The organism is Janthinobacterium sp. GW821-FHT03C10, assembly GCF_059420865.1.
On sequence record NZ_JBWKUN010000008.1, the window covers coordinates 1 to 56,657 of the forward strand.

The window sequence follows — 56,657 nt, forward strand, 5'->3', positions numbered from 1 at the left end:
ACAGGACCGTGAAACAACTTTGCGCCGATGATAGTGCTGCAACCAGTGTGAAAGTAGGTTATCGTCAGGCTTGTTATATAAAAAACCCCGCTAGGTGCGGGGTTTTTTTTCGTCTGCAGCGTTCATCGGACTAGATGCCCCAAGTGATGCTTTCGCCTTCTGCCTTGGCTGAGCGCAGCATTTCCATCAAGGGATAGGCGCGCTGCGAAAAATGGACTTTTTGCGCGCGCGCATGGGCGCCCGTTTCGCCATCTTCCAAGGTTTCCGGCGTATGCGCATCGTGTTCGACGTCATTTTCCGGATGCAGTTTGCTTTCCGCGACTTCTTTTTCCAGCAGGGCCAATGCATCGCCCGCTTCCGCTGGCGTGATGACGCCGCGCGTTGGGTTCTTGTGCAGGAGGTCGAGGATGCGCTGGGCATGTTCCTGGTACATCAGCACTTCAGGGGAGGATTTGGATTTGAATGAGATCAACATAAGCGCTTTCTGAAACTTGTTGTTAGTGTCGAAACAATATCACGACTTGAAATGTCGCACAGGCCGTCCGATTGCCCGGATTGCACATTTGCAAGCCGGATACAGCCATCTGTTGGACAACGCACGCATTTACAAGAGCTTGCTCACCGTGAAAACACCCGTTTAAGCGATCGTTAAGTCTCACTCCAGTTTTACCGAGTCCATGAAGGTATCGATGGTGTCACGTGACAGCTTGCTTTCTTCACCGAGAATGATGATCTGGAAAATCCGTTTATCCTGCGCCACAAAACGGCCGACCAGCAAGACAGGCTTGCCTTGCTGCGTGCCGCTGGCCTCGATGCTGAGCGAGCTGCGCTGTTGCCTTCCGGCAGCCGTGCTGCTGGCCGCCGATGCCGATTTTTCGCTGCGCACGGTGCCGTTGATATTTTTTAACAGGGCAGTCTGCATGGCGGGCAAGGCCGCTTGCGCCTGTTCGGCGCTGTCGAGCACGGCGCTGCCGATGGCGAAGGTATTGCCATCGATTTCGCTGGCTGTCATGGTCAGGCTGACTTTCTTGCCATCGAGATCGATCTCGCGTGTCAGCACGGCCGGCTTGCCTGGAAACAAGGCCGTGAACTGGGCGTCAGGGCTGCGATAATCGCGCCAGTCGAATTTCGGACTGCAGGCGGACAAGACGCTGGCGGCCGCGAGCGTAGCCAGAAAGAGGGCAAGTGATGGTTTTTTCATCAGCAGATGGTAGCAGCGCCGCCAACCGAGCGCAATCGCGCACGCGTGGCGTTGGCCATTGGCCGCCTCATATCTCGCGCAGCACGCGCCGGTACTGGATCGCTTCGGCAATATGCGCTTGCGTAATGGCGGGGCTGCCCGCCAGATCCGCGATGCTGCGCGCCACGCGTAGTACCCGGTGGTAGGTGCGCGCCGACCAGTGCAGGCGCGCCATGGCGCCATGCAGCAGCTGTTCGCCGTGCGTTTCCAGGCGACAATGCTGTTCGATTTCCGTGTTGCTCAGCCTCTGGTTCGCTTTTCCCTGGCGTGCTAGTTGCAAGGCAAAGGCAGCCGCTACCCGCGTGGCGATGGCTTGCGTGCTTTCGCCGGCGCCGGCGTGCCGGCCCAGGGCCGCCGGCGCCATGGCGGCCACTTCGATTTGCAGGTCAATACGGTCGAGTAGCGGGCCGGACAGGCGGTTGTGATTGGCCATCGTCGAAGTTAAGCTCACCTTCATTTCCCGTAAATTCAAAGGTTTAGAAAACGTGCGTGTTTCTTGAAAAAAGTGAAAATCTTCAAAGTTAGGCTGACAATTGTAAGATTTTCATCTACTTCGGTTACTTGGCCTCTGAAAAGCTCTTTGAGTCTCTTCTATGGCCGGAACTACATGAATCGAGTATGGTGCAATCCTGGCAACTAGGAGCCAATCACATGCGACTTAATCAATTTACCCGTCCAACCATTGCTGCAGCGGTTTCTATGCTCGACGGGCAGCTTAGCCAAGCAAAATTTGATCAAATGATTTTCAGATTAGGACTAGAAACGGCCATACCATTCGATACCACTTTAAGTGTGTTGAAGAAAGCCGCGCTTCTGGCACGTGAGGTCGGCAGGCAGGGCACCGATGTTATCCAAACGATTGATGGACAGATGACAGCCAGAACATTTCTCCGCCGATTGCGAAATAAAGGATAAAAATATACTGAGGACTTGGAAGGGGTATCGAACTACTTAAGCGGGTGAGCTGGCTTCTCAGGTCGGATGTAGGTGAAAAGAGTCAACGAGAGCTTGAAAGAGCACCCACTCAGGGAGGATATGCCCGAACAATCGACGTTGAAAATCGCATACTGAAAGTCCTTTCAACGCCTACACTCATGGAGTTCAAAATGGCAAAAACACCTCTGGACCGCGGTTTCTTTACTGCCGGGAATAATCAGTATCACGGGATCGAAAGCACTCGAGAATTCGGAATCTTGAATCACGCTCACCAAGTCGCTCGTATTCTGCTGCGCGACAAAAAAGTATCGACCGAGGAAGATGCCTTGGCCGCCGCAAATCTCACAATTAAGAGCTTGCGCTGGGCAACTGAGGGCTATCAAGTAAATCGTTTGGCGCGTGATGAGCTGCGTCGCATCCAGGGCGAGAACCAAAATTTTCACCCGACTGACGCGCGTCCTTTAGGCATCTAACTTCACCACAATACTTAACCGGCTGTCGGGTAGACAGCCTTTTGAAAGGACTGAAATGGCTCGTTCACGTGCACCATACGATACCGCCGAATTTGAGCGTGTAAAACGCAATCTCTCTGGATTTTTGACCTACGACGAAGCACATGCGTCGGAACTGGTAAAGAACCATCCAGAGGAAGTGCGCCCCCTGGCCGACGTCCTTGAGGCAATGAAGGAACAGCTAAATCATAAATGGTCGGGGGCCGCACTAGCGCAGATACCGCCATCCGAGTTGGTGTGTGACCATAATCAAATGGTGCGCATTAAGGCTGACTCAGCATCGATGCGTTTCCTGGGTACTGACATTTTGGTGGAAGGCGGGCTGCCGCTGGTAAAAATTCGTGAGTCGCTCCTTGATGGGCTAGTCGATGCGATGTCGCCGGCAGCGAAGGATGCTTACAAACCGATGCTTTCATGGACCGAGGTCGAAGAGTGCGAATTTCTTGCTGGAGATGCGCCCCTGAGCTCCGATACGTTATTCGGTCAAGAACTCGTTTTTCTTGAGCAGTTGTGGTCTGACCAAGTCGCCGAATACGACTCACATTTCCGTCTCAATGAAAGACTCCCGAAGAATGTTGCCACGCCATCGGCCGTTACCAGGATTAATGCAGAGAGGGCTGTGAATCACCTTAGGAGCCACTTGGATAAGTGGCTGAGTGATGAGGAAAGTCTATCTGCTAGCATTCCTGAGAGCTTGCTTGCCCGAGTGGGTGTGAATGTAACAGTGAACCGTATGTTGCTCGAGCGCGCAAGTAAAAATGCTCGTGGGCTGGAAGCTGCGGCCATGACTGAATCCTTCGTGCGTGAACTAAACCGTATGGGTATCACCGAAGTTCCTGATGAAATGTTTGAATGCCCCAACGACCAAGCGCCAACCCGGTTGCAGGCTTGGCTTGCGACTATGTTCGCACATGACGGTCTGCTTATCGAATCAGGTACTTATTTCGCGAGACATATGACAAATTCAGATATCGCCGTTATCGTGAAGTGGAGCTCGTGGCTACAAGTGGAATATATGAGGCTGCGGGGCATGCCATGCGCCACCAGTAGCATGCCAGACCTAGACCGAGAGAAGGCGCTCGCCCTGTCGAAAGAAGCACACGGCTCTCCGGCTAACTACTTCATCTTCGCGCTTACATTGGTTGCTGCCTTCTATGACTGCACCAGCACCGACAGAGAATTTAAAGGGCATAAAAATCGGAATTTCGCGGTATTTCCGAACAGGGCCGATATTTCCAATGGCAACAGCGAACAGCCTACGGTCCACGTATCCGAGTTGTTACAGCACGCTTACGGTCAAATGTACTACTCTAGTCCAGATTGTTGGGGGCTTGCGGCCTCAGGCATACGAGAATACGCCGAGAATATGAGCATCAAGCGCGCGTACGCGGAGCAGTTGTTAATGTATGCCGCCAAAGCTCGTTCATCGCGACAGCTTTTAGCTGTGCATCAGAACTTGGCAAAAATTTTGCTGAAAGCTCGTGGGAATGTGGCGCCTCGCTGACGTTTGCGCGGTGCTCATTGCCGCGGTGGAATCTCAGACGCTGGTCCATTCAGGCAGATGGTGTTAAGTTGTACTGAAAATTGACCCATCTTCCCCACGAATTTGCAACGGAATCTGACCCACGTTAGTAGCACAATTCTACCTGTCTCATCGGCAGGAGATCGGAGTGATAAACGTGGCTTTACTCGGCATCATTCGACGCTGGCACCTTCGTGACCAGATCCAAATAAGAGAAAGCGCTAGACGACTGGATATATCACGCAATACCGTCCGACGCTATCTGCGATCGGAAACTACTGAGCCCTCCTATGCGGAGCTGCGATCGACTAGCGGATTAGACAAATACTCGGTGCAGTTATATGGGTGGCTCAAGGCCGAAACGACTAAGCCGCGTAAGCAGCGACGCAATTTGAAAAAGATCCACGAGGACCTGAAAGAGTTGGGCTATGAAGGGTCATACAACTGCGTAGCAGCGTTTGCCAGGCCGTGGAAAGCGGGTCAAACGGAGTGGGTCAATTCTACGAGCAACGAACACAAAGGCACATCTTTCGACAACGAGTCAGTCGCCGTAGGTAGAGGCAACCCGGGGGTAGTCCCAAGTCTCGCCATTCTGTCCAAGCCTGTATCGAGAAGAATTTGGTAGATGCCAAAAGTAATGATTGCCAGATCATATGCAGTAGACTTGACCTGGCCACAGCTGTCAGACGGGCAGAGAACTCGTCTGCATTCGGCCAAAAGTATCCACTTGCAAAGCGTTCTGCCCCAACAGGGCCTGTCTCATTTTCCGAAAGTAAGTTTTGAATCGCCTAGGAAACTGTATGCACTCCTGAGTCATAATTACTGCCACTAGGAAAAGGTATGAGCGGAAATCGTACGAGCGCGTACGAGATTTGCGCTAATACTTAGCTGATTACCGAGGGCCTATAATGAAGTTTAAGTATGTGAATCCGAAGGCTGTAGAAGAGGTCATCGGTAAGTACGCGCCCATTAACCCGAATCAGCTATCATGGCTCATTGATGAGGCACTGGACAATACCAATCAGGGCTATATCCAGACGTCTTCCAGAAGGCGTCATCGCAGTACACCTGAAGTCTCCGACGCATTGACTGGTGTGGTTGATCGCATGCTGGCTGACAATATTCATCGCGAGGATCGACCCGCGTGGAGCTTGTTTGGAGGGCTCGATTTCGACCTTGTCTTACAGTACCGAAAGCTGCCTTACGATGATCAACCTACACTCTCTACGCGCGTTGCACCATATTTTGATCAACCTCAGTACAAACGTCCAGAAGACCAGCGACGGGTAGTCCTCCACATCGAATTCCATGTCATCGACGGAACGGACTGGTCAATTTCCTTCCCTGTGCAGATTGTGATGAAGGGGTACCCGAAGATTGCTAATGCGCATGTGGGATACAGTCACAGCATCACGTTGGTCGAAGACGATGGCTCGCTTGGATTGCAGCAGTTTTACATTGGCATTAGCAAACGAAACTGGTTGAAACGGATGGGAGAGCACTTCCGCGAAATCCGAAACGGCAGTAACAAGACTTTTCATGCGGCTTGGCGCCAGTATGCCGGCACTAGAAAGGCTCGGCTGCATTCAGAGCTTATTGTTACGAACCACACTCACAAGCAGATCATGGATTGGGAGGAAGACCAAGTTGATCTCCAAAAGAAGCAAGGCAATTCGCTCAACATGATCCCAGGTGGCTTCAAAGGACCGAAATTTCTATATGAACACCGTCTGCTTGCAAACATAGATGCAACTAGTAGAGACCGGGAAGCAGGCATCTCCCTACATGAGGACATCAACCCGCGTACCGGCATTCCCAACCGTTTGATAAGCGCGCTTTGGACGGATGGTGGCTACGCCGCCCGTGTTATTTGCGGAGCAGAAGGGCGACTTTCTCAGGAACAAGTCAGAGATATTCGCGCACTCACGGCGCAAGGTGTTGCGCATAAGGACATCATGACTAGCGTTAGTGCTCGAAACATTCTTCAGGTACGCCGTGTAGCAGGAGGTCTTACGTACACACGAATCAAGTAGGTTCAGTTGCCAGGACGGTTTTTTCGCATGTACTCGCCTGACCGGACGCGGCGCCTAAATGATTGCTTTCGGGGCAAATATTTGTCTTAAGTGCGAAAGCGCTACCCGTAGAGAGCGCTGCAAAATGGGTATAGGCCTGTGAGTGAAGAACGTCTGCTTTGGGGGGGGCGAATTCAATCGGTCAACGACGGCAGCCGGCCACAGGTAGACTCTCGTGCTATCGACGAAACTAAGAGCATTCACAGATTCGCAAGCGATCCTCTTCAATGTTTCCGGTGAATCCCATCCTCACCTTCCGCACATCCCGTTGGTCGCTTGGATATTTTCACAACTGAGGGAAACGGGAAGGCATTGTCCACAACGGAAGTGTGATGTGATACGACTTGCTGGCCCATGCGTCGTATTGTGTTATTTAAAACGTTGGCGAACGAAGTGTAAAGCTGCTTGGCGGCACACACCAGCGTTACATATCTTCGTTGAAACCTTTTTGCTGTTTGCATAGTTAGTATAATGGGATTTTTCCCCAAGTTCATATTCTGAGAATGGATGATCAGTGATGCGTTTCCAAATAAGTGAAGTACAAGCCGATGGCCATTGGGTGCCACTAACCGATCATCGTGTATCAAACAGTTTAGAAAATATATTCACACTGATAGTAGGTCAAAATGCTGTAGGAAAAAGCAGACTGCTGAGAAAAATTGTTAGTAATTACATTTTTCCATATGAAAGTCGTATCAAATCATCGGCCATGTTGGAAAATTACCCTAATAACGACTTTTCCAGATTTAGAGATCAAGCCAATAAGAATTCGAAACAAAGAAAATATTTTGACGTAGAAAATGATACCCTGCCATACGGACAATATTTGTACGGAAATAATGGTTATAGTTTTGACGAAGTAAGGACCTCTGAATCCTCGATCTCATCACCAAGTAACGTGATAGCAGTTTCTACTGGTCGTCACGACAGATTCCCAACAGCAGCTCATGTGAGAGACAAAGAAACTATTGCGGAATATCGCTATATCGGTACAGATCAGTTTTCAAAAAATAGCATTTCATCTAGTCTCATTTCATTGCTCGAAGGGCTTTTGCAAGGCACACAAAATCTTCATAAGCTCAGTGATATATTTGAATATCTCGGTTTTGCACCTTATTTAGATATAAAGCTATCTCTTGATAAAAAGCAATATTCAAAAATGAAAGACGAAGAGCGTCATAAGTTACATGCGACCTCAAGTCAGTATTTGCTAGATTTTTTAATGGACGAAGACTCTCGTATTCATAATTCTTATTTTTCAGAAAGGGAATTTTACGAGAGCTTGAAATCTCGTTCAAAAACCAATATAGAGCTTGATTTTTGGGATCACTCCCTTGGAGTGAAATACAATACAATTTCTGAGCTAATACCATTTCTCAAGTCTGGATTAATAAATATATTTGACATTACATTAATTAGCTTAAATAATAAATCTCGAATGCGATTAAGCCAAGCAAGTTCTGGCCAGCAATGCATGCTGACAATTATGTTGGGAATCGCAGGGGCGATAAAGAACGGGTCACTCATATGTATTGATGAACCAGAAATCAGCTTACACCCTCAATGGCAAACGAACTTGGTCAGGCAATTACAAGAAGTATTTTCCAATTTTAGTGGATGTCACTTTGTAATTGCCACTCATTCACCTCAGCTTGTATCAGGACTCACAAGCAATAATGGGTATGTTTTAAACCTAGAGGAAAAAAAACTCTACCACTCATTTGAATATGCAAAACGCTCTGCAGACTTTCAGTTAGCAGAAGTTTTTCATACTCCAGGTCAGAATAACGAGTATCTTTTGCGCATTGCACTTTTATTACTAACAAAGCTCACTCGACGCGAAGAACTTAATTACGAGGATCGTCAGAACTTAAGGATGCTTGTGAGTGTTCGTAGAAATATGAGTGATGCAGATCCGGTTTATCATCTCATAGGCCAAGTGGAGGCGTTGTATTAAGATGAAGCCAATAATTTTTACTGGCGAAGACGCGGCTTATATTAGCTCGTACAACGGAATCGATCACGAAATTTGGAATCATACGAAAGGTAAGATTGTTGCATTGAGGCATTCCATTCGAACTCATTATTTGAATCAACAGAGCTTTATGTGCGCATATTGCCGAATGGAAAAAAAAGAGCGTCACGGCTTAACTTGGGACGTAGAACATATTATTTCAAAATCTACCCATCCCCGATATTTATTTGAACCTGAAAACCTTGCTTTAGCTTGTAAAGAGTGCAATATAAGCAAGTTGGATAAAGGAGTTCTCACCAAAAATCTAACGAAGAAAGCTGCTTACCCTCGTGTGCCTGACGCGTTCACCATTATTCACCCACACTATGATACATACTCAGATCATATGGAAATTGCGGTGCTTGCTAAGAAGGTTTTCCATCGTCCCAAAAATAAGGATAAAGGAAGAGAGACATTTATCATTTGTGATCTTGTCAGATTTTCATATGAGTTTGCCGAATGGAAAGATTTCAACTACGCAATTGTTAAGGAGGTCAGCGATTACATTAAACGCTGCCCGGTTGACGCGACTAAAGATGAAATTGAGCGATTCATGAGCACGTTAAATTTTAAAGTCGAGGCCGATTTTTAATTTTTTGCATCACTATTAACATAAATGCCAGCACCTGCAAATGGATGCACACGATGCTTAGACTATGTTTGAATCGCCCGGGTTTTTTCTTGCTTTCGATAGGTCGTTTTGGGGAGACTGCTGGCGTCGCCCCTGTTTTTAAGCGTCTATTTTTTCAGCCATTTCGAGTGCGCCGTCGACCTCAATACCTGGGATATGGCACCCTACGGTGCCGCTCAAGCCGGGCACTACCCTTCGGAGGTAGCCTCTTTTCGTTTACCATTTAGAAAAAATGCTGCAATGATGACCAATAAGCCTGCTCGAAATGATCCTTGCCCTTGCGGTAGTGGCCGCAAGTTCAAGAAATGCCATGGATACTTGGGCAGTTTCGACAGTCGGCGAATTCTAGACAGCCCAGCAATGCGTCAAGAATTGAAAACGAGCGTAGCCCGTCATGAGGCCCAAGAGTTCCAGCGACGTGAACAGCAGGGACTTGGCAAGCCGATCATTTCAACACAATTTCACGATCACAGAATCGTAGCTGTAGGTTCAACAATTCATTACTCAAAGCATTGGAAGACGTTTCACGACTTTCTGAACGACTATCCGAAGATCGTATTGGGAAAGGAATGGTGGATGTCTGAAGTCGGCAAGCCTCCTGGCGAGCGACATCGTATTCTCACTTGGGCAGTACGTAGTTTTGAGCAAAGGAAGGTACATTTGGAACAAAAGGGGGCTGCGGGCGGCCAGCCTACAACAGGAGCAATAGCAGCCTATATGCGCTTTGCGTATGATCTCTACGGCCTAAAGCATGCCGTTGAGGTCCAGAAGCTTCTGCTCGACAGAATTAAATGCCCCAACAACTTCCCTGGAGCGCTGTACGAGGTGCGTGTGGCCGCCGCGATGCTTCGCGCCGGCTTTATTTTGCAGCACGAGGATGAATCCGATAGACGCTCAACTCACGTGGAGTTCGTCGCTACGCATGCAGCCTTCGGAGCAACCTACACAGTCGAGGCTAAGCGACGTCAAGGTAGGCGGCTGAATATCAACAATTTAGTCTCTGGAGCCCTTCGCAAACACTCAGACCATCCCCGCATTGTCTTTATCGACACGAATGACGTGCGCTTGGAACTAGGCCGAGATCAGCTTAATCCTGTTCCACTCGTCGAGGCTGGGAAACTGCTCAAGCACTACGAGCAAGAACCTTTTGGGAAGACTTTGCCGCCGGCATATATCATAACTACCTACGAATCGGAAGAACATCATCTTGATGCGACCGATTTACCGTCAGGACTTCTGTTATGGGGCTTCCATCACGAAGATCTTAAGCCAGGGCTGAAAACTCTGGCAGAGCAGGTGGAAATAAGACGACGACATGCGCCAATCTTTGCTCTTCTGGAATCTATGCAGAAGCACAGGCGCATCCCTGCGACATTCGATGGTGATGCTGAGGCATTTTTAAGCGGCTCCCCTGAGAAACGACTACAGATCGGTCAGCGTTTGAACGTCCTTGGTGCGGGAGGACTGCGCGAAGGGACGTTAGCGAGCGGTGTTGTCATGCCTACATGGAAAGCGGCGATGTGCGAGGTGTGCACCGACGATCAGCAGCGATTCTTCGTACAGATTCCGTTGACAGATGAGGAGTTACTGGCCTTCGCACAACACCCTGCAACCTTCTTCGGCATCATCGACCGAAACGCTGGCCGCTCACGTGCCAAGTCTGCTTTGGATTGGTTTAACTTGCTATGGGAAACTTACTCGCTTACCTCAAAAGAGAAGCTAATCGAGTTCATGCAGTGCTCCCCAGACATAGCACGATTGAAAGAGATGACACAAGAGGGCCTGGCTACCGAATACTGTACTCGAATGGCCAATTCGATAATGCAGCAAGAAGCAACGAGTGAATCGCCACGACCATCGTAGACACTCTAGAGTCAGAATTCTGGACAAAAGAGTGATATGGGTGATTGAAGTAGGCCCTGATTCACTGGATGGTCAAAACTGTCGGCGTCGGTCAAAGTAAATGCTCGTGTTATCTGCTTCGTCCTCATCAGTTGGGGGACGAAGGGCAAATTGTTGAGAAATCGCAGCGCGCACAATGATGCCCTGTTGTAGGGCTGTTGTCGCCAGCGATGAAACGTATAGCAGCGCCATACGATTTCGTTGCCTCAATCTTTTTTGCGCCGGGCACATCGTCAACGGTATCGGAAAGGACGTAGTTTAACGTCAATTTTTTGGGACCTGAAACATTGAGTCCCGGGACAAAGGGTTTCAGTACTGTCGAAAGATCCGATACGCCGCGCCGCACAAATCTGACCATCGCATATTCAAGCGAATAACCACTCTGGATAGCGAAGCCCCATGGCATCTGTACGGTAATTCCTCCAACAGATGCGGTAGGTTCGTAGTAGCCCCCTCCGCGGTTTTGGGCTGATTTAATAAGCGCCAGGCCGCGATTTAACGCATTCTGAACATCCCTCCAGAGTGATGGATCCTCTTGGGGGGAGGGCAGGGTTCTAGCTGCCCAGGCAACAGCCAGCGAGGCTGACGCCGATCCAGATGCACCAGTTGCTACGGCTTTCAATGCGTCTAGCACTGCACGGCGTGCACGGATTGAGACGTCGATATCTGCTTCACCTTTAAGCTTAAGTACTTGGGAATACCAGTAGCTAAGCGGACATCGAACGTAGGTGTTGAAATCTTCAAAGCTGAGCGTAGTCGGTGCTACGAATGCATGCGTTGCAGCGGCCTTGGCGGTTTTCAGAACAGGCCCATTGTAGACTTGAGGTGTATAGTTTGGCGGGAAATGAGTTAACTGTGGAGCAAGGGTGTGACTACCAAATTTGCTATCTTGGTATAGGTACAAATGACGTTTCGCACGTGACACGGCGACATAGAGCAAGTTATTTCGCTCGACCGCTGACTCATTCTCATATTCCTCCGAGCTACTGCCTAATACCTCTGGTGGCACAATATCGAGAATCCCTTCTGGGCTCCATGTGGGCTTTTGCGAGCCATAGTGGTCTGCGGTGACGTAAGCGACATGCACGGCTTCAAACTCGAGACCCTTACTCCCGTGCACCGTCATGAGACGCACTCCATCAAGGTTTGATGCCTCTGGAGGAAGTTCACGTTGCACCTGACTATCTCCAATGCGCTGCCGAAGGCGCTGGCGCATCAGATAACGAGAAAGTCGGGCCTCTTTCATTTCACCACCACCGTTACGAACGGAATATGCGAACTGCCACAACGCTATTCGTTTGACCCAAGCTTGAACGGAAACGTCGGACATCGGTGGAAGCCCAAATCTCTTTTCGAGCAGTAGATCACAGACGAACTCCCAAGGGTTAGAGCTGTGGCGATGTTGTCCTATTAATTGGCGTAGGTTAGCGACTATTCCGTAACCAGTCGCAGAGAGTCCGGGGGGAGGTGATTGTAACCACTTCCCCCGTTGATAGGTCACGTTTTCCTCGGCGGCTTGTAGGAGCAATTTTATGTCGCTCATAGGTAAGCCGAGACCACTAATTCCACTGAGCCCGATCAGAGCTTTCGGACGGCGTTCGACAAGTAATTGAACCAAACAGAGCAATTGTTTTATCTCAGTGCGCTGTGCCAGATCTCCAATGTAGATGACAGGAATGCCTTGGCCCGCAAGAAGCTCTGAGGCTTTTTGCACATCCGAAGTGCCTCGACAAAGCACTGCCTGTTGGCCAAAGGGTATTCCTCGATAACGTAATGCTGAGATGTTCTGAAGGACAGCGCCTAGGATACCGTCGCGGTCAGAGCAAGTGACGACAACGGGCTTCTCTCCACATGCCCCCTTAGTCGCAATGACTGCATCCAGAGGCAACGCTGACTCGAGCATGTGTATCCGACCGACATGCTGTGTAAGGTTGACTACTTCCTGAGTGCTTCTGCGGTTGTTGCTAAGTGGGTAGCGCTGAATTTTGGTCCCACCTGCATGTGCCTTGAACACCGTGTCAAATTTCAAAAGGCTCTTCAGCGAAGCTCCGCGCCAATGGTGGATCGCCTGACGAACGTCTCCCACTACCCAAATGGACTTTTTGTGAGAAACCTGACGGAGCATCTCAACCATCGCTTGTGTGACGTCCTGGTACTCGTCGACGAGTACGTGCTGGAATCGGTCGGCGACTTCGGAGAATTGTGTGCGGTTGTTTCGCAGTGCTACTGCGGGTTTCGCGATCAGGTCAACGAAATCAACAATCCTACGCTCCACGAGTAAGTCTTCATACAGTTCATAAATGGTTGCAACGTCCAACCGCTTTTGTTGCAGCTCTGCGTTTGGTGCTGAGTGATCTTCGACGAACTTCCGATAAACAGAAGGTGTAACAAGCTCCTCTTTAAGTCGAGTAATACTTTCAATGACTGGCGCCAGCCATTCGTAGGGATCTTCAACGCGAGAAAAATGATCTAGCCTCACACGAGGGAGCCCCGCTACTAACATAGTCATGGAGGACAGACGGTCTGCTACATTTAAGTCAGCTTCGAGCCCAAAGTGCTGGTGGTATTTGCGAAGAAACTCTAGGCCAAATGCGTGGAACGTACCAGCCCAAATTTCTGCTGCATCTTTAATGCCGGCGTTTCGGAGTCTCTCAACCAGTTCGAACGCAGCCTTGTTCGTAAAAGTCAGAACAATGATTTGGCTCGGATGGACTTTTTTTACTTCGACTAGATATTTGACCCTGTGAATCAGCGTCGTTGTCTTTCCTGTGCCTGGGCCTGCCACGACGTTAGCGGCACGCTCTTCCGCCATTGCTGCAGCGAGTTGGTCCGGGCTTGGATCACTTAGAGTGATTGGTGTCGAAGTGGCCTCGGGTAAGAGTAATGCATCGAGCAGCTGTTGGCGGACGAATTCACGTGGGACACCGAGTTGCGTTGCAATCTCTGTTGGTCCTTTCCCTGCAATAGCGAGATTCCGTGCGACGTCGCGTGGCAATAGCAACTCACGGGCGAAAACATTGGCTTGAAGTTCTTGACGTTCGCGCGCCCCGTAAGCCTCAACTTTCATTACTCCTGGCGATCCGTCACTACCAAATAGCGTACTAAGATGAGCGACCGTGACAGGAGCTTGGGCGCTATCGAGGAAGAAATGCCCGAGCTCATGTGCTACCAACCCACAGAACTCGTCACTCCAACTATCAACATGTGAGCTAACGTAGATAAATTGCTGCTCACGCTGTAGGACGGCACTTCCCCCGCCTAGGTCAGGATAGGTAGGAGCTACCTGCTCAATCGCGATATTCAGCTTTTCTTCGACTTGGCTGAGTAAATCGCTTGCTACGATTGGTGTGTGGGCTAAGCCAGGAGCAAGTCTTTCTCTGGTTGCATGTGCTTCGTCGCGGGCTCGCTGGAAGAGATTCATGGGTGTCTCGCACCTAAGTCTAAAAGCTCTTTGGTTTGGTCTGACTGTAGATTGAGTGACTTCACGGCTGCGTCCCATGACGTTGCAACGCTAGAGACTTCAGGCTTTCCATTTTCTGACTTAAAAGAAGGAACCAATCTGCTTTCGAATGAATGCCTAAAGAGCGTTCTCAATAAAGTTTCCGGTGCCTCAAAGACGTTTGCGAGCCGTTTGAGAAGTATTTTCGGTGCTCGTATGTGGCCGGCAAGAACTCCAGATAGAAGAGACGCAGCATAAGGCCCTAATCCGACTTGTGCTAAAAGTGGACGTATTGCTGGCCCCCTGCAGTTGGCGACTTTCGCCTCAAGAAATACCAGTTGCTCCTGAATAGAGAATCCATGAGCCATGTAAAGTGCGCCAAGCTCGGATGCAGACTTCCCGTATTCTTTCGCAGTAGTTCGAATACGGGCTGCGTGTCCTGGATCTAACCTCAACATTATTTGCTCATAGTTTGAGTTTTGCCACTTAAGAAGTTCGTGCGCAAGAAGATCAAAGAGCGACTTTGAGCTAACGTACAGTGACCGATCGACGAAATCTTCGAAACCAAGTAATGTAAATTTTCTTGCAACCTCTGCAAAGCTACTTCCTTGTGACTCTGCAACCTCCGCGAGATGTTCTTTTAGACTTGTTGGCATCGACACGCCAATTGTAAGTTGCCGAGTCTTTGATTGGAATCTCTCGGTTTTTGCATCCAATGTCACTCTTGCCTCTCCATTTGAGGAATCATTTGAAATAAAAATTTGTTCCGATTCTAAAAAGAACGGGCTGTCCAGTACTGAAGCGAGCTCAATAAGAGCCAAACGAATCGCTTCGCGCGAAGAGGTTGCAGACGCACCTTGTTTTCCGCGACCAGGAATTTCAAATGTACAAGCAACTTTATAGTCATCTGTCTTTTCAAGATGAGCTGTCTTTAGAATGGTAAAGTAGCGGTCTGGAAGTCGAGACAAGAGTGCATATCCCTGTGTAAGCTCAAGGTCTTCACAGTACAGTGTGGAATTCATAAAGCCTCCAAAGCAAATAGTGGCGCCCACTCGCCCCTTGACAATAGTGTAGTGGTATATCAATAATATATCAACTAACGTTTTAGGGGTGTTCTTATGCAGGAGCAGGACCTGGCTACGGCTGTGAACAAGGTCGTAGGAGCGTGGATGCAGGCTACACCGCCTGACCAGCGTCCTCGCGATATTAATAATCCTGCACCGCTCAGTACCCAGCTCGCATCGCTTGTTGAGCAGGAGTTGGTCGCCGCGGGCTTCAATCTGCAGGCTGCGCGAAGCGTTGTTTTGAACGCACCCTACTTTCATCTGAAACAGGTGTTTATGGCAGATGACCTCCCAGATACCCCGGTTGATTTCCTTCCGATGTCGGACGCTGATGGTTCCGTGGCCGGTCGTGCGGCGGTACTGGCAGTGCATGGCTTTTTGCGTAAGGAAACGATCTCCTACGGTACTGAGAACGATGGTGCACTTTTTGTGAACCTCGTGCCTATGGATCGTGAAGGCAAATACGGTGAGAAATCTAAGGGTAGCATGCGCGGTCATACTGATGCTGTAAGCTTTCCTTTCAATGGCGAGTTGGACGCTATTGATCCACGAATCGCTCCTTCACCGGATTTAGTGACGTTGGTCGGCCTGCGTAACCCAGACTCTGTTGCTACAACGGTCATGGCGCTGGCGGACGTGCTTCATAAGTTGACTCCCTCAGATATTGCGGAGTTGAAGAAAGACCAATATTCCATCGTGTCGCAGTTCACCTTCATTGAAGGGATGAAAGAGATTCTGGGTGACGTTCACACCGCCATCGATGAACCTGTTCTTAAGGATGCACCAGATGGGACAATGGTCCGCTATAGCCACAGCTCCGTGACTCCCACTGATCCTGAAGGTGTCGCGAAAAACGCTTCAGATAATCTTGAAAAGGCATGTAACGAGGTCGTCGTTCCAGTCGTAGTTGAGCCAGGCGATGTTCTTGTCGTCAGCAATCGACTTTGTCTGCACGGACGTGGGCTTGTGGGAGGAGCTGCAGGCGGTCAAGCTCGGTGGTTACTCCGAACTTACGCATTGGATACGTCGACATTAGACAACAGCCGTCGGCACCTGGGCGAACGACCAGCCCATGTTCTATACCCTTGAGAAAGCCTCCAGAAATGCAATCTTTATCAAGGAATAAGGGGTGTCAACGGAGAGGTGGCCGCTAGTCATGGCACGTATGATCCCATCCTTCGGCCCAGCAGAAACAGAGAGTCGGGCCGAGCCGACAATTTACCATCTACTGAAGAAGCAGCTTTCAGACGATTTCGTCGTTATTCATAGCTTGCCATGGTTAGCGGCGGCAGCTGCCGAAATTGGGAATGCCGGATCAGCACCCACTGGAGAGATCGACTTCGTGATCCTCCACCCCGAGCTTGGAATGCTTGCGATTGAAATCAAGGGTGGTCGCTATCGAATAGACGGCGCCGCGTTTGTGCCAGTTGCCGGTGGCACTCCTCTCTTTGTGCTGAATCAAGTGAGAAGGAATTCACATGGTGTAGCTCGCTGGCTTGGAGGAAAGTGTGATATCCGATGGCCAATCGGATACGCGATGGGATTCCCGAGCAATGTCTTTCCGGACGAAGCTCTTCCTCCAGGTATGTTTGACGCTGCTCGTCAGCAGCGCATTACTTTCGACATGAGGGATTTGCCTAATCTTGGGGCGAAAGTAGCCGAGCTCATGAGCTACTGGAAATCAGCACTTCGCCTTGGCGCGTTGGGCGATGCCAGGATGGGGAAAATCATAGAGATGCTGTGTCCGCAATACGATGGAACGCCACAGTGGGCGCAGCGCATTCAATACGACGGACACTTTTGGCTTCCGCTAACCGAGGATCAAAGTGCGATTGCTAGTCGAGTTCTGCGTGCCCACGGCGGAATCGTTACTGGCTGGCCGGGAACTGGCAAGACACTTATTGGTATTGAGATCGCTCGCCGCCTTAGTGCTGCTGGTGAGCGAGTTTTGTTCTTGACGTTCAATGCGCTTCTTTGCGATCACCTTCGTGTGCAATTGAACGACTCAAACTGTCAAGTACATACGTGGCATAAATTGTGTAATTCGGCCAGAGACCTTCTTGGGAGACCAGTGGCTGAACCAGGTTGGTTTGACAAGGAGTGCCTTGATGATCTTGCTGCTGCTATAGGTCATGATCAATTCGCTTTTGATGTACTTGTCGTTGATGAGGCCCAAGCGCTAAGGCCACAATGGTGGCAGCTACTATGCAGATGGTTTGCTGGGAAGTCGATATTTGCGTTTTGCGATGAGACTCAAGTATTCTCCTTCGAAAAGGAAACTACCTCACTTGCTTCGCTTTTGGCTATGAGCGGTCTCGCTCAAATGCAGCTTTCTATAGTCCTTCGAATGCCAAAAGCGGTGACGGAGAAATTGAGCGAAGTTATGCCTAATCAGCTTCAAGTTTCGTCGCCACGACCACTTGATCCAGACACTCTGCATGAGATCGTTGTCGCCGATTGTAGCGAAGCTCTGAAGGAGATCGTATCCCGGCTTATGAGTCAAGGAGCGACTCATCCTGACATAGTTGTCCTCAGTAAAACTGGTTACGTTAGAGATCCCATTGATGAATTCTTGCACGCTAACAAGGAGATTCGGCGTTCGCCTGTATCTCGGTTCCGCGGTATGGAGGCGCCCTTGGTCATCATTGTGGAGGCAGACGAACTTTCTGACACTGAGTTATTCAGTGCTTATTCGCGTGCTACCACGGCATGTTTTGCTATCTATACAGCCGACTCGATTCATGAAAATTCGCAGAGCAAGTTCCAGGCGGCTGTTTTTGGATCGCCAGCGAATCAGAACGTTATCCGAGAAGTGAAGCTCCGCCGAACTTCTGCCTACCGACTAGGCGGCCACGACATGAAAAAGTTGGACGGAATTAAGTCGATAGATCTCACTTGGTCGAGGACGTTGAAGACCTTTTTGGTGCAACTGCCGCGCGAGACCCCTGCGGCGCTTTGGATTGACTATCTCAATGAGATTAAAAATTGGCCCACCTTGATTATTACTCACGAAGAACCCAATCAGATTGCGATTGCTCTACCTGGCCATAACGCAGAGCATGGCATCCGGCTAAAGGACTGTACGAAGTGTGAAATGATTACTCCGCATTACTATTTCCCATCAAACTCATGCTTGGTTTGTAATGATGTGCTGGGTGGTGACGCGAGGATCCTTAGGACGGGTGAGGTCAAGAGTCTAATGGAACTTGATAGAGCTGTGGTTTCGATTCCAATGTCCACCTCAGTTGATGAAGCGATGGAGATCTATCGTCAACTGCCATTCTTGTTAGGCGCTGCTGCTGTCGGCGGACACGTCTGGCGAACCATGAATGTAGAAATGCCCCCTAGTTTGCCTGGTACGGTATCGACATATAGGGCGGCCGTTGCGCTCGCTTATTCCTATGCACATCTATGTGGATCAAGTAAATCCTTCTCATTGCCCGAACTTATAGAGCAAACGTGGCATCGTGATTTTGATGTCCTCAGCATAGATCGCGCCGCGTGGCACCGGCATTTAGCAAACGCATTGAGTCGCCTTTACCAACAGGAAGTGATTACTAAGGTTAAGGACGGCATTTCGTCTGGCAGGGGAAAAAATACAATATGGCGGCTTTACACGTATAGCGAACAAACATCGGATTGAGATCAACGGAGTCAGACCTATTAGGAGAAATTTGGAATATAGAAATATTGATAAATGACGGCTGAAGGTGTTTTCGTTATTGGAAGTTGTGCGGAAGGTGGTGTCTTTTTTTTTCGTCGCTTGGCGGACAGGAGGGGAGAGATGATAGCGATGGGATGTATGTTGATACTTCTGGTATCCTCGGAGGCAGGTTGCTCGTCGATGGCAGTTGCTGTGTCCGCTAGCTAAGTACTCGACTTTTTGAACATTTTTCACCATGTAAGGAACCAGATGCGTTTGCTCGTTCTATCGGATCTTCACCTCGAAGTGTGGCGAGAATTCGCCCCAACGTTCAACACATCAGCTAGTAAACCAGACGTCGTCGTGTTGGCTGGAGACATTCATACGAGCGCGCGCGGACCTGATTGGGCAGCATTGACCTTTCCGGAAATTCCCGTGGTGTACGTCTCTGGTAACCATGAGTTTTACGGTGGTACGCTCGACCAGACAAACGTTGCGATACGGGATAAATGTGAAAACCTTAAGAATGTCCACTATCTCGATTGCGGGGAGTTCATTTTCAAGGGGGTGCGTTTTTTGGGGGCAACACTTTGGACCGACTTTTCATTGTTCGGTGCAGAAAATCGAAGTGGTGCTATGATCGACGCTGGACTTGCAATGAACGATTATGAGCGTGTCCGTCTAGCATCAGCTGGTTATCGAAAGCTGCGGCCGGGCGATACGGAGAAGTTGCACGCTGAGCAGAAAGTATGGCTTGCAAAGAAGCTCGACGAGCCGTTCGTAGGCTCGACCGTTGTTGTCACCCATATGGCTCCATCTCGTCAGTCTGTGGCGCCTGAATATGCTTCAGATCCAGTTTCAGCGGCGTTCGCATCCTGCCTTGACGACCTAGTTAGTAAGGCAACGCTTTGGATTCACGGACATACACACACGAGCTTTGACTACCTCATTGGGCACTGCCGAGTTGTTGCGAATCCTTTGGGATATATGAAGAAGGGCGGCAATGCTGAGAACCCTTCCTTTGATCCGAATTTAATTCTAGAGTTGGATAGCAAGTAGCAGGACACTTGACATAGAACCGGCAGAATAGCTAGTAGAGCTATCTCAAATGCTGTGTACTTCTAGCACGGTACTTGGTCTCTATCGCGTAGACGTAACCACTAGAGTAACTCCAAGAAGGTTTGCAGACCATCGACTCGTGCAAGCCCGCCACCTCTCTATAGGTCATGTCGTCACCTCGCTTGCATTAGCAGCCACTCTGACTATCCGTTCTTCAACGACTGGGCATTCTTAGCTTGTGAATCGCCTTGAATAAGACATTTAAACGCACAATGATCAGCTACTGTTGGCGATGCCTGTGAAGGCATGATAGGTGGGTTCCTGGTCGCCTTTAGACTGCGCTCACAATGGCTGGGTTGACTGAGGAGGGATAGGAATGGATCGATGGTATATGAAGCCGAAGCGGTTTGTCGGAGAGATCGAGTTTGAAGAAAAACGCGTTGATATAAAATTCTCGGTTAAAGTCTCAAAAACCGGCGTGGCGAAATTAGCTCTGGATCGGATGCCGTGGGACATGTCTACGAAGTTCATCCCAGATGCTTTTTACGAGCAAGAAAAGGCCCAGCGGTTTTTCAATTTTCTCTTGAGGGGAAAAGCGCGAGACGGTTCGACATTTCACAGCGCCACGGTCAATATCTACTCGCTGGGTAGTTTTTTCTCCAACACTGCCCCTTCTAGCTTCAAACCTGCATCATGGTGTCTAGAGTGCAAAATTGTTTTGCCTGGAACTCTTGTGGCTAAGCCCTGCTTGAAGACTCTTTTACGTGGGTTTAACAGCATGCACATCGTCTACGCCACTTGTCGCTTGGGCTCATTGGAGTTGCGTGCCCCGATGACATTGAAGGCATCGGAAAACGAGTTGCTGACCAGTGCAATTGTCATCGAAGGGCCAGAGCACGGCGTCGACTTTGAGCCATGGCGAGAGGAGGTGGAGAGCCTCTTCAAACATGTTCAGTCCGTTATGTCCTTCGCGCGCGGCGAGCGGTTGGTGGCGCCGATCGTGGAGACGGTTTGGAATGGCCAAACGGAATTGATGGTGAGGATGGTGGCCAACGAAAACGGGCGCGGGTCTGGAGCCTTCACCTCATTCGATTACTCACCCATCTTCCGGCAGGCCGTGGCTTCCCATTTCTTTGAGCCAGGGCGCGCAAAGAATATCGCCGTCGCGATCGAATGGTTCACGATGCCGTCCGGATATCGCGAAGCAAAGTTGACCTCGGCCATGACCGTTCTGGAAAATTTGCTCACTACAAATCTCCAGCCAAGCGACCTCGCGCTTCGCCCAAAGAAACAATTCGAAAAGCTGCGCGATGAAATCTTGGCGGCTGCCCGTCGCCAGCTTGAGCACCTGAGCGTAGCGAAAGAAGACATCAACGATGAGATGGCGGTCTTGCGCCCGAAGCTGAATGATCTGAACCGCAGGACGCTAAAAGATAAGATTCATCTTTTGGCCAAGCGGTGGGGCGTGCCTTTAGATGGCATCTCGGACGAGGCATTGGGCAAGGCAAAGCAGGCGCGCGACCACATCGTCCACCGAGGTCAATACAAACCGGTGGATCCTTCGGAAGATTTGATGGGTCACGTGCGGCTTACGCGGGAATTAGTGGTGCGATTCGTCTTGGCCGCGCTGGAATTTGAAGGTGCATACAGCTCTCCCATGACGGGCGCGCATGGGCAACCGTTTAAAGCGCTGCCACCGCAAGTTGATTGATTGCGCGATCGAACTCTCGATCCTTGACGCATCCTTACCACGCATTAAGCCAGGCGAGGTTTTTCTCGTTTTAATAAATTGACGCTGGAAAACATCTTATCTAAGATGCATGCATGAGCCTCAATCTTGCCGTATTGGGTGGAAAGCTAGCCGCATATCGCAGAGACATTAGCGATACCGTCGAAGAAGTCGCTGCGGCCACTGGGGTCGCTATCGAAAGAATAGCGGCTATCGAGGCGGGAGAGGTAGAGCCAAACGGGGATGAGATACTTATTCTCAGCGACTACTTCCGCTGCGACTATAAGGTTTTTCTCACTGATGACGCACTGCCGAATGCGCCTCCAGCCCAAACGCTTTATCGGGCCAAAAGCGCCGATTTCGGCAAAGAGGATCGCCGATCGATTCGCGACTTTATTTACTTGTGCGAAACCGAGCATGAGCTCGAGCAGGATCTTGGGAGGCTTCCCACTGCCTTTGAATTGCCCCTTGAAATTCGGATGCGGGGCGACACGGATGCCGCAGTATCGGTGGTTCGCGCACGACTGGGCTATGACGAACGCCAACTGCCACTCGACGTATTTGGCGCGTGCCGCAAATTGGGTGTGCGCGTCTTCCGCCGCAGTTTGGGCGACTCGAACATATCGGGTTTGTTCATCGTTCACCCCGTCGCAGGCAAGTGCATCTTGTTGAATTCCAGCGAGGACGCATATCGCCAACGATTCAGCGCGGCGCACGAATTGGCGCACGCGCTCTTCGATGCCGATGAGGTCGCTCGAGTGTCCTTGCGATCAGAAAAGGGCGAGCCGTTGGAACGGCGGGCCAATGGCTTTGCCTCGGCGTTCCTCATGCCGCCCCACCTTCTTCGCCGTCTTCCTTCCCCTGAGAAGTGGTCGGACGAAGACGCGAGGCGTTGGGCTAACGAATTCAAGGTGAGCTGCGACGCCTTTGGGATCGCGTTGAACAAGGCCAGGCTTTTGAGCTATGTGGCGAGCAGCCACATCAGGGGCTTGCGCGTGTCCTTCGCCGATAAAGTGGACCCCGAGCTTCCTTCGACCCTAAGTGAGTCGCAGCACCGCCAAAAGGTGGCGCTGCTGAATATGGGCCTGTCGGATCATTATGTCGGACTGTGTTTTGAAGCACATCGCAACGAAATGATAAGCACGGGGCGCTTGGCGGAGGCGCTCCTGCTCAGCCATGGTGAACTTCAAGAGGTGGCCGCGCTGTATGGGAGAGCTCTGCATGTCCATTGATCCTTCGCTCTTCCATTTGCTGAACGTGGCCGACACCTGCGCCGTCTGGAACATCTTGTCCTCCGACGTCTTGCACTCGGCGGCAAAAAAAGCCGGCTGCTCGTTCTGCGTCACTGGCGTTGTGCAATACGAGTTGGCGATCAAGCCCCGATCCGAGCGCAAGGCTTCGGACATCGAACTTCGAGAGCGGCTGTCGAAAGAGCAAGCCTCGGGCGGCTTTCCCAGCATCGCATGCTCCATCGATGACCTCCGCGTTGTCAGCGCTTTGGAAGCCAGGAAAAAATTAGGCAAAGGCGAGCTGTCTTCGATCGCCCTCGCCATGCGGCTCTACATGGCCGTCATCACTGATGATCGAAAAGCCACCAAGCTTGCTCGTGACACTGGGCACTCTCAGACGCAAACCACTCCTCACTTACTGGCTTGGCTTGAATTTAATGGCGCGCTGAGCGAGGGCGAGAAGCGACTGCTGTTGGAGCAGCATGCCGGACTTAATGGGTCGTTGGCCGGTCCGTTCCGGGATGCGCTGGAGATTGCCAGACATTGCAAGGCGATCATGGCGCACCCTGCGACGGTGGCCGCACTGCCCGATGCGAAATAGAGGCGCGCCACACACTGCCTCGACAAATAGTGTTATTGGGCGGTTCCCTGACGATCAACGAAATGCGTCTGCGCTATGCCAGAGATCGTCTGGAAAGCCTGACCGTAAAAAGAAGGAGATTCGCTGGCGAACACCATGGCCCAATATGGGTTCTCCCCAGCGAGAGAGCAACAATGGTTCATTGGAGCTGCGTTCTTCATTTGGTGAAGTCCTCATAATTTCTTCATAGATGTAAATTGCAAGGGCGTGCGCCCCTGCTGGCATATCAATTTCTGTGCTAGTGGCGTTGGATAGAATGTAGTCGGCCTGGGCTCTGGTCACTTTGCAAAGTTCTTCGATCCGCTCACCAGATATCATCGACAGCAAAAAAATGAAGCAGTCGCGTAGCAGTGCCGATCTATGCGATCGGCTGGCCTTAGCATGAGTAACTGCGTTCTCAATGGTAAGTAGTAGTTGTTGTGCCTCGTCAACGGTAGCTCGCCGACGGCGGGCAATCATACGATTCAACAGTGAGCTTTCGGAGACTTGAAGTATCCGCCGAATTGCAGATTTTGATATCGTCCCTCCTTCCCTGTTTATCTTTGCGATAGCATGCCCGATCGCTTCGTTCGTCACCTTATTTCGATCTCGCTTTACAAGGCGGCTTCGTACCACATCCTGAATCCAGGCCGATGCCAAGTGTAAAGTTCCGCTGAATGCTTCAAGAGAAATTTCGCAATCGTCAGCTGCGGAAAGAAAGTTCACGGGCCAATCTTGAAGCAACCAAGCGCTGGCGGCGATGATCGCACCACGCTGGGACAGGGGAAGGTGCTCTATCGTGCAGGCACTGACAACCTCGGTATGATTTATGTGCGCTCGTTCAAAGACATACTTCTGAAGACGCCGCGAGCGAGAGCGTAGCAGTAGCTGGGCCAAGTACCAGAGTCCGTCAAGTGATTTTCCTTCAATTTCGATATTTGAATAGTGGCTTTCACATTTCAGGATGAGTCTATTTTTTGCACAGGTTCTCGGTACAAGAGATGAACGACACACTCGGCACGCAGTAAGCGGTAACCAGGCGGTCAGCGAATTGGTTCGGTCGGATGTAGGCCAAACTGGCGATCCGCACGTCGGGCACTGTTCTTTCAACGCACATCTATGCCGCTCGCATTGAGTAGTAAATGCAAAACGCCAGTCAAGTCGGAAGTATGGGGTCTCATCTTCCAATAAGCAGTGTGGGCAATACATTGAGCGGCCACTGCTTCCCAACGGCGATACATTGAGAGGCAGCACCCAGCGCAGCTTCGTGGTCTCCTGAACTGTAATCCCTAACGCGTGCAGTCTGTGCTCTAGCGTAAGGCGTCTAAGTGCATCTTCAGAGAGAGAAAATTCATTGCACAGCCAACGAGCCTCTTGATCGTCACGCAATCGATCTGGGTCCTTGTGCCGGGACTTCCCAGGTGGACGAGGGTAACGCCAAAAACCGTTCATTTCACCCGCACGTTGTCGCCATGACGATAACGATTCACCGGACAGCGGTGGCGGGCGAAGTAAGAACATGATCGACCCTCTCCTATATTGAATTGCCAAGTATTTTTTGAATAATCGAATTGACCGGGGTTGGATAGCGCGTCCAAGCGATCAGGTCTTTGAGGTGCTTAGGATGCTTATTTCGAAACTCTTCCACTACTTGTTCGATCATGTGATCTGGCATGTAGGCCGCCTGCTCTAACCACGGATAACACCCAACCCCCAAGTATGGATAGTTGTACTTGGAGCGATAATTTCTGGGCGTGTGATGCCATAACAGTAGCCTGGAAATTGCTAGATCGCTGTGACTTTTTACACTACAAAAGCCGAGCTCTAGGCCTGGCGAGAAGCGGCGCCTGAACTCTTTTGTCCACTCTGCTGCTGGATTGGGCTCGCTTTCACGAAAGTCACGTCGACACCCGACGCATCTTAGGCGGTGTGTCCTTGTGTATAAAATTGGCTTTTCACATCTATCACACACATCGAGAAGAGCTATGTCATGAATTGGGCAGATGAGCGACAAGGAATAGTTGAAGTAATGCGGAACGATCATTCCTTTGTTCATACAGACTAAGCATATCCTTCCCTGCAAACCGAGTCCGAACGCTTTGAGATAAAGAACCGATGTCATACGTCTCCTTCCTAATGTGAGCTTCCCTTCGAAGAACAGCTGAAGTTCATCATCACTAAGAACCATTAGGGCCGAAAAGGAAGCGTTGTAAGTTCGAAGAAGATTACGCAGACTGCCGAAAGTATTCATCTCGGCTAGCTGCATAATATGATCCTGCCGACATTGGTTACTTGTTCGCGCAGGGCGGACAAGTAACCTTGCTGTGTTTTCTCCTTGTCCAACAGGTTCGAGATACAGCGCTCTTCGGACGTTCGTCGGAATCATTTCAATCCTTCCTTGCTGGGTTGTCCCACGTGTCGCACCAATCGTGATATGGCTCACCCACTTGGTCAAGTGGCCGACTCGGTCCGTTGGCCAAGAACGGGTTGAGTGAACTCTTGATTGAGTCCCCCATCATGACTTGAAATCCTTTTGCTAAATCCTCTTGGTTCCATTGCTCTCGTCCAGCGGCGACAGCAATCCCAACAACTCGGCTGAACAGAGAGAAAACGTAGTCGAATATCCCGTTGGTCGAGAAATAAATTCTCTTGGTAATGTCTGTTGTCACTTCGGTAGTAAGAGCAAGCGGAAGTTCCGCGTCAAGTCTTTTAAGGAACTCCTGAAAATCAGAAAACCTTTTTGATGTATCGATCTTGAAATAATCCATTTTTACCTGACGCGCGGCTCTCCGCCTTAATTGTGGATTGCGTTGAATGATTTCCAGAGCTGAAGGCGCACCGAGAAGAACGACAAGAATTCTGGAGCTATCGATCAGATCCCGGATCCAGTCGCCGATGTCTTTGACACCTCCAGCTTTACGTCTGGCGGTAATGTCGTGCACGTTGTCGATCACAATGACTCGAGTTCCGATGTGACTAAGTAGCTTCAGAATCCTACTTTCTAAGGATTCATCCCCTTGTGTACTGCCGATCACTGGTTGGATCGATCGCAGTAACTCCACGGCGATGCTTCGCTTTGTCATGACTGATGGCAAGGTGAAGCTGACGACCGGGACTTTTGATTTCCATCCTTCATGATCATCTGGCCAAAGACGTTTTAAGTAGCGAGATAGGTGGCTTTTTCCAGAGCCGGATGGTGCCAGCACCAATAGTCCAGCTCCTTTGTCTAATTGTTCGCAGATGCAGACCTGATCTTTGATTTCCAGCAGAGCACGTACAAACATCGGATGTTGTACATGCATCTCTTTGGTCATGTACTGCAGTCGCTCTTCAAGCGCTACACCATGCCAACGAGACTTAGGTTTTTCTTTCTTTTCCATTTCAAAAATCCTCCGGGATATCCCAATGCTCATCGATCACTTCCAGCAGGGTCTCGTCGATCTGGCAGACCTGGTACTCGAGATCGGTTACCGACTCAACCGTAATCGTGTCGGTAGCATGTACAGTTGAGGATTCCACCTCGTTAGAGGATGCCTTATTTGCCCAAGAGCGCTCGCGGCGCTTAGAAGATGATCGCAACTGCCTGATCAGTTGCTGCAGGTCAGCCCTAGCTTTCAATAGGTCCGGCAAGGACGGGTTTTTGATCATGCGGTCTCTGGTCATCTTCCTGATAAGCCGATGCTGATATATCGTGGTTCGTTCCGTGTATTCCCGCTGAACGCTAGGTACCATGAAATATCGCTTTTCAAATGGATCGCGAACGAAAATTCGGTCCAGGGTCTCCTCTGCTGGATATCTGAAGAATATTTTGGCGCAGCTTCCCAGGCGGTGCCGCAAGTGAATCAACTGGTCGCTCTGATAGATGAGACCAAGAAATCGCACACCCTCAGGCCTTAGTTGAACCTCGTGGGAAAGAGAAAAATATGCGTCAAATTGATCCAGGTTCATTGGAAGGCGGCTTCGGGTATGGCGCATGCTGGCATCCCACGTCTGTGCGGGTGTCAGTCCGTTTTCACGTGGCTTGTTTGCTTGAATGTTATATGCCCACTGCATGACGATGGATTTGAAGTCATTTACGCCCATTGATGCAGAAGCCATGCCTTCGTTCAGTTGGGATTTATCTTCTTTCGCACCACCAAAGCCAGGTAGCTCACTAAGTAGATATTCAACTAACTCTCCGTTAAAATTCTCTACAACGGATTTCTCGGTCGGCGTGCGCGGTTTCGCCCAAGCACACATACCGCTACTGGCCTCGTGTATTGCTGACTCCAAAGCTGCGGCGTGAAAGTAAAGCGCATTGTCGAAGATCGCAATCCCCGGGTTACCAAAAGCGTCAGAAACGCTGAGCTCAAGACCTGCATGATGCATACTCGGCCCCTTGGGTAGCATAGTGGCTCGAAACGCCGCTAGTGCGGAGGCAGTACTACGATGACGGTGACTTATAGAGAGTCCTAATGGGCGCGTACTAAACTGGTCCACTGCTGCCGTGATGAAGCCCCGTCCCATCGGCAAGTCTGTGAATTCATCGATCAAGAAGATGCGAGTATCCTTGTCATCGAATTCCACAACCTCAAGAGGGCGTTGTGCCTTGTCTCGCGGATAGTGTGAGCGAAATTGTTTGTTTGCATTCGCTATCCCTTTATTGCGTAAGCAGATTTCGTAAGCCGAAAATTCGCTTTTGATTATTCGGTTTAAAGTTGACCAGCTAGGTTGTACAAGACTCACCTGATCTGCGGGCATTGCTTTCTGAAGCTCAGCTTGTACGTCAAGCAGAACATCGAACGTACGAATTTTTCTTATCGGATTTGCCCGGATGTCCAGAAATGTTTTGCGCACAGCTTCAAGCAATGCCGGAGGTAACCGCTTGCCCGCGCCACTCCCACCGCGGTCTGCGAAATTAGGAACTAATGCGCGGTAGTCTCCTTGAAGTCTGTCGTACTTGAGAGACCATTCATACACAGTTCGCAATGAGAAGTTGATCAGCTCACGGTCTTCGGACTGCATTCGATCTTTTAAACGTGAGAAGTCCAGTTCAAGTAGCGGTGTCGACCTTAAGCATTGATAACCAAGCTTGCGTAGTTCAGTGATGTATTTGAACAGGCTGTATGCGTGCCGCCTGGCAGCTTCGCTTAAGTCTGTGCCAAAAATTGCGAACGAAGTGCGCTCATAGGGGAGTGCAGATATTTCTGCAACTTGTTCCCTGCCGGCGGCTGGTACTAGGCGGCGTGCAGCGTACTCGTCATAAATTGACGCAGCAGTCGTGAAACGCTCTTCCATTGTCTCGAGATTACGCAGGATGACTTGCACACCCACGACACGGACAACTTCGAATTTAGTCAGACCATGTTGTAGCTTCTGTCCGGATTCCAGCGTGAACATCTTCGGCATGAACTCTCTCGGTGGCAGGGCCACCCCAGCTACGGATTTATAGTTGGTCATGGCATCAAACCCTCGATAGCTGTTCCCACCAGCTGTGGCCGCTGGTCGATGAGCCGAGCGCGATCGCCGGAAGATCGATAAGAGGAAGTGGTGAGACAGGAGAATCTGGACCAAATGCCTGATTCGGTGCAAAAAAGGCCTCTCCTCTCCAGGCCGCGGCATAGACACAACCTAGGTCGAAGCCTGCGTCCACGAGAGATGAAAATTTCTTCGCGCCGCTGGTCGCGACATAGAACTTTAGCTCTGATGATTCTTCTTTAGGCACGCACTGTGCAGTGCGGCGCATTTCAATCAAGTTGTGCCGAAGATGAAGCGAAAGCGGATATCGATCGGTCCAGCATAAGTACTTAATGCCATATTCTGCGAAGCGGGCCTTATTACGATCCAGGTTGGCTTGAACGATCGCCGTGATATAGCGGGAATTCTTCACCTCTACAACGTAGATCGTCTTGTCCGCACCTACGGCAAGATAGTCAGGGACGATCTCGCACCCAAATTCATCGAGACTGGTTCTGAATGGCTGTTCTTTGAAATGGGTAATCTGACCGAGCGAGGCAAGGTATTCCAGCAAAATTAGTGCGACAGCTTCGTTGCGTCCCTGAGCGCCTACGAAGCGGTTAGCATGGTTTGACCAGAGCTCATGGTATTGCGTGGACTTGGTGCGGCCCTTGAGTTTCCGAACTGGCGGGGCGGAAAGGACGTAGCTGAGCCATTCCCTGGATCCCATAAGGACCGGTATTTCATCTGGCATGATCTCTCCCAGTGCTGCTATGGCGCAGCGTGAAGTAAATAGGGGATTGACCTTCCTGTCGTAGATAAGTATCTTTGAGTTTGAGAACTGTTAGGGATACTTAATCCTTGACCGGAAGGGCGGCGGATCTACAAATTGTGGGTTCGTCGCATTCTTTTTCGACGATCGGTTAGTTCATCTACATAATATTTTTCCTTCTTAAAAGAGCAATGATTTCGTCCTGTTCCTCTTTCGGGACATCAATTGCTAGACCATCCCACACCACATACAGCCCAGTTGGGCCGTGCTGAACTTGCTCTGGGTCTCCTCCTGGTGCATTTATCCGTTCAATAGCGGCAATTCCCCAAAGCAGGCGAAGGTCGCTAGGAGGCAATTCCATGGACTCAGCAATTCGCCGAACTTTTTCCAAGGGGGGCGGTGGGCGTCTCGAGTTCTCGAGTTGAGAGTAGTAGCCTCGAGTTATTCCTGCTGAGTCGGCTACTCGCGCTTGAGTCATGCCGGCTCTATTTCTCAGCCTGTATAGCTCCGAGCCGAACGTCAACTCATCTTTAACAGTGGCGCTCATAGGTCCCCGCCGGACCAGCATTCTTTTTCAAGATAGCATGTCATTCTAGGGGTTTGCAAGATTAAATTCCTTTAAAAACATATAGTTACGTTCTATTGGTATAGGACGTAACTCAATGATGGCTGACTCGTGGGGAAAGTAAAGGCGGGGCGGGAATCATCAAAGTTTCCCGGGAACTTTGACGACATTTCCGTTTAACTATGGTGATGCGCAGTGATAACGGAGCACGGCGTCCGGCGTGCAGCGGCAACGTCCCGAAGCGTGGCCCAGATAGCCGCACGGGCAGGGATTCATGGCGGCGATCAGTTGAAAACGGGCAGGAAACTCGGCCTGGCGGGCCGCGCGCGAAATGCTGATCACCCCCGATTCCATGGGCTGGCGCAGCACATCGAGCACCCGGCGCTGGAATTCAGCGATTTCATCGAGAAACAGCACGCCGCAGTGGGCTAGCGAGATTTCTCCCGGGCGCGGCACGTTGCCGCCGCCCACCAGGGCCACGCCGGACGCCGTCTGGTGCGGGGCACGGTAGGGGCGGCGTTTCCAGTGTTCCACCTTGAAGTGGCCGCCCAGCGAATGCACGGCAGCCGATTCCAGCGCTTCCTCGTCGCTCATGGGCGGCAGCACGCCGGGGAAGCGGCTGGCCAGCATGGTCTTTCCCGCGCCCGGCGGCCCCACCATCAGCACGTTATGGCCGCCCGCGGCAGCCACTTCCAGTGCCCGCCGCGCCTGCTGCTGTCCTTGCACGTCGGCAAAGTCGGGATAGGCCAGAGCGTGCGCTGCCAGCATGGGCTGATGACGTTGCAGGGCCGTGTGGCCGGCGTGCGCGGAGAAGTGCGCGCAGACTTCGAGCAGGCTGTGGGCGGGATAGATGCAGGCGTCGCTGACCAGCGCCGCCTCGTCCGCGTTCGCCTGCGGCAGGATGAAGGCGCGTGGCGCGCCCGCCCGACTGCGCTGCATGGCAAAGGTCATGGCCAGCGCGCCGCGGATGGGACGCAACTGGCCTGAGAGCGACAGTTCGCCCGCGAATTCGTAATGATGTAATTGGTCGCCCGGCAACTGGCCGGAGGCGGCCAGGATACCCAAGGCAATAGGCAGGTCGAAGCGGCCTGATTCCTTGGGCAGGTCCGCCGGCGCCAGGTTGGCCGTGATGCGCCGCGCCGGCATCTCGAAGCCGCAGTTTTGCAGCGCGGCACGGACGCGGTCGCGCGATTCCTTCACTTCCGTATCCGGCAGGCCGACTATCGTAAAGGAAGGCAAGCCATTGGCAAGGTGGACTTCGACACTTACCTCGGGCGCCTCCATGCCGGCCAGGGCGCGGCTTTTCAGGACGGCCAGACTCATCAGACTCCCCTGTGCCCTGGGGCGGGCAGGATCAGTCTAGCGCTTGAAATGCCGTCAGGCTTGAGGTATGCCAGCAAGGCCGTCAATAACGGCGCCTCGCTGACGGCACCTTACACCTTGGCCTTCGATTCGTTCAGGCGCGTTTCCAGTTCGATCAGGCGCAATTCCAGTGCGTCGAGCTTGGCGCGGGTCTTGGCCAGCACTTGCGCCTGGATATCGAATTCCTCGCGCGTGACGAGATCGAGGCGGGCGAAGCCCTGGGTCATCATCGATTTCACGTTTTTCTCGATATCCTTGGCAGGCGAGTTCTCGATGGCTTGGTGAATCTTGCCTTGCAAGTCGTTAAAGAAGGTATTCATGTCCATGTTCAGTCCTTTTATGGTGCGGCATGTGCATCGCACCATTGCGGTGCACAGCGGTGTTAATCTGGTGCGAAAATAGGCAAATCCACAACGCTTCAGCAGCGTATTCCCGCATGCCCAGCGGCTTGCAGGGTATGTATGGCCGGAAACGCACCTGTCAAGGTGGCAAGAGAGCTGGCACGTATTCTGCTAAAGAAGGTATGAACGCTTTGTGATCTCCAGCCAAGATTTTAAACCTCAACCGCTTTAAAAGTTCAATAAAAGGGAATCGCCATGAAGAATCTGTCCAAGAACATGACTTTAGCTGCAGCGTTGACGCTGGCCATGACCGCCTTGAGCGGCAGCGCCATGGCCCAGGATGCGGTGGCGGCGCCTGCTGCTGCCGCACCTGATAACGTGGTGAGCTACAACGTGGCGCTGACCAGCGACTACCGCTACCGTGGCGTGTCGCAAAGCCGTCTCGACCCTGCCATCAGCGGCGGCGCCGACTATACCCACAATCCGACGGGGCTGTACGTGGGAACCTGGCTGTCGAGCATCAAATGGATCAAGGACGGCGGCGGCGATACGAACCTGGAATGGGATATTTATGCCGGCAAGCGGGGCGAGATCAGCAAGGATTTTACCTATGACGTGGGCGGCCTGTATTACTTCTACCCATCGAATGGCTTGAGCACGAATGCGAACACCTTCGAGCTGTACGGCCAGCTCGGCTATGGCCCGGCCTACATCAAGTACTCGCACTCGACCACCAATCTGTTCGGCGTGGCCGACAGCAAGAACAGCGGCTACCTCGACGTGGGCGCGAATATCGATATGTACGAAGGCTATCTGCTGAACTTGCATGTGGGCCGCCAGAAAGTCGAACATAACGATGCCCTCAGCTATACCGATTACAAGCTGGGCGTCACCAAGGATTTTGGCGTGGCAACTGTCGCCTTGGCCTACGTCAAAGCCAATATCACGTCGCTGGCACCGAATGGCAAGAATCTGGCGAAATCCGGTCTCGTGCTGACCGTATCCAAAACCTTTTAAGCGAGACTGCCATGAAAATGATTACTGCAATCATTAAACCGTTCAAACTGGACGAAGTACGCGAAGCCTTGTCGGCTATCAATGTGCAAGGCATTACCGTTACCGAAGTCAAGGGGTTCGGCCGCCAGAAAGGCCACACGGAACTCTACCGTGGCGCCGAGTATGTCGTTGATTTTTTGCCCAAGACCAAGATTGAAGCGGCCGTCGATGACGCCATTGTCGACCAGGCCATCGAAGCGATCGAAGGCGCGGCGCGTACCGGTAAAATCGGCGACGGCAAGATTTTCGTCTACAACCTGGAACAGGTCATCCGCATCCGTACCGGTGAAACCGGCAACGAAGCGCTCTAAGGGGAATATTGATGCGTAAAAATATAACAAAATTGCTAGCTGGGTTTGCCTGTCTGTGTGCGTTTGGCGTCGCCGCGCCGAGCTTTGCCGATGCCCCTGCCAAGACGGAAGCGGCCACGACCGCGGCCGTCGCCGCGCCCGCCGTCACGCCCGTGCCTGACGCAACGGCACCGGCTGCCGCCGTGCCGGCCCCGGCCGCTGCCGCGCCAGCCGCCGCGCCCGTCGCCAACAAGGGCGATACCAGTTTCATGATGATTTCCACCTTGCTGGTGATCTTGATGACCATCCCCGGCCTGGCCCTGTTCTACGGCGGCCTGGTGCGCTCGAAGAACATGCTGTCGGTGCTGATGCAAGTGTTCATGGTGTTCGCGCTGGTCATCGTGCTGTGGTGCATCTACGGCTACTCGGTCGCCTTCACGGAAAAAACCGCCTTCTTCGGTGGCTTCGACCGCTTGTTCCTGAACGGTATCTGGGACCCGGCCAAGGGCACGTTTGCCGCCGCCGCCACGTTCAGCAAGGGCGTCGTCATTCCCGAGTTCGTCTTCGTCGCCTTCCAGGGCACGTTTGCCGCCATCACCTGCGCACTGATCGTCGGCGCCTTCGCCGAGCGCGCCAAGTTTGCCGCCGTGCTGGCCTTCGTCGTGCTGTGGTTCACGTTTGCCTACCTGCCAGCGGCCCATATGGTGTGGTTCTGGACCGGTCCTGACCTGATCACCAATGCCGCCACCTCGGCCAGCGAAGCCCTGAAAGCGGGCTGGATCTGGCAAAAAGGCGCGCTGGACTTTGCCGGCGGCACCGTGGTGCACATCAATGCCGCCGTCGCCGGCCTGGTGGGCGCGATCATGATCGGCAAGCGCGTTGGCTACGGCCGCGAATCGATGGCACCGCACTCGCTGACGATGACCATGATCGGCGCTTCCCTGCTGTGGGTGGGCTGGTTCGGTTTCAATGCCGGTTCCTCGCTGGAAGCGGGCGACGTGGCAGCCCTGGCCTTCGTCAACACCTTGTTGGCCACTGCCGCCGCCACCCTGTCGTGGGTATTTGGCGAGTGGATCAGCAAAGGCAAGCCCTCCATGCTCGGTGGCGCATCGGGCGCCGTGGCCGGCCTGGTGGCGATCACCCCGGCGGCCGGCTTTGTCGGCCCGATGGGCGGCCTGGTCATCGGCTTGCTGGCCGGTATCGTCTGCCTGTGGGGCGTGAATGGTCTGAAACGCCTGATCGGCGCCGACGATTCGCTCGACGTGTTCGGCGTGCATGGCGTGGGCGGCATCCTCGGCGCCTTGCTGACGGGTGTGTTTGCTGCACCACAATTGGGCGGTCAGGGCATCTTCGACTTTGTCACCAACAAGATGTCGGCCGACCCGTACTCGATCGGCCATCAGGTGTGGGTGCAGGCGCAAGCGGTCGGCACCACCATCCTGTGGTCGGCCCTGGTCTCCGTCGTCGCCTATAAACTGGTCGACATCGTCATCGGTCTGCGCGTACCGGAAGAGGAGGAGCGCGAAGGCCTCGACATCACCAGCCACGGCGAGCAAGCGTATCATGGCTAAATAGCAAGGATCTGGCATGCCAGCGCCCCGGCGCGGCGTGCCTTGTCTGAAAAGGCGCCTCATCGAGGTGCCTTTTTTTCGTTGTGGGAATGGAAAAGGTCTTTAAAACAAGGCTTTTGCCCCGATTTGGGGTACTTACACGGTAATATAGTCGGCAGTTCTGTGTGCTTTTTTGAATACTGCACATAATTTAAGGATGTAACTATGGTTCCCCATCTCGTCACGGCCCTGACCGGACCGCTGCTCGACCTCGAAAAAAAGATTCTGGCCGCGACGCCGGCCATTGAGCGCTGGTTTCGCATGGAGTGGCAAGAGCACACGCCGCCCTTCTATTGCTCGGTAGACTTGCGTAACGCCGGCTACAAGCTGGCGCCCGTCGATACCAATCTGTTCCCTGGCGGTTTCCATAACCTGGCCACGGAAATGCTGCCCCTGTCCGTGCAGGCCGCCATGGCCGCCATCGACAAGTATTGCCCGGACGCCCGCAACCTGCTGATCGTGCCGGAATTGCACAACACCACGCCGCAGTACCTGCAGAACGTGGCGCGATTGATGCAAATCTTCCGTCAGACGGGGCTGCACGTGCGCTTCGGTTCGTGGTCGCCCGACATCACCCAGCCGACGCCATTGGCGTTGCCAGATGGCAACATGCTCGTCATCGAGCCCCTCGTGCGCCTGAACAATGGCCGCCGCCTGGGTTTGAAGGATTTCGACCCGTGTACGATCCTGCTGAATAACGACTTGTCGGACGGCATTCCCGATATCTTGCAAAACATCCATGAGCAAAGCCTGCTGCCGCCATTGCACGCGGGCTGGGCCTTGCGCCGCAAGAGCAACCATTACACGGCCTACGATGAAGTGGTGAAAAAATTCGGCAAGATGATCGATGTCGATCCGTGGATGCTCAATCCCTTCCACGCCAAGTGCAGCGACGTCAATTTCCAGGAAGGCGAGGGCGAAGATGCGCTGGCCGCCAGCGTCGACGTGCTGCTGGCCAAGATCCGCAAGAAATACAAGGAATACGGCATCAAGGAAAAGCCGTTTGTCATCGTCAAGCCCGATGCGGGCACGTATGGCACGGGCATTATGACGGTGCGCGACGCCAGCGAAGTGCGCGACCTGTCGCGCAAGCAGCGCGACAAGATGTCCATCGTCAAGGACGGAAAAGTGGTCACTGACGTCATCATCCAGGAAGGCGTGCCGACCTTCGAGAGCATCAAGGATGCCGTGGCCGAACCCGTCGTCTACATGATCGACCGCTACGTGGTGGGCGGCTTCTACCGCGTGCACGCGGAGAAGGGCGTGGACCAGAACCTGAACGCGCCCGGCTCGCAGTACGTGCCGCTGGCGTTTGCCCAGCAGCATGCCGTGCCGGACTTGAAGGCCAAGCCAGGCACGGCCGCGCCGAACCGTTTCTACGTGTATGGCGTGGTGGCGCGCCTGGCCTTGCTGGCCGCGTCGCTGGAAATGGAGCGCACGGACCCGAATCCCGAGGTGTATTGATCCCTCCCCGCAGCTTGCCGGGCGCGGTGACCACTGCGCCTGGCGATCTCGGCTAGAATCAAGCATTCCTTATCAGGCTCCCCGATTGGACGCACCATGAAAATTGCATTCCTTGCCGACCCGCTGGCAGGCTTCAAGACTTACAAAGATTCCACCTTCGCCATGATGCGCGAGGCGGCCAGGCGCGGCCACGCCGTCTACGCCTTCGAACAGAAGGACATGGCGCTGGAAGAAGGCATCGTCACGGCACGGGTAAACCACATCGAGCTGACGGGCGATGAACACGACTGGTACAAGGTCGTTTCCACCGAGGAAATGCGCCTGTCGGCGCTGGATGCCATCATCGAGCGCAAGGACCCGCCGTTCGACATGGAATACGTGTACGGCACGTATTTGCTGGAACTGGCGGAAAAGCAGGGCGCCTGCATCTTCAACAAGCCGTCCGCCATCCGCGACAACAATGAAAAGCTGGCCATTGCCCAGTTTTCCGAATTCACGTCGCCGACCCTGGTGACGTCGGATGAGGCGCGCCTGCGCGCCTTCCACGCCAAGCACCAGGACGTCATCTTCAAGCCGCTCGACGGCATGGGCGGCACGGGCATCTTCCGCGTCAAGGCCGATGGCCTGAATCTGGGCGCCATCATCGAGACCTTGAGCGAGAACGGCGCGCAGACCATCATGGCGCAGCGTTTCATCGCCGACATCGTCAAGGGCGACAAGCGCATCCTCGTCATCGGCGGCAAGCCGGTGCCGTTTTCGCTGGCGCGCATCCCGCAGGCGGGCGAAGTGCGGGGCAACCTGGCGGCCGGCGGCACGGGCGTGGCGCAGCCATTGACGGCGCGCGACCTGGAAATCGCAGAAAAGCTGGGCCCCATCCTGGCCGCGCGTGGCCTGATGCTGGTAGGATTGGACGTGATCGGCGACTATCTGACGGAAGTCAATGTCACCAGCCCGACTTGCTTCCAGGAAATCATGCAGCAGACGGGTTTTGACGTGGCAGCCATGTTTGTCGACGCCGTCGAGCATGGCGTTGCGCAAGCGCAGCAGCGCTAGAAGGTGGACTGACTATGGTAGGGATTTTGCTCATGACACATGCACCGCTGGGACAGGCTTTCATCGCCGCCTGCGCGCATGTGTTTCGCGGGCCAACGGAACGGTTTGAAGCCATCGACGTCGTCGCCGATCAGGACCTGGCGGAAGTGCAAAAGCTGGCCTCGGAAGCCATCTGCCGCCTCGACGACGGCTCCGGCGTGCTGGTGATTACCGACGTGAAGGGCGGCACGCCGTCGAACTGCTGCAACAAGCTGGCCGATGCGGGCAGGGTGGAAGTCATCGCCGGCATCAGCCTGCCGATGCTGCTGCGCGCCATCACGTATCGCCGCGACACGCTCGACGTAGTGGTGGAGATGGCGCTGGCCGGTGCGCAAAGCGGCGCCGTGCGCGTCGATAACCGCATCCGCGTGGGCGAGTAAAGAGTGACATGGCCGCCGCCCTGAAGGCGGCGGGTTTTATAGCTAGGGCTGGCAACAATGCAGTGCATTCAGGGATAGAGACCATACAAAAATGATTCAAAAAGAACTCGAAATCATCAACAAGCTGGGACTGCATGCACGCGCCTCCGCCAAATTTACCCAGCTCGCTGCCAAGTTCAAGAGCGACGTCTGGCTGACCCGCAACGCGCGCCGCATCAACGCCAAGTCCATCATGGGCGTGATGATGCTGGCCGCCGGCAAGGGCGCGAAAGTGACCCTGGAAGCCGAGGGCGATGATGAGCAGGCATGTGTCGATGCGCTCACCGCCCTGATTAATGACAGGTTTGGCGAAGGCGAGTAATGCCCGCCGAACGCAGCCGCAGCCGCATTCCGACAGGTCAACCCATGGCATCTTTCACGCTCCACGGCATCCCGGTTTCCCGCGGCATCGCCATCGGCCGCGCGCATCTGCTGGCGCCGGCCGCCCTTGACGTCAAACATTACCTGGTCGCCCAGGAACAGATCGAAGCCGAAGTCCAGCGCCTGCAAAGCGCCATCGCCACCGTCCACAAGGAACTGCAGACCCTGTGGAACGAGCTGCCCAAGGATGCGCCCACGGAGCTGGGCGCCTTCATCGACGTGCATGCGCTGATCCTGTCGGACCCGATGATTTCCGAAGCGCCGCTCGACATCATCCGCAAGCGCCATTACAACGCCGAATGGGCGCTGCTGACGCAGATCGATGAATTGTCGGCGCAGTTCGATGAAATCGAAGACCCGTACCTGCGCGAGCGCAAGGCCGACATCCAGCAGGTGGCCGAGCGCGTATTGAAAGTCTTGCTGGGCACGGAGCAGCTGCTGCCCAAGGCCGCGGCCGAAGACGAATTGATGGCGCAGATGATCGTCGTCGCGCACGACATTTCTCCGGCCGACATGCTGCAGTTCCGCGACCGCTCCTTCATCGGTTTCATCACCGACGTGGGCGGGCAGAACTCGCACACGGCCATCGTCGCGCGCAGCCTCGATATTCCCGCCGCCGTCGGCATGTCGCAGGCGTCGATGCTGATCGAGCAGGATGACTGGCTGATCATCGACGGCGACGCGGGCGTCGTCATCGCCAACCCCAGCGCGCTGGTGCTGGAACAGTACCGCGAGCGCCAGACGGCCATGCAGCGCGCGCGCAAGAAGCTGGGCAAGCTGAAAAAGACGCCGGCCGTGACCAAGTGCGGCACGCCCGTCACCCTGTTGGCGAATATCGAATTGCCCGAGGATTGCGCGTTTGCGCTGGAGTCGGGCGCCAGCGGCGTGGGCCTGTTCCGCTCCGAATTCCTGTTCATGGGCCGCGCCCACAAGACTCCCACCGAGGACGAGCAGTTCGAGGCTTACCGCAACACGGTGCAGTCGATGAAGGGAAAAGTCGTCACCATCCGCACGCTCGACATCGGCGCCGATAAGCCGCTCGACCAGTCCGACCATACGGCCTTGAATCCCGCCCTGGGCTTGCGCGCCATCCGTTACTGCCTGGCCGAGCCGCAGCTGTTCCTGACGCAGCTGCGCGCCATCCTGCGCGCCTCCGCCTTCGGCAAGGTGCGCATCCTGATCCCGATGCTGGCGCATGCGTTCGAGATCGACCAGTCGCTGGCCATGATCGCGCAGGCGAAGGCCAGCCTGCGCGAGGAGGGCGTCAAGTTCGACGACGAGGTCGAAGTGGGTGCCATGATCGAGATTCCGGCCGCCGCGCTGGCCCTGCCCATGTTCGTCAAACGCATGGATTTCCTGTCGATCGGCACGAACGATCTGATCCAGTACACCCTGGCTATCGACCGGGTCGACTACGAAGTGGCGCATTTGTACAATCCGCTGCATCCGGCCGTGCTGCAGCTGATCTCGATGACGATCGCGGCCGGTCACAAGGCGGGCATCGACGTGGCCGTGTGCGGCGAGATGGCGGGCGACGTGAAGCTCACGCGCTTGCTGCTGGGCATGGGCTTGCGCGAGTTTTCCATGCATCCGGCCCAGCTGTTGGCGGTCAAGCAAGAGATCCTCAACAGCGATCTGGGGCTGATTGCGCCACAAATGCGCAAAATTATGCGTTCCATGGAACCAAATGTGATCGCGGAAGCCGTCCATCAACTTCAGCTCATGTAAACTGTCACCTTAGGCATCAGGACACATCGCGCGCGGCAAGAGGTGTCCTGATGTTAAAGTTGCAGTACCTATCATCGCGGTGCTGCATCGACCATGGCCCGTGGGGCCGCCCCCCTTTTATAAACCGACACACATGTCATCCATTGGAATCGTTTCGCCGCAAACCATGTATTTTGCGCAACCCCTGCAGCTGCAAAGCGGCGCATCGCTGCGGGACTATATGTTGATGTATGAAACCTACGGCACCCTGAACGCCGACAAATCGAACGCGGTGCTGGTCTGCCATGCCCTGAACGCCTCGCACCACGTGGCCGGCGTCTACGCGGACGAACCGAAGAGCACGGGCTGGTGGGACAATATGGTCGGTCCCGGCAAGCCGCTCGACACGGACAAATTCTTCGTCATCGGCGTCAACAACCTCGGCTCCTGCTTCGGTTCGACGGGCCCCATGCACACCAATCCCGCCACCGGCAAGCCGTATGGCGCCAGCTTCCCCGTCGTCACGGTGGAAGACTGGGTCAGCGCCCAGGCGCGCCTGGCCGATGAACTGGGCGTCAAGCAGTTCGCCGCCGTGATGGGCGGTTCGCTGGGCGGCATGCAGGCGCTGGCGTGGAGCATCATGTTTCCCGAACGGCTGCGTCACTGCGTGGTGATCGCCTCGACGGCCAAGCTGTCGGCGCAGAACATCGCCTTCAATGACGTGGCGCGCCAGGCCATCCTGTCCGACCCCGATTACCGGGGCGGCGACTTCTATGCGCACGGCGTGGTGCCGAAGAACGGCTTGCGCGTGGCGCGCATGGTGGGCCACATCACGTATCTGTCGAATGACGACATGGCCGAAAAATTCGGCCGCAAGCTGCGCGACGCGGCGCAGACGGGCGATTACAAATTCGGCTTCGGCATCGATTTCGAGATCGAATCGTACCTGCGCTACCAGGGCGACAAGTTCTCCGAGTACTTCGACGCGAACACCTATCTGCTGATCACCAAGGCGCTCGACTATTTCGACCCGGCGCGCGCGCATGGCGGCGACCTGGCCAAGGCCCTGTCGGGCACGAAGGCCAAGTTCTTCCTCGCCTCGTTTTCCACCGACTGGCGCTTCTCGCCCGAGCGCAGCCGCGAAATCGTCGAGGCGCTCGTCTGCAACCGCCGCCAGGTCACGTATGCCGAAATCGACGCGCCGCACGGCCACGACGCCTTCCTGCTGGAAGATCCGCGCTACATGAACATGGTGCGCGCCTATTATGGCCAGGTCTGGAACGACATCGGCGCGGGCGCGTCCGCCGCAGTACAGAACACCGCCGTCCGCCAGGGCGCGAAGGAGACAGCATGACTTTTGACGAATTGAGCGCGCTGCGCCCCGACCTGGCCTTCATCGCCCACTGGGTGCCGGACAACGCGCACGTGCTGGACGTGGGTTGCGGTGAAGGCGTGATGCTGCAGTATCTGCAAAGCGACAAGGAGTGCAGCGGTTACGGCATCGAGATCGCCGACGACAAGGTGCTGGCCAGCACCCTGCGCGGCGTGAACGTGATCCAGCAGGACATGGAAAAGGGCCTGGCCATCTTCGGCGACAACAGCTTCGATACGGTGCTGTGCCTGTCGTCGCTGCAGATGATGAAGCAGGTCGAGCCGCTGCTGCGCGACATCGTGCGCGTGGGCGCCGAGGCCATCGTCTCGTTTCCCAACTTTGCCTACTGGCCGCACCGCGTGGCACTGCTGAAAGGCCGCATGCCCGTGTCGAAGTCGCTGCCTTACCAATGGTACGACACGCCCAACGTGCGCTGCGCCACCATCAACGACTTCCGCGAGCTGGCAGAGGAATGCGGCCTGGAAGTGATCGACTGCGTGGCCCTGGCCGAAGGCAAGATGGTTTCCGTGCTGCCCAACCTGCGCGGCGATCTGGCCGTCTTCCGCCTGCGTAAAAAAGCGGTGCATTGATGAATGTCAGCCCGGCGCCAGGATGGCGTTCCTATGCCAATGGCCGCATGCTGGCCGTGCTGGTGCTGGGCTTCAGTTCCGGCCTGCCCCTGTTCATCCTGCTGTACCTGCTGCAGGCATGGCTGGCCAAGTCGGGCTTGAACGTCAAGGCGCTGGGGCTGTTCGCCCTGGTGCAGTTCCCGTACATCTGGAAATTCCTGTGGGCGCCCCTGATGGACCGCTACCGCATCCTGGGACTGGGACGCCGGCGCGGCTGGATGGCGCTCACGCAAGTGGCGCTGTTCTTTTCCATCGGCGGCATGGGCATGCTGGACCCGCTCACGCAGATCGGCCTGATCGCGGCCGCCGCCGGCGGCGTGGCCTTTCTGTCGGCCAGCCAGGACATCGTCATCGACGCCTACCGGCGCGAAATCCTGTCCGATAACGAGCAGGGCCTGGGCGCGGCCGTCATCGTCAACGCGTATAAAGTGGCGGGCATGGTGCCGGGCGCGCTGTCGCTGATCCTGGCCGACCGCATGCCGTGGCAGCCCGTCTTCTGGATCACGGCCGCCTTCATGCTGCCGGGTCTCGTGTGCACTTTGCTGATCAGGGAGCCGACCGTGTACGGCTCGCCGCCGAAGACCATGCGCGAAGCGATCATCCTGCCGTTCCAGGAATTCATCGCGCGCGATGGTTGGCGTAACGCAATGTGGATCCTCGCCTTCGTATTACTCTACAAGATCGGCGACAGCATGGCGACGGCGCTGGCGACGAAGTTTTATCTGGACCTGGGTTTTAGCATGACGCAGATCGGCTTGGCCGCCAATACCACGGGTTTCTGGGCCAGCCTGGCCGGCGGCGTGGTGGGTGGCGTGTGGATGCTCAAGCTGGGCATCAACCGGGGCCTGTGGGTATTCGGCGCGCTGCAGGCGATCGCCATTCTCGGTTTCGCCTGGCTGGCGCAGGTGGGGCCGAACACCATGCTCCTCAGCGCCGTGATCGGTTTTGAAGCGTTCGCCAGCCTGGGCCTGGGCGCGGCCGCCTTTGTCGCGTTCCTGTCGCGCAGCACGGACCCGCGCTACACGGCCACGCAATATGCCCTGTTTTCCAGCCTGAGCGCCGTGCCGCGCACCCTGATCAATGCCTCGGTGGGCTTTCTGGTCGCGGAATTGGGCTGGTTCTCGTTTTTCATCGTGTGCTTCTTCCTGGCCTTCCCGGCCATGATGATGCTGCCTAAAATCGCTCCATGGAGGTCTGCCAATGGCACCAATATCCCTTAAACGTTACACCATCCTAGCCAGCCTGTGCACGGCCACCGCGCTGGCGCCCCTGTCCGTCCAAGCCCAGCAGGCGACGGTACAGGATGGCATCGAGGTGCGTCCCTTGTCGACTTCGCGCATCTTTGCCGGCGGCGCCGATTTCAATGCACAGTCGAAGCAGCAATATACGCAGCTGGTCAACGAGGCGAAGGAAAAAAATGCGCTGGTGCCCGACAGTGACCCGCAGGTCAAACGCCTGCGCGCCATCGCCCAGCGCATCATCCCGTTCGCCACGCGCTGGAACGAGGCGGCGGCCAGCTGGAACTGGCAGGTCAACCTGCTCAACTCGGATGAGGTCAACGCCTTTTGCATGCCGGGCGGGCAGATCGCTTTTTACAGCGGCATCATCAGCAAGCTGAATCTGACCGACGACGAAGTGGCCATCGTCATGGGCCATGAGATTTCCCACGCCTTGCGCGAACACTCGCAGGCGCAGGCGGGCAAGGGCAACCTGGCCGCCGTGGGCGCCAAGCTGGCCGGCGCGGGCCTGTCGGCCTGGCTCGGCGTTGACCCGAATCTGACCAGTACCGCCACGAATATGGCGGCGAAGGGCGTGATGCTGAAGTTTTCGCGCGATGATGAACGCGAGGCGGACCTGATCGGCATGGATCTGGCCGCGCGCGCCGGTTTCGACCCGCGCGCCGGCGTCATCCTGTGGCAGAAAATGGCGGCAGTGAGCAAGGGCGCGCCGCCGGAATTCCTCTCGACGCACCCGTCGGGCAAGGACCGCATCTCGCAGATGAACAGCCACATGGCGCAAGTGCTGCCCCTGTATGCGCGCAGCAAGGGCGTCAGCGTGGACGCCTTGCCGCCGTACCGCAGCAACGCCATCGCGCAGCGCTAGGATGGCCAAGCGTCACGCGGCCGCACCGTTGCCCATGCGCGACGGCGTGGCAGCCAGCTACCTGTGGCTGCCGGAGGGGCAGTGGCCGGACATGCTCGCCTTCCTGGTCGAGCGCTACCCGCACATCAGCGCCGCGCAATGGCGGGACCGCATGGCGCGCGGCGAAGTGGTCGATGGCGACGGCGCCGTGCTGACGCCTGACAGCGCGTACAAGCGCGGCATGCGCATTTTTTACTACCGCGAGCTGGAACGGGAAACGCCGATCCCTTTTCACGAGGAGATCCTGTTCCAGGATGAGCATCTGATCGTCGTCGACAAGCCGCATTTCCTGCCCATGACGCCAGGCGGGCGCTTCGTGCAGGAGACCTTGCTGACGCGCCTGAAGAAAAACCTGGACTGCGCCGAGCTGACGCCGATCCACCGCCTCGACCGCGAGACGGCCGGCGTGGTGATTTTTTCGTGCCAGATCGCCAGCCGTGGGGCTTATCAGTCGCTGTTCCAGCGCCGCGAAGTGCGCAAGACGTACGAGGCGCTGGCGCCCGTGCTGGCGGGACGCGATTTTCCATTCACGTACCGCAGCCGCATGGTCGAGGGTGAGCAGTTTTTCCTCATGCGCGAGGAAGCAGGCGAGCCGAATTCGGAAACCGTCATCGACGTGATCGAAGAGCGTGGCGGCGTGAATCTGTACCGCCTGCAGCCGCACACGGGGCGCAAGCACCAGCTGCGCGTGCACCTGGCCTCGCTGGGCATCCCCATCGTCAACGATGCGTTTTACCCGGTGGCGCTGCCGTGCAAGGAAGACGACATGTCGCAGCCCTTGCAGCTGCTGGCGCGCGCGATCGAGTTCACCGACCCCTTGAGCGGCGAGGCGCGCCATTTCGAAAGCCGGCGCATGCTGGCATAACCAGACACCCCCATTGATTGGCGCGTCAACCATGTTGTCGGATTACGGCCCTGCGGCCCTGATCCGACCTACGGCAGATCCGACAAATTTGAAAGCCGGCGCGTGCTGGCGTAGGTCGGCTTAGCGCCAAGCGTGTAAGCCGACAACACCCGCGATGTGTCAAAGATCAGCCCTTGAGCGTGTAGTCGATGATCAGCGGCGCGTGATCGGAAAACCGCTCGTCCTTGTAGACGCTGACCGTATGCGCCTGGGCCGCGATGCCTGGCGTGGCGACGTGGTAATCGATGCGCCAGCCCACGTTCTTCGCGTAGGCTTGTCCGCGGTTGCTCCACCACGTGTACTGGTCTTCGCGCTTGTCCAGGCCGCGGTGCACGTCGACGAAGCCCACTTCGTCGAAGACGCGCGTCAGCCATGCGCGCTCTTCCGGCAGGAAGCCGGAATTCTTCTTGTTGCCCTTCCAGTTTTTCAGGTCGATTTCATGGTGGGCGATGTTCCAGTCGCCGCAGATGACCACTTCGCGGCCCAGCGCCTTCAATTCCAGCAGGTGCGGCAGGAACAGTTCCATGAAGCGGAACTTGGCTTCCTGGCGCTCCGGGCCGGACGAGCCGGAGGGGCAGTACACGGAAATGACGGACAGGTTGCCAAAATCACAGCGCACGTAGCGGCCTTCGGCGTCGAATTCGGGGCTGCCGAAGCCGATATGCACGGCGTCCGGTTCCACCTTGCTGTACACGCCCGTGCCGGAGTAACCCTTTTTCTCGGCATAGTGGAAATGGCCATGGTAGCCGTGCGGGTTGAGGAATTCAGGCGTCATGTCGGGCAGCTGCGCCTTCAATTCCTGCACGCAGATGAAATCGGCCGTCTGCGTGCCCATCCAGTTGAAAAAGCCTTTTTTGGCGGCGGAACGGATGCCGTTCAGGTTGGCGGAGATAATTTTTGGCATAGGTCGAAAGTGAAAAGGGCGCTGGACGGGGCCGGCGGGCGCGGCATGGCGATTGTCTCGCCGCTGCGCGCGGATTAAAATACAGGGACTTTTAAAAAATGAGGCTAATGTGAATAATTTACGCCAGCAGTTTATCGCGTTTTCAGTATCCAAGGGAGTCTTGCGGTTCGGCGAGTTCACCACCAAGGCCGGGCGATCATCGCCGTACTTCTTCAATGCGGGCCTGTTCCATGACGGCGCCACCCTGGCCGAGCTGGCGCAGTTCTACGCGCAGACCCTGCTCGACTCGGGCGTGGAGTTCGACATGCTGTTCGGCCCCGCCTACAAGGGCATCACCCTGGCGTCGGCCACCGCCGTGGCGCTGGCCGGCAAGGGCCGTAACACCTCGTTCGCCTTCAACCGCAAGGAAGCCAAGGATCACGGCGAAGGCGGCACCATCGTCGGCGCCAAGCTGCATGGCAAAGTTGTCATCATTGACGATGTGATCTCGGCCGGCACCTCGGTGCGCGAATCGGTGGACATGATCCGCGCCGCCGGCGCCGAGCCATGCGCCGTGCTGATCGCCCTGGACCGCATGGAGCGCTCGGGCCCGGACGGCCAGCTGTCGCCAAGTTCGGCGGTGCAGGAAGTGTCGAAACAGTACGGCATTCCCGTCATCTCGATCGGCAACCTGGACGACTTGTTCGGCTACTTGAACGGCGCGGGCGCCGATCCGGAACTGCTGAAACATAAAGAAGCTGTCTCCGCCTACCGCGCGCGCTACGGTATCTAAGGCTCAGGCGCGCTTGAACGTCCTGTTCGTTTGCAGCCGCAACCAGTGGCGCAGTCCCACGGCGGAGCGGGTATGGCGCAGCCATCCCGCCCTGTCCGTGCGTTCGGGCGGCACCAGCACGAACGCGCGCCATCCCGTCAATGCGAATGACCTGGCCTGGTGCGAGGTGATTTTCGTGATGGAAGAGAAGCACAAGTCGCGCCTGCGCGCGCAGTTTGGCCGTCTGCTCGAGCACAAGACCATCCACGTGCTCGATATCCCCGACGAGTATCAATTCATGCAGCCGGAACTGGTCGAGCAGCTCGAACTGTCGGTCGCGTCCATTCTCGGCCTCGATTGACCCAGCGCACCTGCGCATAGCGCCGCTGGATTTCGCGCATCAATGCCCTGGCCACGCCGCGATGGCGAAACGGCGGTTTCACGAACAGCATATTGAGCGTGGCTTGCGCCCCGCAGGGACTGAAATCGAGCATGGCCACCTGCTGCCCGTCGATGCAGGCCGACAGCGCATGCTCTCCCAAAGCCGTTACTTGGATCACGCCAGCCATGGTTTGACCACCGCATGCAGGCCCAGGGCGAACAGGCCGATAAAAAAGCAGCGCTTGAATACCAGCTGCGCGATGCGTCCGCGCAGCCATTGACCGGCCAGCATGCCGGCCAGCGCCGGCAGCAGCGCATACGCGGAAGCGCCGGCTGCGCCCAGGCTGAAGTCGCCGTGCAGGGCCAGGCTGGCCGCCAGCGCCACGGTCGATGCCGTAAAGGCCAGGCCCAGCGCCTGCACCAGCGCATCGCGCGCCAGGCCCAGTCCCTGCAGATACGGCACGGCGGGGATCACGAACACGCCCGTGGCGGCCGTCACCAGTCCCGTCGCCGCGCCCGCCAATGGCCCCAGCCACGCTTCGTGCCGCGCCGGTACGCGCAGCTGCAGCGAAAACAGGCCGGCCAGCGCGTACAGCATCAGCACCACGCCCAGCGCGACGCCGGCCCAGGCACCGCTGTCGGCCGGCAGCAGGGCGCCGCCCGCCACGGTAGCGGCCATGACGCCCGCCAGCATGGGCCACAGGCGCCGCAGCAGGGCGCGCAGGCCGGGGCCGGCCGCCAGCTGCCAGACATTCGTCACCATCGACGGCACGATCAGCAGGGCCGCCGCCTGCACGGGCGGCATGACGAGGCTGAGCGTGCCCATGGCCACCGTCGGCAAGCCCAATCCGACTACGCCCTTGACGAAGCCAGCGACGAGGAAGCTGGCGCCGACGGCCAGCAGGAATGACGTCTCCATTTTTTCTATTCCACAGTGAATTGCGTGGATTCTGCGCGCGCTGGGCGGTTTCGCCAAGGTGGATTATTTTGAGTCAGCCTCAGTAAAATACGAAGGCTGGTAAGATGCTGAAAAGGGGAGCCGCCATGCGCTTTGATCTGGTCGATTTGCAGTTGTTCGTCAACGTGGTGGAAGCGGGCAGCCTGACGGCGGGCGCCGCGCGCAGCCATCTCGCATTGGCCTCCAGCAGTGCGCGCGTGCGCGGCATGGAAGAGATGCTGGGCATGCCCTTGCTGCTGCGCGGGCGGCGCGGCGTGGAGCCGACGCCCGTGGGCCAGACCTTGCTGCATCACGCGCGCCTCGTATTGCTGCAAATGGAGAAAATGCGTGGCGAACTCGGCGAATTTGCACGCGGCTTGAAAGGGCAGTTGCGCCTGCTGTGCAATACGGCCGCGCTCAGCGAATTTTTGCCCGAGGCGCTAGGCGCTTTTCTCGACCGTCATCCGAACCTGACCATCGACCTGGAAGAGCGCCTCAGTTACGATATCGTCAAGGCCGTCTCGGAAGGGCTGGCCGACATGGGCATCGTGTCCGACTCGGTCGACATGCGCGGCTTGCAGACGTTTCTGTTCCGCCCCGACCGGCTGGTGGTGATCGCCGCGGCCGACGGCGTGCATCACCGCGCCCTGGGCCAGGATGGCGTCGTCGCGTTCTCCACGCTGCTGGATCACGATTTCATCGGCCTGGCCGACGACAGCGCGATGCAGCAGTACCTGGGCATGCATGCGGCGCGCCTGGGACGCCCCTTGAAGGTGCGCGTGCGCCTGCGCAGCTTCGATGCCGTGTGCCGCATGGTGGCCAGCGGCGTGGGCATCAGCGTGGTGCCGCTGGCGGCGGCCAGCCGCTGCCAGCAGACGATGGCGCTGCGCTGCCTGGAATTATCCGATCCCTGGTCGGTACGCAATCTGACGATCTGCGTGCGCCAGTTCAGTGAATTACCCCTGTATGCGCGCCAGTTGATCGATCATCTGAAGGCGTGACAGGGCATGACAGGAGCAGCGATGCGTTTTTCAGAAGACAAGATGGCCAGCCTGCTGTGCAGCGACCGGGTCGAGCGGCCCATCCACATCTGGCAGCCGCCACAGCCCCCGCGCGCCGTGATCCTGGCGATCCACGGCGGCATGGCGCATGCGGGCGACTACGTCACGCCGGCGCTATACTTCCGCCAGCACGGCATCGCCACCGTCAGCTTCGACATGGTGGGCCACGACGGCAAGCGCAAGGTCGACATCCCCTCGTTCGACGCCTTCCTCGACGACGAGGAGCTGTTCCTCGCCTGGGTCAAGCAGACGTATCCGGGCGTGCCCGTATTCGTCATGGGCCACTCCATGGGCGGCCTGATCGCCACGCACCTGGGGCTGTGGCGCTTTGCGGGCGACCTGGCCATCAAGGGATTTGTGATTTCATCGCCGTATTACGTGAATGCGATACCCGTGCCGAAGGTGTTGCAGATGCTGTCCGGCTGGCTGGCGCAGCGCTTCCCGACGATGAAAGTGCCGCTGGGTAACCTGACCATGCTGCTCACGCATGACCAGACCATCACCGCGCGCCATTTTCAGGACGAGCGCGATGGCATCCGCGCCAGTGCCGCGTCGGTACGTTTCGCCCATGCGCTGACGTCGGCGCAAAAGGCGCTGGCGGGCGGCTTGTCAGACTGGCGTTTCCCCCTGTTCGCCGCGGTGGCGGGCGACGACAAGCTGGCCGACAGCCGCGCCACGGAAAGCCTGCTGCGCAGCGTGCCCGATGGCCTGCTCGACTATCATTTTTATCCGGCCAACTATCACGAGAATTTCAATGAAGTGAACCGCGAGGCGATCTTTGCCGCCATCCTGGACTGGATGGAAAAACTGCTGGCACCCGTGCAGGCGTGAGGGCCGGGTATCGTTATAATCGGATTAACTGAATTTACCGCCGGCGCATGCCGGCCCGGTCCCCGCGGCACAGGGGAATACTCAAGGAACGAACGATGCGCTTGCTGATTGCCCTGTTACTCCCATGGCTGACCTTTTTCACGATCGGCCGCCCGATCGCCGGCATCATTTGCCTGATCCTGCAAATCACCGTGATAGGCTGGCTGCCGGCCACGATCTGGGCTGTGTATGCGCTGAGCCAGTACAAGACGGACCAGAAGATCGCCGACGCCATGCGCCGGCGTTGATGTGGGGCTAAGTCCTGTTTAAGCTGCGCTTCCTATCTTGATTCAACCGACATGAGGAGAGTGAGATGGCATTGAACAGATGCGGTACCCTGGGCCTGGCGGCGGCGATGCTGGCCGCCGGGCTGTTGCTGGGAAGTGCGGCGCAGGCCCAAACCGACGGCGCACTGCCGCCCGTGCAGAAGAGCGGGGCGGTGGAGTACCTGAGCGGCGGCATCGGCCTCGATGAGTCGACGGCCATCAAGAGCGCCAGCCGGCATTGGCCTTTGAGTCTCGTGTTTTCCGTGCAGGCGGCGGGCAAGGCGGAATTTGCCTCCGACGTGAAGCTGGAAATACGCGATGCCAAGGGTAATCCGGTGCTGGACACGACGGCCAGCGGCCCCTTCCTGCTGGCAAAACTGGCGCCCGGCAGCTACAGCCTGCGCGCCACCCTGGCTGGCAAGACGCTGGAGCGCAAGGTACAGATCAAGGCGGGCAGTTCCGCGCGCGTGGAGCTGGTCTGGCCGGCGGGAACGAACCAGGGCCGGCCTTGATGCGGCGACGGCAGCCCGATCAGCTGACCGCCAGCACGCGCCCTTCGGCGGCGCTTTGCAGCGCCAGTTCGATCAGGCGTATCGTCGCTGCCGCATCCTCGGCCGCCACGGGCGCCGGTGCGCCGTGGCGGATGGCGTCGGCCATGCCCTGGTAAAAGTCCTGGTAGCGGCCCGCCTGCATTTCGAGGTGTTCGCAATGGCCGTCCGGCTGCGTGCCCAGGTGCAGCGCGCCGCGCACGGGATCGACGCCCCAGCCGGGCTGGCCCGGCCTGCCGCCCGCCTTCAGGGCATCTTCCTGCGGATCGAGGCCGAATTTCACGAAACTGCCCTTGTCGCCATGCACGGCGAAGCGCGCCGTCGGCGCCTTCACCAGACAGCCCGCTTGCAGCACCACGCGCAGCCGCTCGTAATACAAAACGATGTGCATGTAGTCGACGGCTTGCGCGCCATCGCGCTGCAGGACGATATCGGCATACAGCTTTTCCGGCTGGCCGAACAGCTGCATGGCCTGGTCCAGCATGTGCGGACCCAGGTCGTACAGCAAGCCGCCGCCCGGCGCGCCGGATTCGCGCCAGCGCTGGCGGATCTCGGGGCGGAAACGGTCGAAGTGCGATTCGACGCTGGCGATGCGCCCCAGGGTGCCTTGCGCCAGCAGTGCTTTCAGGGTCAGGAAGTCGCCATCCCAGCGCCGGTTGTGATACACGCTGAGCACCAGCTTGCGCTCTTTCGCCAGCGCGATCAGGCTCTGTGCTTCGGCGCTGGAAATGGTGAAGGGCTTGTCGACCACCACGTGTTTGCCCGCCTGCAGGGCCGCCTGCGCCAGGCTGAAGTGCGCCTCGTTGGGTGCGGCGATGACGACCAGTTCGATCGAGGCATCGGCAAACAGCTGCGCCGCTTCCGCATACACGGTGGCGTGCGGCCAATCCTTGTGCACGAGCTCGGGCTTGCTGGAGGCGACGGCCGCCAGTTCCAGGGCATCGATGGCGGACAGGACGGGAGCGTGGAAGGTGGAGCCGGCAAAGCCGTAGCCGACCAGGCCGGTTTTGATCTTGTTCATGGCGTGTTCACAGGTGCGTGGAAGAATCCATGATCATACCCGCAAGCGGGCGGCGGTAGCGCTGCTGCCTGCCGCCGCGCAGACATTAGTTCAGGCGCCAGACGTATTGCACCTTGACGCTGGCGCTGACCGGCTTGTCGCCAGCGAGGGCCGGCTTGAACGTGCACTTGGCGATGCCGCTGCGCGCCGCTTCGTCGAGGGCCGGATGGCCGCTGCTCTTGACCACGCTTGAACCCGTTACCTTGCCGGCGGCACTCACGTCAAAGGACAGGTTGACCGTACCCTCTTCCTTCGCCTGCAGCGATGCGGCCGGGTAGACCGGTTTGCCGCACACGCCAAAGTCGATGACGGGGCGGCGCTCCAGCACGGGTGCGCTGTCGGCGGCGACGGCCTGGCCGTAGATGCCGAGGCAGGCGCCGGCCAATGCCAGCAGCGGCACGGCCGCCTTCCAGTTCAGGGCTTGTGGTGCGGGGCGCAGCAATCGTTTGATACGTGACATAAGATCTCCTCCGTTGGCCGCCTGGGCCAGGTGGTGGGTTGAGAACTGGAGACGTTCCAGTTCCGAGAGTGCAAGAGCCAGACGCCGCGGTTCGCCCAGTTGTCTTGCTGCGAAATCATCTGCAATATGTTCGCGTTCGAGGCGCACGCCGCGTGAAATCCACCAGACAGCAGGGTGGAAGAACAGCAGCGCCTCGATGGCGTTTTGCAGCAGGTTGAGCAGATAATCGTGGCGCCGGATGTGCGCCAGTTCATGCGCCAGCAGCGCATCGAGCAGGTGCGGCGGCATGCCGGTGAGCAGCGCCGCGGGCACCAGCACCATGGGGCGCCAGATGCCGGCCGTGAGCGGACTGGCGATGTTGTCGAGCACGCGCAGCCGCACGGGCCGCGCCACGCCGGCATCGTGCGCCATGCGCGACAGCCTTGTCTGCAGTTTTGCATGCGCGGTGCCCGTGTTCCTGGCGCTGCGCTCTATCCACAGCATGCCCAGCGCCATGCGCACGGCCAGCACGGCGGCGCACAGGGCCCACACGCCGACGACGGCGCGCAGCAGCAGGTCCAGGTCGGGCAGGCTGTCGGGCGCCAGCAGGGCGGCGGGCAGCAAGGCGCTGGAGTACAGCGCGCCCGTGGCATCGGCCCCGGCCAGGCGCAGATACAAGCCCGCCGCCGGCCACGCCAGGCAGGCCAGCAGGGCGCCGCAACCGACGGCGTAGCGTGCCTCCGGACGCGCATTGCGCAGGGCCGCCCACGCCAGCGCCGTGGCGCAGCCGATCAGCAGCCCTTGCCACAGGAAGTGCAGCAGGGTCCAGCCCAGCGCCGGCACGAAGCCGCTCATGATGGATCGTCCTTGAGCATTTTTTCGATTTCCGCGCGTTCGGCGCGCGACACGCCCGTGCGCAGCGCCGCCAGCACCAGCGCCTTGGCCGAACCGGCGAAGGCTTTCTGCATCAATTCCTTGAGCAAATTCGTCTGCAGGCTGTCCTGGGCCTGCGCCGGCGCATACACGTGCGAGCGCTGGCTTTCGTCGCGGATCAGCAAGCCCTTGCCGTGCATGATCTGCATCAGGCGCAGCACGGTGCCATACGTGATGGCCGGCTTGGCCAGCGCCATCGCCTCGTGCACCTGCTTGGCTGTGGCCGCACCCAGCGGCCACAGCGCCTGCAGCAGATCGAGTTCGGCTGCCGTCGGTTTCGGGATGTCGTGCGTCTTGGTCATGCGGTTTTCCTCTTGCCTGAAATTCAATAGGGCTAGATTAAACCTTGTAGACAAAAATGTATACTTTAATTTTCAGTGGCGTATAAACGCCTGTCAGACGTGACATAAAACGTAGACAAGCTTGTTTATGAGGAGACCCGGCAGGCAAAAAAAAGACGCCGCAGCGTCTTTTTTTGGGGCGAGTGAAAATTATCCCGCCAGCTTGGCCTTCAGCAGTTCCGTCAGCTGGGCCGGGTTGGCCTTGCCCTTGGACGCCTTCATGGCCTGGCCGATCAGCGCATTGATGGCCGCTTCCTTGCCGGCGCGGTACTGCTCCACCGACTTGGCGTTGGCCGCCAGCACTTCATCGACGATGGCTTCCAGCGCGCCCGAGTCCGAGATCTGCTTCAAGCCCTTGGCGTCGATGATGGCGTCGACCAGGTGCTCGTCGTTTGACTTCGCTTCCCACATGCCGGCGAAGACTTCCTTTGCCGCCTTGTTCGAGATCGTGCCGTCGGCGATGCGCTTGAGCATGGCTGCCAGCTGGGCGGCGGAGACGGGGGAGTCGTCCAGGTCCACGCCTTCGCGGTTCAGGGTCGACGACACGTCGCCCATCAGCCAGTTGGCGGCGGCCTTGGCGTTTTCCTTGCCGGCCTTCTCGACCACGGCGACGAAATAGGTGGCCATGGCCTTCGACTGCGTCAGCACCAGCGCGTCGTAGTCCGGCAGCGCGTATTCGCTGATGAAGCGGGCGCGCATGGCGGCCGGCAGTTCCGGCATCGATGCCTTGACCGTGTTAATCCATTCTTGCGAGATGACCAGCGGCGGCAGGTCCGGGTCCGGGAAGTAGCGGTAGTCCTGGGCGTCTTCCTTGCTGCGCATTTCGCGCGTTTCCTTGCGGTCCGGATCGTACAGGCGCGTCGCCTGCACGACCTTGCCGCCGTCCTCGATCAGTTCGATCTGGCGGCGCACTTCCACGTGCACGGCTTCCTCGATGAAGCGGAAGGAGTTCAGGTTCTTGATCTCGCAGCGTGTGCCGAATTCCTTCTGGCCGACGGGGCGCACGGAGACGTTGACGTCGCAGCGGAATGAGCCTTCCTGCATGTTGCCGTCGCAGACGCCCAGCCACATGACCAGCGAGTGCAGGGCCTTGGCGTAGGCCACGGCTTCTGCGGCGCTACGGATTTCCGGCTCCGAGACGATTTCCAGCAGCGGCGTGCCGGCGCGGTTCAAGTCGATGCCGCTCATGCCGGCATAGTCTTCATGCAAGGACTTCCCGGCGTCTTCTTCCAGGTGGGCGCGCGTCAGGTTCACCGTCTTGGTGACGAATTCGCCATCCTTTTCGTAGCCGAAGGTCAGGGCGCCGCCGATGACGACGGGGTCTTCGAACTGGCTGATCTGGTAACCCTTGGGCGAATCGGGATAGAAATAGTTTTTACGGGCGAAGACCGAGTGCGGCGCGACGGTGGCGCCGACGGCCAGGCCGAAGCGGATCGCGCGGTCGACGGCTTGCTTGTTCATCACCGGCAGCACGCCCGGCAGGGCCAGGTCGACGGGGCTGGCCTGCGTGTTGGCTTCGGCGCCGTACTTGATCGGCGAACCGCTGAAAATTTTGGATTCGGTCGTGAGCTGCACGTGGTTCTCAAGACCGATGACGACTTCCCATTGCATAGTGTTCTCGCTTAGTTTGGTGGCGCCGCCTGGGCGGCGCGAATTTTTTTCTTAGATGCCGGCAGTTGCGTTGCCTGGAGCACGCGTATGCCAGTCCGTCACTTGCTGGAACTGGTGGGCCACGTTCAGCAGCTTCGCTTCGCCAAAATAATTGCCGATGATTTGCAGGCCGACGGGGCGCTTGCCGTTTTTCTCGCCTGCGCCGAAGCCGCACGGTATCGACATGCCGGGCAGGCCGGCCAGGCTGGTCGACAGGGTGTAGATGTCGGCCAGGTAGTTCGCCACCGGGTCGTCCGTCTTGTCGCCCAGGTCCCAGGCGACGGTCGGCGCGACGGGGCCCATGATGACGTCGCAGACGGCGTCCGGGCCATTCAGTACGGCGTCGAAATCCTGCGCGATCAGGCGGCGGATCTTTTGCGCCTTCAGGTAGTAGGCGTCGTAGTAGCCGTGGCACAGCACATAGGTACCGACCATGATGCGGCGCTGCACTTCCGGGCCGAAGCCCTGGGCGCGCGACTTCTTGTACATGTCCTGCAAGTCCTTGTACTCGGCGGCGCGGTGGCCGTAGCGCACGCCGTCGTAGCGCGACAGGTTCGACGACGCTTCGGCCGGCGCGATCATGTAATAGGCGGGAATCGACAGGGCCGTGTTGGGCAGCGAGATGTCGACCAGGGTGGCGCCCAGCTTTTCATACTGCGCCAGCGCGCCGCGCACGGCCGCTTCCACATCCTTGGCCAGGCCCTCGCCGAAGTACTCGCGCGGCACGCCGATGCGCAAGCCCGTCAGGGGTTGCTCCAGGTCGCGCGAAAAATCTTCCGCCACGCCGCCCTGTTCCGGCGACAGGCTGGTCGAGTCGCGTTCGTCGAAGCCGGCCATGGCGGTGAGCAGCAGGGCGCAGTCTTCGGCCGAGCGGGCCATCGGGCCGCCCTGGTCCAGCGACGAGGCAAAGGCGATCATGCCGAAGCGCGAGACGCGGCCATACGTCGGCTTGATGCCGGTGATGCCGCAGAAGGCGGCTGGCTGGCGGATCGAGCCGCCCGTATCGGTGCCGGTGGCCGCTGGCGCCAGGCCGGCCGCGACGGCGGCGGCTGAGCCGCCGGACGAGCCGCCCGGCACGGCCGTCTTGTCCCACGGGTTCTGCACGGCGCCGAAGGCCGAGTTCTCGTTGCCGGAACCCATGGCGAATTCATCACAGTTGACCTTGCCCAAGGTGACCATGCCGGCCGCCTGGAATTTTTCCACCACGGTGGCGTCAAACGGGCTGGCGTAGTTGGCCAGCATTTTCGAGCCGGCCGTCGTGCGCCAGCCTTTCGTGACGAACAAGTCCTTGTGCGCGATCGGCACGCCCGTCAACGGCGTGGCCGTGCCGGCGGCGATGCGCGCATCGGCGTCGGCAGCTTGC

Annotated in this window: 52 protein-coding genes and 3 pseudogenes (1 of these 55 running past the window's edge); 33 read left to right on the forward strand and 22 right to left on the reverse strand. The window is 56.3% G+C overall.

Translation table 11 applies throughout. The annotated features are described in order from the left end of the window. Positions 1–130: 130 nt before the first annotated feature. The 3 genes from AC07VH_RS23620 to AC07VH_RS23630 all read right to left on the reverse strand — a co-directional run bounded on the left by AC07VH_RS23620 (position 131) and on the right by AC07VH_RS23630 (position 1,691). Positions 131–475 carry a DUF1840 domain-containing protein gene (locus AC07VH_RS23620; RefSeq protein WP_475416734.1) on the reverse strand — a complete coding sequence of 115 codons (345 nt, stop codon included), beginning with the start codon at positions 473–475 and terminating at the stop codon, positions 131–133. A 180-nt stretch (positions 476–655) separates the two neighbouring features. Continuing rightward, positions 656–1,201: a hypothetical protein gene (locus AC07VH_RS23625; protein WP_489628952.1), complete on the reverse strand. Its 546-nt coding sequence runs from the start codon at positions 1,199–1,201 to the stop codon at positions 656–658. Positions 1,202–1,268: 67 nt separating this feature from the next. Continuing rightward, on the reverse strand, positions 1,269–1,691 hold the full coding sequence (locus AC07VH_RS23630; protein ID WP_494788487.1) for a magnesium chelatase subunit ChlI family protein: 423 nt from the start codon (positions 1,689–1,691) through the stop codon (positions 1,269–1,271). 200 nt (positions 1,692–1,891) lie between these two features. Here AC07VH_RS23630 and AC07VH_RS23635 point away from each other — a divergent pair, with 200 nt between their 5' ends. The 8 genes from AC07VH_RS23635 (at position 1,892) to AC07VH_RS23670 (ending at position 10,790) form a co-directional block, all read left to right on the forward strand. Continuing rightward, positions 1,892–2,155 carry a hypothetical protein gene (locus tag AC07VH_RS23635; RefSeq protein WP_494788488.1) on the forward strand — a complete coding sequence of 88 codons (264 nt, stop codon included), beginning with the start codon at positions 1,892–1,894 and terminating at the stop codon, positions 2,153–2,155. 191 nt (positions 2,156–2,346) lie between these two features. After that, positions 2,347–2,649: a hypothetical protein gene (locus AC07VH_RS23640; RefSeq protein ID WP_494788489.1), complete on the forward strand. Its 303-nt coding sequence runs from the start codon at positions 2,347–2,349 to the stop codon at positions 2,647–2,649. Positions 2,650–2,704: 55 nt separating this feature from the next. Beyond that, complete coding sequence (locus AC07VH_RS23645) at positions 2,705–4,192, forward strand: hypothetical protein (RefSeq protein ID WP_494788490.1); 1,488 nt, start codon at positions 2,705–2,707, stop codon at positions 4,190–4,192. Between the two features lie 349 nt (positions 4,193–4,541). Continuing rightward, the gene (locus tag AC07VH_RS23650; RefSeq protein WP_494788625.1) at positions 4,542–4,835 is read left to right on the forward strand and encodes a hypothetical protein; all 294 of its coding nucleotides are present in this window, start codon (positions 4,542–4,544) and stop codon (positions 4,833–4,835) included. Positions 4,836–5,118: 283 nt separating this feature from the next. Beyond that, positions 5,119–6,243 carry a hypothetical protein gene (locus AC07VH_RS23655; protein WP_494788491.1) on the forward strand — a complete coding sequence of 375 codons (1,125 nt, stop codon included), beginning with the start codon at positions 5,119–5,121 and terminating at the stop codon, positions 6,241–6,243. A gap of 556 nt (positions 6,244–6,799) precedes the next feature. Beyond that, entirely contained in the window at positions 6,800–8,239 is a 1,440-nt protein-coding gene (locus AC07VH_RS23660; protein WP_494788626.1) for an AAA family ATPase, read from the forward strand. 148 nt (positions 8,240–8,387) lie between these two features. Beyond that, positions 8,388–8,888, forward strand: a complete 501-nt coding sequence (locus AC07VH_RS23665; protein WP_494788627.1) for an HNH endonuclease — start codon at positions 8,388–8,390, stop codon at positions 8,886–8,888. A 279-nt stretch (positions 8,889–9,167) separates the two neighbouring features. Continuing rightward, the gene (locus tag AC07VH_RS23670; RefSeq protein ID WP_494788492.1) at positions 9,168–10,790 is read left to right on the forward strand and encodes a YecA family protein; all 1,623 of its coding nucleotides are present in this window, start codon (positions 9,168–9,170) and stop codon (positions 10,788–10,790) included. A 127-nt stretch (positions 10,791–10,917) separates the two neighbouring features. Here the strand turns inward: AC07VH_RS23670 and AC07VH_RS23675 are convergent, their stop codons facing one another. Beyond that, positions 10,918–14,250 (reverse strand): UvrD-helicase domain-containing protein, encoded by a 3,333-nt coding sequence (locus AC07VH_RS23675; protein WP_494788493.1) that lies wholly within the window; start codon positions 14,248–14,250, stop codon positions 10,918–10,920. After that, on the reverse strand, positions 14,247–15,290 hold the full coding sequence (locus AC07VH_RS23680; RefSeq protein WP_494788494.1) for a hypothetical protein: 1,044 nt from the start codon (positions 15,288–15,290) through the stop codon (positions 14,247–14,249). Before AC07VH_RS23680 ends, AC07VH_RS23675 begins: the two co-directional genes overlap by 4 nt. A 147-nt stretch (positions 15,291–15,437) precedes the next feature. Here AC07VH_RS23680 and AC07VH_RS23685 point away from each other — a divergent pair, with 147 nt between their 5' ends. From AC07VH_RS23685 to AC07VH_RS23710, 6 genes are all read left to right on the forward strand, one after another. Further along, a complete protein-coding gene (locus AC07VH_RS23685; protein WP_494804002.1) occupies positions 15,438–16,421 on the forward strand; it encodes a TauD/TfdA family dioxygenase in 984 nt (327 codons plus the stop codon). A gap of 67 nt (positions 16,422–16,488) precedes the next feature. Beyond that, on the forward strand, positions 16,489–18,975 hold the full coding sequence (locus AC07VH_RS23690; protein WP_494788496.1) for an AAA family ATPase: 2,487 nt from the start codon (positions 16,489–16,491) through the stop codon (positions 18,973–18,975). A gap of 270 nt (positions 18,976–19,245) precedes the next feature. Continuing rightward, positions 19,246–20,034, forward strand: coding sequence for a metallophosphoesterase (locus AC07VH_RS23695; protein ID WP_494788497.1), 789 nt, complete (start codon positions 19,246–19,248; stop codon positions 20,032–20,034). A gap of 376 nt (positions 20,035–20,410) precedes the next feature. Continuing rightward, positions 20,411–21,745 carry a hypothetical protein gene (locus tag AC07VH_RS23700; RefSeq protein ID WP_494788498.1) on the forward strand — a complete coding sequence of 445 codons (1,335 nt, stop codon included), beginning with the start codon at positions 20,411–20,413 and terminating at the stop codon, positions 21,743–21,745. Positions 21,746–21,858: 113 nt separating this feature from the next. Continuing rightward, positions 21,859–22,995, forward strand: a complete 1,137-nt coding sequence (locus AC07VH_RS23705; protein ID WP_494788499.1) for an ImmA/IrrE family metallo-endopeptidase — start codon at positions 21,859–21,861, stop codon at positions 22,993–22,995. Further along, complete coding sequence (locus tag AC07VH_RS23710; protein ID WP_494788500.1) at positions 22,985–23,593, forward strand: hypothetical protein; 609 nt, start codon at positions 22,985–22,987, stop codon at positions 23,591–23,593. Before AC07VH_RS23705 ends, AC07VH_RS23710 begins: the two co-directional genes overlap by 11 nt. A gap of 54 nt (positions 23,594–23,647) precedes the next feature. Here AC07VH_RS23710 and AC07VH_RS23715 read toward each other — a convergent pair whose 3' ends face one another. From AC07VH_RS23715 to AC07VH_RS23755, 9 genes and pseudogenes are all read right to left on the reverse strand, one after another. Beyond that, positions 23,648–24,337, reverse strand: coding sequence for a hypothetical protein (locus AC07VH_RS23715; protein ID WP_494788632.1), 690 nt, complete (start codon positions 24,335–24,337; stop codon positions 23,648–23,650). A gap of 393 nt (positions 24,338–24,730) precedes the next feature. Next, positions 24,731–25,132: pseudogene (locus tag AC07VH_RS23720) on the reverse strand (TniQ family protein); the annotation flags it as partial. Positions 25,133–25,145: 13 nt separating this feature from the next. Continuing rightward, positions 25,146–25,877 carry a hypothetical protein gene (locus AC07VH_RS23725; protein WP_494804035.1) on the reverse strand — a complete coding sequence of 244 codons (732 nt, stop codon included), beginning with the start codon at positions 25,875–25,877 and terminating at the stop codon, positions 25,146–25,148. A 121-nt stretch (positions 25,878–25,998) separates the two neighbouring features. Further along, positions 25,999–26,991 (reverse strand): TniB family NTP-binding protein, encoded by a 993-nt coding sequence (locus tag AC07VH_RS23730; protein ID WP_494788502.1) that lies wholly within the window; start codon positions 26,989–26,991, stop codon positions 25,999–26,001. Between the two features lies 1 nt (position 26,992). After that, positions 26,993–29,050, reverse strand: a complete 2,058-nt coding sequence (locus AC07VH_RS23735; protein ID WP_494788503.1) for a TnsB C-terminal domain-containing protein — start codon at positions 29,048–29,050, stop codon at positions 26,993–26,995. A gap of 4 nt (positions 29,051–29,054) precedes the next feature. Beyond that, complete coding sequence (locus AC07VH_RS23740; RefSeq protein ID WP_494788504.1) at positions 29,055–29,801, reverse strand: hypothetical protein; 747 nt, start codon at positions 29,799–29,801, stop codon at positions 29,055–29,057. A 178-nt stretch (positions 29,802–29,979) separates the two neighbouring features. Continuing rightward, a complete protein-coding gene (locus AC07VH_RS23745) occupies positions 29,980–30,387 on the reverse strand; it encodes a helix-turn-helix domain-containing protein (protein ID WP_478310194.1) in 408 nt (135 codons plus the stop codon). 195 nt (positions 30,388–30,582) lie between these two features. Next, positions 30,583–31,707: pseudogene (locus AC07VH_RS23750) on the reverse strand (YifB family Mg chelatase-like AAA ATPase); the annotation flags it as partial. A gap of 110 nt (positions 31,708–31,817) precedes the next feature. Continuing rightward, complete coding sequence (locus AC07VH_RS23755; RefSeq protein ID WP_436479579.1) at positions 31,818–32,072, reverse strand: accessory factor UbiK family protein; 255 nt, start codon at positions 32,070–32,072, stop codon at positions 31,818–31,820. 270 nt (positions 32,073–32,342) lie between these two features. Here AC07VH_RS23755 and AC07VH_RS23760 point away from each other — a divergent pair, with 270 nt between their 5' ends. From AC07VH_RS23760 to AC07VH_RS23820, 13 genes are all read left to right on the forward strand, one after another. Continuing rightward, on the forward strand, positions 32,343–33,104 hold the full coding sequence (locus AC07VH_RS23760; protein WP_494788505.1) for a TorF family putative porin: 762 nt from the start codon (positions 32,343–32,345) through the stop codon (positions 33,102–33,104). Positions 33,105–33,115: 11 nt separating this feature from the next. Then, a complete protein-coding gene (locus tag AC07VH_RS23765; RefSeq protein WP_010393464.1) occupies positions 33,116–33,454 on the forward strand; it encodes a P-II family nitrogen regulator in 339 nt (112 codons plus the stop codon). A gap of 11 nt (positions 33,455–33,465) precedes the next feature. Then, the gene (locus AC07VH_RS23770) at positions 33,466–35,004 is read left to right on the forward strand and encodes an ammonium transporter (RefSeq protein WP_489628949.1); all 1,539 of its coding nucleotides are present in this window, start codon (positions 33,466–33,468) and stop codon (positions 35,002–35,004) included. Between the two features lie 204 nt (positions 35,005–35,208). Beyond that, the gene (gshA, locus tag AC07VH_RS23775; protein WP_077399358.1) at positions 35,209–36,507 is read left to right on the forward strand and encodes a glutamate--cysteine ligase; all 1,299 of its coding nucleotides are present in this window, start codon (positions 35,209–35,211) and stop codon (positions 36,505–36,507) included. A gap of 96 nt (positions 36,508–36,603) precedes the next feature. Beyond that, entirely contained in the window at positions 36,604–37,560 is a 957-nt protein-coding gene (gshB, locus tag AC07VH_RS23780) for a glutathione synthase (protein ID WP_475416739.1), read from the forward strand. 14 nt (positions 37,561–37,574) lie between these two features. After that, complete coding sequence (locus AC07VH_RS23785; RefSeq protein ID WP_029496035.1) at positions 37,575–37,979, forward strand: PTS sugar transporter subunit IIA; 405 nt, start codon at positions 37,575–37,577, stop codon at positions 37,977–37,979. A 91-nt stretch (positions 37,980–38,070) separates the two neighbouring features. Further along, positions 38,071–38,340 (forward strand): HPr family phosphocarrier protein, encoded by a 270-nt coding sequence (locus tag AC07VH_RS23790; RefSeq protein ID WP_010393142.1) that lies wholly within the window; start codon positions 38,071–38,073, stop codon positions 38,338–38,340. Positions 38,341–38,384: 44 nt separating this feature from the next. Next, entirely contained in the window at positions 38,385–40,127 is a 1,743-nt protein-coding gene (gene ptsP / locus AC07VH_RS23795) for a phosphoenolpyruvate--protein phosphotransferase (protein ID WP_494788506.1), read from the forward strand. A gap of 133 nt (positions 40,128–40,260) precedes the next feature. Beyond that, positions 40,261–41,460 (forward strand): homoserine O-succinyltransferase MetX, encoded by a 1,200-nt coding sequence (metX, locus tag AC07VH_RS23800; protein ID WP_494788507.1) that lies wholly within the window; start codon positions 40,261–40,263, stop codon positions 41,458–41,460. Next, a complete protein-coding gene (metW, locus tag AC07VH_RS23805; RefSeq protein ID WP_475416742.1) occupies positions 41,457–42,068 on the forward strand; it encodes a methionine biosynthesis protein MetW in 612 nt (203 codons plus the stop codon). The genes metX and metW overlap by 4 nt, the downstream gene beginning before the upstream one ends. Beyond that, complete coding sequence (locus AC07VH_RS23810) at positions 42,068–43,327, forward strand: AmpG family muropeptide MFS transporter (RefSeq protein WP_494788508.1); 1,260 nt, start codon at positions 42,068–42,070, stop codon at positions 43,325–43,327. Before metW ends, AC07VH_RS23810 begins: the two co-directional genes overlap by 1 nt. Further along, a complete protein-coding gene (locus tag AC07VH_RS23815) occupies positions 43,308–44,210 on the forward strand; it encodes a M48 family metallopeptidase (RefSeq protein WP_494788509.1) in 903 nt (300 codons plus the stop codon). The genes AC07VH_RS23810 and AC07VH_RS23815 overlap by 20 nt, the downstream gene beginning before the upstream one ends. Position 44,211: 1 nt before the next feature. Further along, on the forward strand, positions 44,212–45,114 hold the full coding sequence (locus AC07VH_RS23820) for a pseudouridine synthase (RefSeq protein ID WP_494788510.1): 903 nt from the start codon (positions 44,212–44,214) through the stop codon (positions 45,112–45,114). Between the two features lie 166 nt (positions 45,115–45,280). On the opposite strand, the gene AC07VH_RS23825 is transcribed toward AC07VH_RS23820, so the two are convergent. Further along, on the reverse strand, positions 45,281–46,057 hold the full coding sequence (locus tag AC07VH_RS23825) for an exodeoxyribonuclease III (RefSeq protein WP_436544100.1): 777 nt from the start codon (positions 46,055–46,057) through the stop codon (positions 45,281–45,283). Between the two features lie 109 nt (positions 46,058–46,166). Between AC07VH_RS23825 and pyrE the strand changes: the two genes are divergently transcribed. Both pyrE and AC07VH_RS23835 read left to right on the forward strand, forming a co-directional pair. Further along, positions 46,167–46,829 (forward strand): orotate phosphoribosyltransferase, encoded by a 663-nt coding sequence (gene pyrE / locus AC07VH_RS23830; protein ID WP_475416746.1) that lies wholly within the window; start codon positions 46,167–46,169, stop codon positions 46,827–46,829. Positions 46,830–46,842: 13 nt separating this feature from the next. Further along, the gene (locus tag AC07VH_RS23835; RefSeq protein WP_475416747.1) at positions 46,843–47,169 is read left to right on the forward strand and encodes a low molecular weight protein tyrosine phosphatase family protein; all 327 of its coding nucleotides are present in this window, start codon (positions 46,843–46,845) and stop codon (positions 47,167–47,169) included. Here the strand turns inward: AC07VH_RS23835 and AC07VH_RS23840 are convergent. Both AC07VH_RS23840 and AC07VH_RS23845 read right to left on the reverse strand, forming a co-directional pair. Beyond that, positions 47,105–47,467 carry a GNAT family N-acetyltransferase gene (locus tag AC07VH_RS23840; protein WP_475416748.1) on the reverse strand — a complete coding sequence of 121 codons (363 nt, stop codon included), beginning with the start codon at positions 47,465–47,467 and terminating at the stop codon, positions 47,105–47,107. The genes AC07VH_RS23835 and AC07VH_RS23840 overlap by 65 nt on opposite strands. Then, positions 47,365–48,108, reverse strand: a complete 744-nt coding sequence (locus AC07VH_RS23845) for a sulfite exporter TauE/SafE family protein (protein WP_489628942.1) — start codon at positions 48,106–48,108, stop codon at positions 47,365–47,367. Before AC07VH_RS23845 ends, AC07VH_RS23840 begins: the two co-directional genes overlap by 103 nt. Before the next feature lie 125 nt (positions 48,109–48,233). Between AC07VH_RS23845 and AC07VH_RS23850 the strand changes: the two genes are divergently transcribed. The 4 genes from AC07VH_RS23850 (at position 48,234) to AC07VH_RS23865 (ending at position 50,835) form a co-directional block, all read left to right on the forward strand. Continuing rightward, a complete protein-coding gene (locus AC07VH_RS23850) occupies positions 48,234–49,127 on the forward strand; it encodes a LysR family transcriptional regulator (RefSeq protein ID WP_070222806.1) in 894 nt (297 codons plus the stop codon). 21 nt (positions 49,128–49,148) lie between these two features. Then, a complete protein-coding gene (locus AC07VH_RS23855; protein ID WP_494788511.1) occupies positions 49,149–50,018 on the forward strand; it encodes an alpha/beta fold hydrolase in 870 nt (289 codons plus the stop codon). 95 nt (positions 50,019–50,113) lie between these two features. Beyond that, positions 50,114–50,305 (forward strand): YqaE/Pmp3 family membrane protein, encoded by a 192-nt coding sequence (locus tag AC07VH_RS23860; protein ID WP_326458128.1) that lies wholly within the window; start codon positions 50,114–50,116, stop codon positions 50,303–50,305. Positions 50,306–50,370: 65 nt separating this feature from the next. Next, the gene (locus AC07VH_RS23865) at positions 50,371–50,835 is read left to right on the forward strand and encodes a carboxypeptidase regulatory-like domain-containing protein (protein WP_494788512.1); all 465 of its coding nucleotides are present in this window, start codon (positions 50,371–50,373) and stop codon (positions 50,833–50,835) included. Between the two features lie 19 nt (positions 50,836–50,854). On the opposite strand, the gene AC07VH_RS23870 is transcribed toward AC07VH_RS23865, so the two are convergent. From AC07VH_RS23870 to gatA, 5 genes and pseudogenes are all read right to left on the reverse strand, one after another. Continuing rightward, a complete protein-coding gene (locus tag AC07VH_RS23870; protein ID WP_494788513.1) occupies positions 50,855–51,892 on the reverse strand; it encodes an oxidoreductase in 1,038 nt (345 codons plus the stop codon). Positions 51,893–51,977: 85 nt separating this feature from the next. Further along, the gene (locus tag AC07VH_RS23875) at positions 51,978–53,225 is read right to left on the reverse strand and encodes a M56 family metallopeptidase (RefSeq protein ID WP_494788514.1); all 1,248 of its coding nucleotides are present in this window, start codon (positions 53,223–53,225) and stop codon (positions 51,978–51,980) included. Continuing rightward, a complete protein-coding gene (locus AC07VH_RS23880) occupies positions 53,222–53,605 on the reverse strand; it encodes a BlaI/MecI/CopY family transcriptional regulator (RefSeq protein ID WP_475416754.1) in 384 nt (127 codons plus the stop codon). The genes AC07VH_RS23875 and AC07VH_RS23880 overlap by 4 nt, the downstream gene beginning before the upstream one ends. 189 nt (positions 53,606–53,794) lie before the next feature. After that, a pseudogene (gene gatB / locus AC07VH_RS23885) lies at positions 53,795–55,258 on the reverse strand (Asp-tRNA(Asn)/Glu-tRNA(Gln) amidotransferase subunit GatB); the annotation flags it as partial. Positions 55,259–55,306: 48 nt separating this feature from the next. Beyond that, positions 55,307–56,657 carry the 3' portion of an Asp-tRNA(Asn)/Glu-tRNA(Gln) amidotransferase subunit GatA gene (gene gatA, locus AC07VH_RS23890; RefSeq protein WP_494788515.1) on the reverse strand. 146 nt of this gene lie beyond the right edge of the window, so only the last 1,351 of its 1,497 coding nucleotides appear in the window; its start codon lies off the right edge, out of view; its stop codon occupies positions 55,307–55,309.

Excerpts from the sequence above, each read along its gene's own strand:
- AC07VH_RS23620 (WP_475416734.1), bottom strand. The coding sequence starts at position 475 with ATGTTGATCTCATTCAAATCCAAATCCTCCCCTGAAGTGCTGATGTAC.
- AC07VH_RS23625 (WP_489628952.1), bottom strand. The coding sequence starts at position 1,201 with ATGAAAAAACCATCACTTGCCCTCTTTCTGGCTACGCTCGCGGCCGCC.
- AC07VH_RS23635 (WP_494788488.1), top strand. The coding sequence starts at position 1,892 with ATGCGACTTAATCAATTTACCCGTCCAACCATTGCTGCAGCGGTTTCT.
- AC07VH_RS23640 (WP_494788489.1), top strand. The coding sequence starts at position 2,347 with ATGGCAAAAACACCTCTGGACCGCGGTTTCTTTACTGCCGGGAATAAT.
- AC07VH_RS23645 (WP_494788490.1), top strand. The coding sequence starts at position 2,705 with ATGGCTCGTTCACGTGCACCATACGATACCGCCGAATTTGAGCGTGTA.
- AC07VH_RS23655 (WP_494788491.1), top strand. The coding sequence starts at position 5,119 with ATGAAGTTTAAGTATGTGAATCCGAAGGCTGTAGAAGAGGTCATCGGT.
- AC07VH_RS23660 (WP_494788626.1), top strand. The coding sequence starts at position 6,800 with ATGCGTTTCCAAATAAGTGAAGTACAAGCCGATGGCCATTGGGTGCCA.
- AC07VH_RS23665 (WP_494788627.1), top strand. The coding sequence starts at position 8,388 with ATGTGCGCATATTGCCGAATGGAAAAAAAAGAGCGTCACGGCTTAACT.
- AC07VH_RS23670 (WP_494788492.1), top strand. The coding sequence starts at position 9,168 with ATGATGACCAATAAGCCTGCTCGAAATGATCCTTGCCCTTGCGGTAGT.
- AC07VH_RS23675 (WP_494788493.1), bottom strand. The coding sequence starts at position 14,250 with ATGAATCTCTTCCAGCGAGCCCGCGACGAAGCACATGCAACCAGAGAA.
- AC07VH_RS23680 (WP_494788494.1), bottom strand. The coding sequence starts at position 15,290 with ATGAATTCCACACTGTACTGTGAAGACCTTGAGCTTACACAGGGATAT.
- AC07VH_RS23685 (WP_494804002.1), top strand. The coding sequence starts at position 15,438 with ATGCAGGCTACACCGCCTGACCAGCGTCCTCGCGATATTAATAATCCT.
- AC07VH_RS23690 (WP_494788496.1), top strand. The coding sequence starts at position 16,489 with ATGGCACGTATGATCCCATCCTTCGGCCCAGCAGAAACAGAGAGTCGG.
- AC07VH_RS23695 (WP_494788497.1), top strand. The coding sequence starts at position 19,246 with ATGCGTTTGCTCGTTCTATCGGATCTTCACCTCGAAGTGTGGCGAGAA.
- AC07VH_RS23700 (WP_494788498.1), top strand. The coding sequence starts at position 20,411 with ATGGATCGATGGTATATGAAGCCGAAGCGGTTTGTCGGAGAGATCGAG.
- AC07VH_RS23705 (WP_494788499.1), top strand. The coding sequence starts at position 21,859 with ATGAGCCTCAATCTTGCCGTATTGGGTGGAAAGCTAGCCGCATATCGC.
- AC07VH_RS23710 (WP_494788500.1), top strand. The coding sequence starts at position 22,985 with ATGTCCATTGATCCTTCGCTCTTCCATTTGCTGAACGTGGCCGACACC.
- AC07VH_RS23725 (WP_494804035.1), bottom strand. The coding sequence starts at position 25,877 with ATGCAGCTAGCCGAGATGAATACTTTCGGCAGTCTGCGTAATCTTCTT.
- AC07VH_RS23730 (WP_494788502.1), bottom strand. The coding sequence starts at position 26,991 with ATGGAAAAGAAAGAAAAACCTAAGTCTCGTTGGCATGGTGTAGCGCTT.
- AC07VH_RS23735 (WP_494788503.1), bottom strand. The coding sequence starts at position 29,050 with ATGACCAACTATAAATCCGTAGCTGGGGTGGCCCTGCCACCGAGAGAG.
- AC07VH_RS23740 (WP_494788504.1), bottom strand. The coding sequence starts at position 29,801 with ATGCCAGATGAAATACCGGTCCTTATGGGATCCAGGGAATGGCTCAGC.
- AC07VH_RS23745 (WP_478310194.1), bottom strand. The coding sequence starts at position 30,387 with ATGCTGGTCCGGCGGGGACCTATGAGCGCCACTGTTAAAGATGAGTTG.
- AC07VH_RS23755 (WP_436479579.1), bottom strand. The coding sequence starts at position 32,072 with ATGGACATGAATACCTTCTTTAACGACTTGCAAGGCAAGATTCACCAA.
- AC07VH_RS23760 (WP_494788505.1), top strand. The coding sequence starts at position 32,343 with ATGAAGAATCTGTCCAAGAACATGACTTTAGCTGCAGCGTTGACGCTG.
- AC07VH_RS23765 (WP_010393464.1), top strand. The coding sequence starts at position 33,116 with ATGAAAATGATTACTGCAATCATTAAACCGTTCAAACTGGACGAAGTA.
- AC07VH_RS23770 (WP_489628949.1), top strand. The coding sequence starts at position 33,466 with ATGCGTAAAAATATAACAAAATTGCTAGCTGGGTTTGCCTGTCTGTGT.
- gshA (WP_077399358.1), top strand. The coding sequence starts at position 35,209 with ATGGTTCCCCATCTCGTCACGGCCCTGACCGGACCGCTGCTCGACCTC.
- gshB (WP_475416739.1), top strand. The coding sequence starts at position 36,604 with ATGAAAATTGCATTCCTTGCCGACCCGCTGGCAGGCTTCAAGACTTAC.
- AC07VH_RS23785 (WP_029496035.1), top strand. The coding sequence starts at position 37,575 with ATGGTAGGGATTTTGCTCATGACACATGCACCGCTGGGACAGGCTTTC.
- AC07VH_RS23790 (WP_010393142.1), top strand. The coding sequence starts at position 38,071 with ATGATTCAAAAAGAACTCGAAATCATCAACAAGCTGGGACTGCATGCA.
- ptsP (WP_494788506.1), top strand. The coding sequence starts at position 38,385 with ATGGCATCTTTCACGCTCCACGGCATCCCGGTTTCCCGCGGCATCGCC.
- metX (WP_494788507.1), top strand. The coding sequence starts at position 40,261 with ATGTCATCCATTGGAATCGTTTCGCCGCAAACCATGTATTTTGCGCAA.
- metW (WP_475416742.1), top strand. The coding sequence starts at position 41,457 with ATGACTTTTGACGAATTGAGCGCGCTGCGCCCCGACCTGGCCTTCATC.
- AC07VH_RS23810 (WP_494788508.1), top strand. The coding sequence starts at position 42,068 with ATGAATGTCAGCCCGGCGCCAGGATGGCGTTCCTATGCCAATGGCCGC.
- AC07VH_RS23815 (WP_494788509.1), top strand. The coding sequence starts at position 43,308 with ATGGCACCAATATCCCTTAAACGTTACACCATCCTAGCCAGCCTGTGC.
- AC07VH_RS23820 (WP_494788510.1), top strand. The coding sequence starts at position 44,212 with ATGGCCAAGCGTCACGCGGCCGCACCGTTGCCCATGCGCGACGGCGTG.
- AC07VH_RS23825 (WP_436544100.1), bottom strand. The coding sequence starts at position 46,057 with ATGCCAAAAATTATCTCCGCCAACCTGAACGGCATCCGTTCCGCCGCC.
- AC07VH_RS23840 (WP_475416748.1), bottom strand. The coding sequence starts at position 47,467 with ATGGCTGCGCGGACGCATCGCGCAGCTGGTATTCAAGCGCTGCTTTTT.
- AC07VH_RS23845 (WP_489628942.1), bottom strand. The coding sequence starts at position 48,108 with ATGGAGACGTCATTCCTGCTGGCCGTCGGCGCCAGCTTCCTCGTCGCT.
- AC07VH_RS23850 (WP_070222806.1), top strand. The coding sequence starts at position 48,234 with ATGCGCTTTGATCTGGTCGATTTGCAGTTGTTCGTCAACGTGGTGGAA.
- AC07VH_RS23855 (WP_494788511.1), top strand. The coding sequence starts at position 49,149 with ATGCGTTTTTCAGAAGACAAGATGGCCAGCCTGCTGTGCAGCGACCGG.
- AC07VH_RS23860 (WP_326458128.1), top strand. The coding sequence starts at position 50,114 with ATGCGCTTGCTGATTGCCCTGTTACTCCCATGGCTGACCTTTTTCACG.
- AC07VH_RS23865 (WP_494788512.1), top strand. The coding sequence starts at position 50,371 with ATGGCATTGAACAGATGCGGTACCCTGGGCCTGGCGGCGGCGATGCTG.
- AC07VH_RS23870 (WP_494788513.1), bottom strand. The coding sequence starts at position 51,892 with ATGAACAAGATCAAAACCGGCCTGGTCGGCTACGGCTTTGCCGGCTCC.
- AC07VH_RS23875 (WP_494788514.1), bottom strand. The coding sequence starts at position 53,225 with ATGAGCGGCTTCGTGCCGGCGCTGGGCTGGACCCTGCTGCACTTCCTG.
- AC07VH_RS23880 (WP_475416754.1), bottom strand. The coding sequence starts at position 53,605 with ATGACCAAGACGCACGACATCCCGAAACCGACGGCAGCCGAACTCGAT.